The following is a 55,677-nucleotide window of genomic DNA, read 5'->3' as shown; positions in this document are numbered from 1 at the left end:
CGGGCCGGGCCGCGGACCGCTTGGGCTGGGGAGCTGGCTGTTCGGTCTCCCGTGGGGGCTCCTCGCCCTCAGCTCGTGCGAGCGCCTCGCGGACGGCGTCCCGCTGCAACCGCAGGTAGATTCCTACCGCCTCGGTCTCCGCGTGCCGTTCCTCCAGCCACCGCAAGATCTCGCGCAGGCGGTCCGGATCGGGCGGCAGGTCGGGCATGCCGCGAGTCTAGGCACGGACCCGGCGTCTGCCCCATGCTGAGGGCGAACAGAGGAGGCCCCGTTGTCTCACCGCCCGTATCCGAACCGCGAGCGCGCGCGAGCGAAGGTATCGCGTAACCGCTTCGGCGCTGCCGCGTACCGCATGTACAGGCGCATCCCGCAGCGCTACGCGACAGGAGCGGACACCTGGCAGCCGGACTTCCTGATGGACGGCCGCACCGGCGACATCGCCGCGTACCCCGTTGACGAAACCCGTCTGTCGGATCGCTGACCGACATGGACGATGCCGGCCGCTACCGCGTCACCCTCAGCGTGGAAGACCAGCGCGTCATGGACGGCTGGTGGGACAGCGAGGCCACCGCGCGTAAGAAGTGGGCGGCAACGGTCGGCAACTACGGCCGCGACGGAGCGCACGTCATCCTCGTCGACACTGAGACTGGCGAGCAGCTCGCCGACTGGCCGTAGACAGCACGAAGCCCGCGCCTCGACGAGGTAGGGGCTGGGTGCGTGCAAATGACTACGGGCGCCACTCCTCGCGGTAGCCGGGCCGGTCCGCGTACACCGACGCCAGCAATCGGATCGTGGGGCACGGCCAGGACGGGGACAGCGTTTCCTCGCCGCCGCACGTGGAGCAGTCCAGATTCGTGATCCCATCCGGCTGAGGGCTCCGGATCGCGCGATGCAGGTTGACGACCTTTCGCTTGGCGCCGATCTCGTGCAGCACCCGAGCTGGATCATGCGCGGCGATGTGGCGCTGATACTCGGCTCGCTCAGTGCTGGCGACGTACCGGAGGGACCGCAGGGCTGGACGCTCGCGCTGTGCTGCTGCGCTGAGGTGGATCATGTTGGGAACGGAGGCTTCCCACGGCGCGCCGACCGCAGCCCGCGCGATCCGTTCGTCCGCATCAAGCTGCACGCCGAGCCACCGCACCAACTCATCCATCCGACGCCTCATCCTTCTTCGCCCGGTTCTTCCACGAGCCGGTGTGCCCTCGAAGGATGTCCTGCACGACGCCCACCGACATCTCCAACCGGGCCGCAATCGCCCGGATCGTCACCGGCGGATCCTGCTCTCGCAGGGCGAACACGAGATCGCGGCGCTCGGCATGCCAGTCCTTCACCCGCTGCGCCTGAAGTGCCAGCACGCGATTCCGCGCCCGCACCCGCTCTTCGACATCCGCGATGTGGTCGACGTCTTCGAGGGCCTCTGACACCCGCTGTACCTCCTCGATCTCGTCGCCCACACCCGCTCCTCTCTCGCTGCGGGAAGCGGCACGACCCAGCCATCTTGCATGGGGACCATACAGCCCTGTACGGTCCCCATACAACGGACCGGGTTCCAGTGCCCTTCCGTGATCAACACAGCCCCCGGTCCGCTGAGTTGGCGCTCCGGACCGGGGGCGGACCTGTCAACGAAGCGATCGAAGGAGCAGGCCCTAATGCCTGAGCGTACCGAGCACCCCCCTGACCAGCCCAGCCCCGCGAGCCTCGCACCCCAGCCGAGCCGCGTCCTCACCGAGCCCGCCACCGTGCAGGCCTGCGCCGCCGACTACGCCGGCGCCGACGACGTCCGCCGCCGCATGGACCAGCAGGACGCGAGGGCGCACTGATGCCGGACACGTTCGGCGGTGAGTGGCACCGCCCCCGCGGCGATGGCCGCGGCCACTCCCAGCGCGAGCTGCAAGACCGTGCCTCGTACGACAACGCCCCGCAGACCGACTGCGCGTCTGCCCTGTTCTGCCTCACCGTGCTCGCCACCGCCGTCGTGGCCAGCGTCCGCAGGCGCAAGTAACCCCACCGACTGGCCGGGCCCGCGCACTCCTTCCCTTTCCCTCGTGCGCGGGCCCGGCCCCCTCTCTTGGAGCCACCATGGGACAGCGCGCTACGACGCCAGGAGATCGACGCGCCACCGTCCGCCAAATGGCCGACGACGGACACTCGAACCGCGCCATCGCGCGCCAGGTCGGCATCCATCACAGCACCGTGGCGCGTATCCTCCGCGCCACCGACGAGCCGGACGCGCCAGTCGACGAGCCGCAGGACGCGCCACCCCATCCGACCAGCGGCGCACCCCGCGCGCCACAGCTCCTCCACGCGCTGCCGCCGTGGCTCATCCAAGACCTGAACGTCCTCACCGACCCGCGGACGGGACGCCTGCCCGCGCCAGTGGCGCGCGCCATCCACACCGCGGCCGAGGCACGCCGCGCCACCATGCGCGCCAACCTCGAGCGCCACGACATCGCCCCGGCGCAGTAGGCCGCGCCATGCTCCTCGCCGCCGCTTTCGCCGTCTGCGCCCTGGCCGCCCTCGCCGGGCTCCTGCTGATCGTCCCCCGCGACGTGCCCGCCATCTCCGGCACGTGCGCCCTGATCCTCACCGTCGCCGCGCTCGCCGTGGCCATCGTCCGATAGGACCCCACCGTGCCGTACATGGCCGTCAACCTCGGCGGCGTCGCCCTCGGCGTCGCGATCGTCCTCGTCTACCTGCTGCGCTGGGTGTTCAAGGAGAAGCGGCAGCCCGCCGCGCTCCTGCCGTTCGTCCTCGCCCACCTGTACGGCATGCTCGCCGCGCTCGCCTCCCTCGGCGCCTGGTCCGTGCTCAGCGCCGGCACCTGGCTTGCCCTGTGGGCCGCCAACGTTGGCGGCTACACCGCGCTCGTGTGGGGCGTCGGCGGCACCGCACCAGACGTGACCCGCGCGCACCAACTCGCCCTCACCCCGGGCGGATACGTCGTGGTCTTCCTGCTCACCGCGGTGTTGTTCGCCCTGTGGAAGTGGGCGCCGCGCGTACCGAACGCAAAGCTGTTCGCGGGCGTCTTCAGCGGGATCGCCGTCGCCCTGTCCGGGAGCGTCGCCGGCGTCGCCGCGGTGCCGCTCGGCTCCTCGGCGAACATGCTCGGAGCGCTGTTCACGCAGGCGTTCGCATGAGCAGCACCGAGGCCGAGGAGACCGCCGAGCCGGGGGAGCCGAGCCCTCGAGCCGATCGCGCCGCCCGCATCGTCCTGTTCGCGGTCGGCGCGCTCGCCATGTGGGGGATCGTCGCAGCCCTGCCCGAGGTCGCTTACGTGGTGGTGGGAGTCCTCGGCTGCATCAGCTGGCAACGCACCCGCGACTGGTGGGCGCGCCGCCGTGCCGACGAGCAGACCGAGGCCGCGCCTGACGTCGCCGCCGCACTCTGGGCCGTCGCCGGAGAAGGCCGGCACGTGCTCCTCACCGAGCTACGCGACGAGCTCGGCGTAGGCGATACGAAGGTTGTGCGCGCGCTCCTCGGCGAGGCGGGCGTCCGCGTCAGGTCGGGTGTGCGTACTGTCGCAGGGAACGGACCGGGCGTACACAGAGACGATCTGCCAGCCCTTCCCCTACCCCGTTCAGCTCCTCCTGAGAGCGGTGTTGGTGCAGGTCAGGAGCCAACGCCAACACCAACAACACAGCCCCTCGGCCTCGCCGGGGTAGTGGTCAAGGACGGCAGCGAGAGCTCACGTCGCTACCGAATCCGATGACCAGGCCCCGCCGCACTGATCCCCCCTCGCGCGGCGGGGCCCTCCTGCGTCATCCTCAGTCCATGCGTGCCGCGCTGCGCTTCACCGGGGAAGACAAAGACATGACGCTCTTCGAACTTGCCCAGTTCGTCGACGCCGCGACCAAGGCGGGCGTGCCGCTCGACAATCCGGTCCGGGCCGAGCTGTCGACAAGCGGGAAGATCAAGCAAGTTGAGGTAGCGCTCGGCGAGGACAACGACTGATCCGGTTGCATTCCGGGTGATCATGTCGCATCCTGGCCTCACGTCCGGCGTGCCCGGACTCGAAACCTCAAAGGCCCGCCACCACGCGGGCCTTCACCATTTCCTTACCATCGTGTCCCGTGCGACGATGCCCCCATGCACCCACACCAAGAGGGGCGCATCATGCCGAAGATCAAAACGCGGCGCAAAATGGGATGGATAGCGCTCGCGTTCCACTGGACGATGATCCTCTGCACCGTCGGACTCTGGACCCCGGTCTACCTCGCCGCGCGCCGTCGGCGCGTCACCGTGACGCACGTCCCCGACGGCTACCCGGCGCCGATCCCCGGCCAGCCGTACCCGCCGCAGCCCTACACGCACCAGCCCACGCCCGGCCCGTACGGCTACCAGCAGCCCGGGCAGTACCCGCCGCGGTAGCCCGTCCCGATCGAGGCCCGACCGCACCACCCCGCGGCCGGGCCTCTTGCATGCCCGGAGGTGACCGTGCCCAACAAGCCCCGGCAGTACGGCCGCCCGATCACCGAAGACGACTATGCGCGCGTACGCGAGCTGCACGCGGCAGGCCTCGGCCGCAACGCCATCGCCCGCGAGATCGACCGCGCGCAGCGCACCGTCAGCGTCATCGCCGCCGAGCTGGGCCTCACCTTCAGCAAGGCGACCCCGGGAAGCCTGGCGCGTCCGGCAGCGCCGGGCCGAGTGGAAGGGACGGGGTGCCGGGCCAGGACGGGGCGCCCGGAGCCGATGGGACGCCGGGCCCAGCAGGTCCGGCAGGTCCGCAGGGACCGCAGGGGCCGCCGGGCGAGCAGGGACCGCAGGGCGAGCCAGGCCAGCGCAGCGAGCAGGGGCCGCCCGGACCGGACTGCCCGGACGGCTACTCGCTACAGGCGCCGAGCTGGGACCCGGACGCCCTCGTGTGCCGGCGGAACGGCGCCCCGGATCCCGGTCCGGGCAACGGTGGCGGCGGTCTGCTGTCGATGGGCATCGTCATACCTCGCCGTGAGTACGCATGAGATCGCCCCCTCCCGCCTTCGGCGGGAGGGGGCCCTTCGTCATGCCCGGAGCCAGGCCCCCAACTGTCCACCGTTCCAACGCAGTACAGCTACTCTTCCGCCACAGATCACGTCCCTGGGGGGATCTCGATGTCGCCACGCCGCACCACACGCGGTTCGTCCTGCCAGTCCGTCGTCATCCGAATCGTGTGGGGCGTACTCGTCCCGCTCGCCGTCCTCGAACAGCTGGTCCTGCACCGCCCGGCTCTCGGGGTGCCGCTGCTCCTGGTCGCGTTGGCCGGCGGAGCGGTCTACGTGACGCGCCGTCAACGCAGAGCCGAGCAGCGGCGCCTCGAGGCCGCCCGCCTCGCCCAGATACGCGAGATCCAGTCACGGGAAATCGCCCGCTACCACACTCTCGGCCCCACCGAGTTCGAGCACGCCATCGCCTACCTCTGCCAGCGAGACGGCTGCACAAACGTCCAGGTGAACGGCGGAGCCGGAGACCTCGGAGCCGATGTCACCGCCACCAGTCCGGACGGACGCCGCCTGGTGATCCAGTGCAAGCGGTACGGGCCCACGCATAAGGTCGGCTCCCCAGAGATGCAGCGCTTCGGCGGCACCTGCTACACGGTGCACCACGCCCACATTCCCGTCATGGTCACCACGAGCACGTTCACCCAGCAGGCCGAGGCCTACGCCGTCGCGCAGCGCATCAGCCTGTACGACGAGCAGGCCCTCGCTGGCTGGGCGTCGCAGACCGGCCCGGCTCCGTGGCATCACGTCAACGCGCCAGCCGCCTGATCCTGACGGCGCGCGCCCCCTGCTCGGCCCCACGCGGGCTATGCCGAGGGCGTTTTGTCATGCCCTGAGCCTGACTACTCCTCGGGCGGCTGCCCCACATACGTGCCACGCCCCTGCACTGTCCACACCACCCGCTCCTCAACGAGGACCGCGATGGCACGCCGAACGGTGGACCGGGCAAGCCCGTACTCCTGCACCAACCTGGTCTCACTGGCGATGGGTCGCCCGTCCTGCCAGTCCCCACGCTTGATGCGCGCCTTGAGGATCTCAGCGAGCTGCCGGTACGGGGTGACCGGGCCCTCGTGGTCGATCTCAGCATCAGGATCAGTCGCCATGATCCGAAGCTAGGCAGATGCCCACAAGGCGGCATCTTGGGATCCGGATGCAACCGGATCGATACGGATCGAGACAGAGCGATACAAGTAGCAGTAGCCTGCACACACAGCAGAAAGCCCCCGCGGCTGCCGGGCCCGGGGGCTGGCCGACTGGTTGGAGTCGACATGCCAGAGCCTACGGCCATTCCGGCCGAACCCGCAGCAGCCGAGTACCGGGCCCTGACGGACCACTGCACCTCATGCCGCACCTGCCGACGGAACACAGCGGTGGCGTGCCCGGCAGCGAGGCACCTGCGCCGGCAGTGGTCGGCCGCGTGGCGCGCAGCTCGAAGCAGTGCCCGATGATTTGCGCGCGCTGCGACAAGCCGATCCGGGACGGCCAGGAGTACACCACCGAGGCCAACCCCGGGGCGAGCGCCGGCGGATCGGACATCCACCTGCACAAGCACCTTTGCGCGCGCCCTCCCGCCGTGGCGCGCCCTCGAACCTACCCCCCACAAGATCGACGCCACTACTGAAAGGCACAGCAACGATGCACAGCAACACCCTGAACTGGCGTAAGTCCTCGTTCTCGGGCGGCAACGGCGCATGCGTCGAGGTCGCCACGACTCCCGACGGGGGCCGAGCCGTCCGCGACACCAAGGACCGTGCGGGCGGGACACAGTTCTACACGCCCGCCGAGTGGGACGCGTTCGTCAAGGGCGTGAAGGCCGGCGAGTTCGACGCCTGATCCTCGCCCTGCACTGCGACCCCGGTCGGGATCAGTCCCGGCCGGGGTCCTTTGCGTGAGGGTTCGGTGTAGGTGACCGGTGCCGGCGACGGACGACCGTGGGCTCAACGTCGACCGGGTAGGGACGGGTGGGCCACCTCCCCCCTCAACGAACGGCCCTGCCCGTCATGTCCCCCAGGCGATGGGTAAGGGTCGCGGCGCCCCCGCTTCGTGCGGGGGCGCTTTCGTTTGCGGTCTTTTGCACTCACCCGCCGGGAGATATGGGGGACCGCCTCACGGACGCTTGGCCGCGGCCAAACGGAGCCAGACTCAGCAGCGTTGAGCGTCAGCGAGCGACATCGAATGTCGCCTATTTGTCCTGATTCTCGGAGCCTTCGCAGGTCACAATCGGGTAAATAAACGGGTTCGATTCCCGTCCGCCTCCGCTCCCCGCATCGGAACGGCACCGCCGCCGCTGGTCGTCCACTCGCTCCGTGTATCCCGTGGCGTCGAGGAATTCGAGTAGCGGCACGGCGACCCGGCGAGTGGTGTCCAGGGCCCGGCGGGCCTCGCTGAGCGTGAACGGCTGCGGCAGCCGCCGCAACACCGCGGCGGCCTGGTCGCCCGCTTCCGGAAGCAGCACGATCCCGTCGGTCACCGTGAGCAGTGCGCCTGCGGAGACCGCGGCGGCCAACGCTTTTCGGGTGAGCCCCAGTTCCTTCAGCCGATCCGCCTCCGGCGCCCGGAACGGAGCTTGCGTCAGGTCGCGCCGTACCGCCTCGACGGCTGCCGCCAAGGGCGGCGGGAGGGTCGGTTTGAGACTGGCGGGCCCGTACAACCTACCTTGTTTACACACCAGTTCGGATGGGCCCGGCAGGCCGGCGAGCGCGTCGACCAGGGACCGGTCGGGCAGCCCGAGCAGCCTGCGGGCCGCCTCGGCCGGCAGGCCCGGTTCCAGCGGGTGCTGCTCGGCGTACCGCTCCACTTCCGCCCCGAGACGCTCGCGCAGTTCCGCCCAGTGGACCTCGTCGGCCAGCCAGTCCCCCGCCACGGGCATGGTGGGCACCGGCACGCCCATCGCCGACAGCTCAGAACTGCGGACGAGTCGCCGCCGCCGCAGTTCTCCGGCGCCGTCCGGCCGGCCGGTCATGTCGGCCAGAGCGGCCGCCCTGGCCCGCCCCGCGCCACGGCGGGTCAGCCGCGGCGGCTGCACATCCAGCACCGTCACGCCGCAAGGCATACGCCGGCCACCCGGCTCCCGCAGGACCGCCCGGTCTCCCACACGCAGAGGCAGTGCCCGGCGCAGCGTCAGTCTGGCGGTGTCCTCGCCTAGCGGACGGACGGCCGCCACGACGGCGCAGGTGCCGATGTGCAGAGCGACCGTGCGGGACAGCTCGCGGGCCGGTTCACCGGCGATCCGGACGTCGATCACTTCGGTGACCAGCCATCGGTCCGGTGTCAGCAGAACCTGCCCCCGGCGCAGAGCGCCGTCGACGGAGCCGTGGAGGTTCACCGCCACCCGTGCCACTGCGCGGACGTCGGCCCGCTCCTCGTGCAGGGACTGCAGACCACGCACCCTCAGGACGGCCGATCCGTCCCCCGTCACCAGTCGGTCGCCTACGCGCAGCGTGCCCGCGCCGAGCGTGCCGGTCACCACGGTGCCGTGGCCGCGTACCTTGAAGGCGCGATCCAGCCACAGGCGCACGTCCGCATCGGCGGCCGGCTCGGGCAGCGAGCGTGCCAACCGGTCCAGCTCCGTGCGCAGTTCGTCCAGTCCAGCGCCCGTCACCGCGCTCACCGCGACGGACGGCACCTTGCCCAGGGACGTGTCGGCGATGCGCCCCACGGCGTCGGCTCGCACGGGCTCAGGGTCCGCCAGGTCGGAGCGGGTCACCGCCAGCACGGCGTGCCGCACCCCGAGCGCGTCGAGGATCGCAAGGTGCTCCTGCGACTGTGGCTGCCAGCCCTGGTCGGCAGCCACCACGAACAGCACGGCGGGCACGGGGCCCACCCCGGCCAGCATGGTCGCCACGAACTTCTCGTGGCCGGGTACGTCGACGAAGGCGATGTGCTCCTCGTCCGGGCCGAGCCGGGTCCACACGAACCCGAGGTCGAGGGTCAGGCCCCTGCGCCGCTCCTCCTCCAGGCGGTCGGGTTCCATCCCGGTGAGCGCACGGACCAGGGCGGACTTGCCGTGGTCGACGTGCCCGGCGGTGGCCAGGACCCGCATCACGCCTGCCTCTCCGCGGCCGCCCGCACGGCCTCGGCCAGCCGTTCGTCGTCCTCGGGCGGCACGGCCCTCAGGTCGAGCAGGCACCGCCCCGCCTCCAGGCGACCGACCACGGGGGTGGCGCCGGTGCGCAGGACGGCGGCGTAGGGCTCCGGCAGGGAGACCGCGGCGCTCGGCAGGGTCACACCGGGCGCACCGCCACCGCCCACCGTGGCCAGGCTGTCGACAGCCCGTGCGTCGATACTGTCGCGGGCCAAAGCAGCCGCGAGCCGGTCGGCGCGGCGCACGAGCCCGCCCGGGTCGGCGGCCAGAGCAGTGGCCGTCGGGGGCGGCGGGCCGGTGAGTGTCGCCTCCAGCGCGGCCAGGGTCAGCTTGTCCACGCGCAGGGCGCGCGCCAGCGGATGGCGCGCCACCGTGCGGACCAACTCCTCTTCGCCCAGCAGCAGTCCGCACTGGGGCCCGCCGAGGAGTTTGTCGCCGCTCGCGGTGACGAGCGAGGCGCCGGCCCGCAGCTGGGTCTCGGCGTCGGGCTCCTCGGGCAGGGACGGATGGGGAGCGAGCAGACCGGAACCGATATCGGCCACCACCGGGGCACCCAGCGCCGCGAGTTCGCCCACGCCGGCGGCCCGGGTGAACCCGGTGATACGGAAGTTGGAGGGGTGCACCTTCAGCACGAAACCCGTCTCCGGGCCGATGGCGGCGGCGTAGTCGGCCGCTGTGGTGCGGTTGGTGGTGCCGACCTCGCGGAGCCGCGCCCCGGTGGACACCAGCAGGTCCGGCAGCCGGAAACCGTCCCCGATCTCCACCATCTCGCCCCGGCTGATGACGATCTCCTTGCCGGCGGCGAGCGCGGTGGCCACCAGCACGAGAGCGGCGGCGCCGTTGTTGACGACATGCGCGGCGGCCGCGGACGGCACCCCGTCGCACAGTGCTCTCAATGCCGTACGACCGCGGCGGGCCCGTACGCCGGTCGGCAGGTCCAGCTCGACGTCCGTGGGCCCGGCGGCCTCCTGAACCGCCTGCCGGGCCGCGGCCGACAGAGACGCCCGGCCGAGGTTGGTGTGGAGCACGACGCCGGTGGCATTGATCACCGACCGCAGCCCGCCGGGGGTACGGGGCAACAGGGCGACCGCCGCGTCCTCCACCTGCTCGGGCGGGATGCGGCCCTCCCGTGCCTGTTCCTGCGCCTGCCGGACCGCCGTCTTCACCACGCTCGATCCCAGCCGGACCATCGCCTGCGACAGCCGCGGATCACGCAGCACGGCGTCGGTGCGGGGGATCCGCCGCCGCACGTCGGCGTGTTCGTGACGGCGGGCGGGAGTGGCGGTGCCGGATGCGGCCGCCGTCGCCTCGTCCCCGGTCCTCACCTGTGTGACCCGCTGCTCCATGCAGCCCCTCCACTCCGGCACGGCCGTTCCCTGTGCGGGGACACCTCATCGTCTCTCAGTGCCCGCGACCGGCCGTTCGACACGCCGGGACCCCAAGGGTCGGCAAGGTCAGCGCTCGGTGCCGGAGGAGATCCGGTATCGGTCGAGGGCCCGCCTCAACTCGTCCCGTTCCTCCTGGGGCAGTTCGCCGCCTTGGGCGAACGCGAGGAGGTGTTCCGCGACGAGCCGGAGCTTGGTGTTGGTGCGCTGGGACACGTCCCTCAGGACCCGCCAGGCCTCTTCGGGCGAGATCTTCCCCAGGACGACGACGACACCGATGGCCTGGTCGACGAGGGCGTGCGAGGTGACGGCATGCCGCAGTTGTTCGACCTCCGTCCGCATCCGCTCGCACTCCCCCGCCAGACCGGGGGCCTGGAGTGAATGCTGCGGCCTGCGTGTGAACCGTGCGAAGAAGGCCATGAGTCACCTGGCTGAGCGAAGGGGGCGTGTTGGGCACCATGCCCCGGTTTCTCCTCTCCACCTTCTCGCAGGTGGTCCTCGAACACGACCCAAGCTTGTGCCACGCCTGTTTCACGCCGGAGCAATCCGGGTCATTTCCCGCTGTCGATCAAGCCCGAAGGTGGCCGCAGGACTCCGTCGGGTCAGCGTTCTGCCGGCGCGGCGCCGCGCAGTGTGTCGTTCTGGCGCTTCAGGGCCACCGTGGTGGTGACGCGCACGACGCACGGCCTCCGGGGAGTCGAGCCGAACCCGAACCGGACGGGCGGTTCGACCGGCGCGAGGAGCCCGAGGTCCTCCCCCTCATACCGCGCGTGGGCCGCGACGACGGGATGCAGGTCCTTCGCGCCGTACCACTCGTGCCGCCCGGCGCCCGCGCTGCCGCAGATCCGCACACCCGGCAGTGCCCGGGCGAGCAGCGCCACACAGGAGACCCATACCGGACGGGCCGCCAGCGGGGCGGGCACGGCTCGGAGCAGGAATCCAAGGAGGCCTCTGCGACCCGTAGTGAAGCGCAGAGCCAGGGTGGACGCCTCGACCGTCCAGTCCTGCTCTGCGACATCCACCCTGACGGGCACGATCCTCACCTCGTCGAAGGCATAGGTACCGGCGATGAACGTCGCGATCAGCGGGGTCGGGGCCAGCAGAACGCGGTGCCCATCCGGCCGCTCGAGCATCACATCGGCGAACGGGCCGAACGGCGCCCGTGGCCAGTACCCCACTACCGCACGTGTACCGGACGACGTGCCGATCCCCGCGATCCAGCCGTCGAAGCGCAGTCGAGTACGACCGGGGGAGCGCCTGCTCACCCTGGCCGTCACCGGCCGGCCGACGCCCATGATGGCTGCCCCTCACACGCCTGATGCGCCGGCGGACGGCCCGGTGCCGAGACGCCATCGGGACGTGGATGTGCGTGCACGCCCAGGCGCGCCGCCTACGCACCGACTCGGTGAGGGCCCCGGTCCTTCTCCGGTGCCCGTCCACCGTCGAGGTCGGGGTCGTCCGGTCAGCCGTGGCCGGCCCGTTCACGCCGCAGGCGGCGTCCCACGACCCCCAGATCCAACACCGCCGCCACCGCCAGGGCCGTACAGATCGCAGCGAGCACGACCAGCACTCCGCGCCCCGGGGACGAGCCGGCCGAGGACTCGACGGCCCACCACCAGAACAGGGCGGCCCCCACGGCGAAGACGGCCAGGAAAACACCGCTGAGCGTCTCACGCAGGCGCAGCGCGCTGCGGGCGGTGCGCGGCTCCGACCCCGTTCTCACGGGACGTCGCGCGGCCCTCGACGAGGACCTGGGCACCGGACCGGGACCGGCAGGCGGGTGAGTCCGCTCGGCGGCGTGCCGGGCACGGCCGCCTGGTTCATCGCTCATGACACACTCCGCTGCACCTCACTTGTGTGCACGTCGCTCGCGCTCAACGTTGCCGGCCGGAACCACCGCGCCACGGCGGACGGCGTCCCGCCCAGCACCGGACACCCGTGTTGCGGACGCAGTACGGGTCGGCCTCCTCGGCCGCACCGACCGTCCAGCAGCCCGGTGTGCCGACGACTTCGGCACACCCGGCTGGCTTGTGGAGCCACGGGGCGTCACGGGCCGTGGCGAGACCGCGATACGCCGTCCCGCAGGTCCACCCCTCACCAGGTCTGCCCTTGATCATGCTGATCGCCTCCTGCTCGCTCCGCCGAACGCGGCCCTCGGCCTGCCGCAGCAGGGCAGCGCCGGCCACGCCGCTTCAGGTGCCGCGGGAGGAGCGGGTGGTGAGCGCGTCCTTCACCCGGTCGATCATCGAAGCGAAGGGTCCGGTCATCCACTGGGCGGCGGGGGATCCGGCCGCGCTCGGGTGCGGATGGGTGGGTGCCATCTTCTCGGCCGCCTTGAGCTTGGTGCCCATCCCCTTGAGCCGGTCCTCGTCGCAGGCCGCCCGCACGGCAGGGAACTCCTCCTGTTCCTCGTGCTCCGCGTGGTCGATCACCGACTGTTCGAAGGCGGCGAACTCCGCGTCGAACACGGAACTGCCGACATCCATCTTCTCCAGCCGGGCGAGCACTTTGTTGGCCTCGGCCTCCTCGTCGTTGCGGGCTTCCGCCTCGGCCTCTCCGGCGGTCTTCTCCGCCACCGGCCGCAGGATCATCTCCTCGGCGGTCTCATGGACCGCAAGCAGAGCCCTCAGCTCGTCGAAGTTCTGCTGCTTCTGCTCACCCCGCGAACTCTTCACCTCGCCGAACAGATCACGGATCCGGGCATGCTGCTCCAGCAGGATGCGCACCACGTCGCCCTCAGGGAGCTTCGCGGCTTCCTCGCGTTCCTTGGTCGCACTTCCCACGGTGCCGGCCTCCTCATCGTGCCGAAGGTAGGTTCACGGCCGAGTACCCCACCGGATCGGGTCGTAAGGATCGCCGAGCCGGTGCAGACCCTCGGAGGCGTCGCGGTGCGCGATCCCCGGCACGTCGCCGAGATCACCACCGTTCCGCGGCCGCCAGACAGGGTGGAGGAGGTCCCGGCCATGCTGTCGCGGTTGCTGCACGCCCACGAGACGATTCTGGCGGAGGCCCATGACGCGGCGGCCCGGACCGCCGAACTGGGTGACGACGGCACCAACGACCTCCTGGTGTCCCAGGTGATCCGCACCGGCGAACTCCAGACCTGGTTCCTGGCCGAGCACCTTGTCGACACACCCCTGGTCCGCGCCTGAGGAAACCCCGCACCGAAGTGCCGGCGACCGGTCCTGGATCATCCGAGCGGGGAGGCCGGCCCCTGCGGGCGGACGTCTGCGGAAGGAAGATCCTCCTGCCGATCCAGGGGCGGTCGCCGCACCCGTCGAGAACGCCCGGACCGCTCGGGACGGGCGCGCGCCGGCGTGGTCCCGGCACCCCGCGCTCACCGTTACGCCCCCGGCCGCCAAGCGGGGGCGTTCTTGCACACCCCACAGCGTTGTCGATAGCCTGGAAAGCTTTCCAGGCCATGGATCTGGGCCGAATAACAGCCATCCGCGCCGGGAATGAAAAGACTGCCATGTGTGCCGGGACCGTGATGGGTACGGCGCTCTGGTGGGAGCCACGGGGACGCCCCCGTGCCGGGTGCTGAATCCGGGAAGGACGGCGTGAGGCGCGCCGATTCGCCGTCGGAGAGGACCGCTGCTTACCCCTCCCTTCACCGCCGAAAACCTGGACCGACGCGGAATCCGTTTCTTCACCCGTGGAACGAGGAAAACGGGTCGCGGTCGCGGGAGTCGCTGCTGTGCGTCCGGTCCGGGTCATCGCCGACGACCTGAGTGAATTCGCCGTACGCGAGTGCCTGCTCAGACCTTCGGCGCAGACGGCATCACAAGAACACAGCCTTCGCCGGGATGCGCGGCAATCGCACCTGCGCAGCACATATGCGCGGCACACGCAACCGATGCGGCCCGGACTCCGGTTCTCTCCCCGGAAACCGCCATGACATCGAACGGGACGTCGCGGACCGGGATCGAGCCCTCGTCCTCACGAGTGAACCCCCGTACGGGTGACTTGTCGTCCATCCGAGGAAGAAGAAATCCCGCCGGTCCGGGCGCGCCGGGCGGGACGTTGCGACGCGAGCCGAGTGGCAACCCGACGGTTGCCGAATAAAACTGAAAGGCGTGGTTTCGTGATCAGGTGAGAGTGCGCGACTTCGTGGCTTCTGGCTCTCTCGGCTCGGACTTGGCCGAGCCCGAGGCACCGGAGCGTCCACTGGCCGATGGTTGCCGAAATCTGTTTCGAGGAGCTCGAATGGCGGAGAAGTCTGCCGAGGTCACGATGTGCGAACCCGACGAACCAGCGGTCACCGTGTCCGATGACGCCGCCTCGGCCACACAGGACACGGAGAGGAAGTTCGCCGAAGTACTCGCCGATCTCGTGAGCAGCGAACAGGTTTCGAGCGACAGTCACTTCTTCAACGATCTCGGCGCCAACTCGATGGTCATGGCTCAGTTCTGCGCACGGATCAGGAAGCGGCCGGATCTGCCGTCCGCCTCCATGAGGGACATTTACCAGTACCCCACGACCCGAAGCCTCGCAGCGGCTCTCCTGGACGGCCATCCCGCTTCTGGCGCGGTATCGCAGCCGACAACCCCTTCGGTGGCCGTGATGTCGGAGGCGAAGGCGCCCTCTGCCGGTACCTCGGCCTATGTCCTGTGCGGAACACTCCAGCTGCTGGTCTTCCTGGTCTACTCCTTCGTCACCGGGTTGGTCGCCGCCCGAGGCTATGACTGGGTTTCCGCCGGTTCTGGGCTCTTCGACACCTACGCTCGGTCTTTCGTGTTCGGCGGCATCGGCTTCGTCGTGGTGTGCACGTTCCCGGTCGTGGCCAAATGGATTCTCATCGGGCGCTGGAAGCCCCGCGAGTTCCCGATCTGGAGTCCGGCCTATCTACGATTCTGGATTGTCAAGGTACTGCTCCACGCCAACCCGATGATTCTCTTCATCGGAAATCCGCTGTACGTGCTGTACCTGCGGGCGCTCGGCGCGCGGATCGGCAAGGGGGTCACGATCCTCTCCCGCCACGTCCCGGTCTGCACCGACCTGCTCACGATCGGCGCCGGCACGGTCATCCGCAAGGACTCGCACTTCCTCTGTTACCGGGCACACGCCGGCCAGATCCAGACCGGCCGGGTCACGCTCGGCCGGGACGTGTTCATCGGCGAGAAGACCGTGCTCGACATCGACACGACGATGGGTGACGGAGCGCAGCTCGGACATGCATCGGCTCTGTACCGCGGCCAGGTGATTCCGGACGGCGAACGCCACCACGGGGTCCCGGCACAGCCGACGGAGATCGACTATGTGAGGGTCGAGCCAGCCCGGTGCGGCACACTGCGCCGGACCAGCTTCGGCTTCGCCACCCTGCTTCAGCTGTTCTTCCTGTACATCCCGCTGGCTGTCGGCGGCGTGTACATGCTGTTCGTGGAGGTTCCTGCGCTGGGCGACCGACTAGACCCGGACACGGACGGATTCACGCCGTCGGAGTTCTTGATCGACGCGTTGACGCTGTCCGCCGTCCTGTTCTTCGGCTTCCTCGTCGTGGGTCTCGCCGGGCTGTACACCCTCCCACGCCTCGTGGGTCTTGCCGTCAAGCCCGACAAGGTCTATCCGCTCTACGGCTTCCAGTACGCCGCGCACCAGGCCGTTTCCCGCATCACGAACATCAAGTTTTTCGCCTGGCTCTTCGGTGACAGCTCCTACATCGTCCCCTATCTTCGCGGCCTGGGATACGACTTGTCATCGGTGGAGCAGACCGGTTCCAACTTCGGCACGGATGTGCACCACGAGTCCCCGTATCTCGTTTCCGTCGGCAGGGGAACGATGGTGGCCGACGGGCTTTCCATCATCAATGCGGACTACTCGAGCACGTCCTTCAAGGTGTCCCGGGTGTCGATCGGAGCGCACAACTTCGTGGGAAACCACATCGCTTATCCCGTGGGTGGCAGGACCGGTGAGAACTGCCTGCTGGCAACGAAGGCGATGGTTCCCCTCGATGGTGAGATCCGCGAAGGGGTCGGGCTGCTCGGCTCGCCGCCCTTCGAGATTCCCCGGTCGGTGGAGCGCGACTCCCGCTTCGACCATCTGCGGACCGGAGACGAACTACATCGCAACCTGTCCTCGAAAAATCGCTACAACCTCCGCTCGATGGCTTTCCACCTGCTCCTGCGGTGGCTGCACACCTTCGTCCTGACGGCGCTCGCACTTGCTTCCGTCGGCATGTACGGCACCCTCGGGCATATCGTGATCGCCGCCTACCTGGCCATCACTCTCGGGGTCACCGCCCTCTACTTCGTCCTGGTGGAGCGCTGCATCACGTCATTCCGCTCGCTGCGCCCCCAGTTGTGCTCCATCTACGACCCGTACTTCTGGTGGCACGAGCGCCTCTGGAAGGTTCCGGACGAATACCTCAACGTCTTCAACGGCACCCCCTTCAAGAACGTCATCTGGCGGCTGCTCGGCGTCCGCATCGGCCGCAGGGTCTTCGACGACGGCTGCCATGTGACCGAGCGGACGCTCACCTCCATCGGCGACGACTGCACGCTCAACGCCGGGACCAAGATCCAGTGCCACTCCCAGGAGGACGGCACCTTCAAGTCCGACCACATCACGGTCGGTGCGGGTTGCACCCTCGGAGTCGGCGCACTGGTGCACTACGGCGTGACCATGGGCGACGGCGCCGCACTGGCCCCTGACTCCTTCCTCATGAAGGGCGAGGAAGTCCCCTCGAACGCACGGTGGGGCGGAAACCCCGCCGTCGAGATGACGCATGCCCCCGCAGGAATCCGTGGCATCGCATCGGCATCGCCGTCACTGACGTCCGCGGCGGACGACCCCGCCGTGGCAGGGAAATGAGGAAGGCCCTCCGATGGGAGTGCACGTGCAGACTGACCGGGAGTTCTGGAGCGGTGTGCTGACCGCCGGCGGCTTCACCGCGGTTCCGCGATGGGTGGCGGAGCCGGTGGCGGGGGTCGCCGAGTACGAGGCGCCGGTGCCGGACGACGTGGCGGCCGCGGTGCGGGACCTGGCGCGGCACCTTCAGGTACCGCTGAGCGCCGTCCTGCTGGCCGCGCACGCCAAGGTGCTCGCCGCGCTCTCGGGTGAGCGGGACGTGGTGACGGGTTACCACGTCGCCGGGACGGGGCCCGGGCCGCTGCCGTGCCGCCTGACGGTCCCGTCCGGGTCGTGGCGACTGCTGGTGTCGAGCGCGCATCACATCGAGTCGGAGTTGCTAGCGCACCGCGAGTACCCGGTGGACGAGCTCCGCCGGGAGTCGGGGATGACCGGGCCGTCGTACGAGGTCGTGTTCGACCCCACGGGATGTGAGGGCGGCCTGGTCGACGACGCGGCGCTGGGCGTGGGCTGGTGTGACCGGGACGGGGGGCTGGTGCTGCGGCTGCGGTACCGCACGCAGGTGCTGGACGCCGAGTCCGCGGGCCGCATCTGCGGCTACCACCTGTCCGCGCTGGCCTTGATGACGGCAGATCCGGACGCCGACCACACCCGGCAGAGCCTGCTGTCGGCCGAAGAGGTGCATGACCAGCTCGAGGGCCTCGCGGGGCCCCGGCGGGACCTGCCTCGGATGCGGGCGCACGAGCTGTTCGAGCAGCGGGCGCGGGAGCATCCGGTGGCCGTGGCTGCCGTGCACGGCGATCGGGCGTGGACGTACGGGGAGCTCAACGCGCGCGCGAACCGGCTGGCGCGGGCGTTGCTGGCGCAGGGGCTCGACAGGGAAGCCGTCGTGGCGGTGGTCACCGAACGCAATCTCGACTGGCTCACCGCGGTGCTGGCGGTGTTCAAGGCCGGGGGCGTCTACCTGCCGATCGAGCCGCATTTCCCGGCCGGCCGTATCTCGGCGACCCTGTCCCGTGCCGGGTGCAAGCTGGTGCTCACCGAGCCCGGCAGTACGAAGAACCTCGACGAGGCCATGGCCACCCTGCCGGGGATCGAGCGGCTACCGATCGAGGCGGCGTGCGCGGACGGCCACGGCGACACTGATCCCGGGGTGGAGGTCAAGGCCGATCAGCTCGCCTACATCTACTTCACCTCCGGCTCGACCGGCGAGCCGAAAGGGGCGATGTGCGAGCACGCGGGCATGCTCAACCATCTGTTCGCCAAGATCGACGACTTGGGCATCGATCGGGGGCAGGTGGTCGCCCAGACCGCCCCGCAGTGTTTCGACATCTCGCTGTGGCAGTTGCTGGCCCCCCTGCTGGTCGGGGGGCAGACCCTGCTGGTCGAGCAGGCGGCGATCGTCGACGTGGAGCGGTTCGTCGACACCGTCGTACGCGGCCGCGCCGCAGTGGTCCAGGTCGTGCCCTCCTACCTGGAGGTCGTGGTGTCGTACCTGGAGCAGCACCCACGCGCCCTGCCCGATCTGAGGTGTGTGTCGGTGACCGGCGAGGCGTTGAAGCATGAGCTGATCGAGCGCTGGTTCAGGCTCCAGCCGCGGATCAAGCTGGTCAACGCCTACGGACTGACGGAGACCTCGGACGACACCAATCACGAGATCATGGAGGGCGTGCCGGACGGCGACCGGGTGCTGCTCGGGCGTGCGGTCAACAACGTGCGCGTCTACGTCGTCGACGAGCAACTGTCCCTCGTGCCGCTGGGCGCTCCCGGGCTGATCGCGTTCTCCGGGGTGTGCGTCGGGCGCGGGTACATCAATGATCCCGAACGCACCCGTGCCGCCTACCTGGAGGACCCGTACCGGCCGGGCGAGCGGTTCTACCTGGGGGGTGACTGGGGGCGCTGGCACCCGGGCGGCAAGCTGGAGTTCCTCGGCCGCCGGGACAGCCAGGTCAAGATCCGTGGTTTCCGTATCGAGATCGGAGAGATCGAGAACACCCTGCTGCGGGTTCACGGGGTCCGAGACGGTGCGGTCGTCGTCGCCGAACGGGCCGGCGACAGCAAGCACCTCATCGCGTTCTACACCGGCCGCCGCCTGCAAGTGGAGGAACTGCGCCAGGCCCTCGGGGCCGCGCTGCCGGGCTATATGGTCCCCTCCGCCTTTCACTGGCAGCAGGGCCTGCCGCTGACCGGCAACGGGAAGATCGACAGGAAGGCCCTGACCGCGCTGGCCGAACAGGCTGGGACGGGACCGGGCCGCGACACCGGCGGGGAGCAGCATCACCTGCCCCGTACCCCGACCGAGCGGAAGCTGGCGGCCGCCTGGGCCGAGCTGCTCGGCGTCCCCGAGCACCAGATCGGCAGGCAGGACCACTTCTTCGACTCCGGCGGCACCTCGCTGTCGGCCGTGAAGCTCACCATCGCGCTGGACCGTGCGGTGTCCCTCAAGGACATCACCCGCAATCCTGTGCTCGCCGATCTCGCCGCGCTGCTCGACGGCACGGCCCAGCAGCAGGCGGAACTCTTGCAGCCCCTGTCCGGGCAGGACGGCGTACCCGAGTCCGCGCTCGTGTGCTTCCCGTACGCGGGCGGCAACGCGGTCAACTACCGGTTGATGGCGCGTGCTCTGACGGGCAGCGGGACCTCGGTCTACGCCGTGGACCTGCCCGGTCACGACCTGGCCGCCCACGACGAACCGTTCGCGCAGATGACGCAGGTCGCTGAGCAAGTCGTCACCGAGATCGTGCGACGCGGGCTGACCAGGGTCGTCCTCTGGGGCCACTCCTCAGGAGCCGCGCCGGCCCTGGAGACGGCGCGGAAACTGCGGCAACGGGGAATCGAGGTCGCGCGGGTGTTCATCGGCGCCCAACTGCTCGGCACCGCCGCCGACCGGCGTGCCGCGGTCACCGAACTCACGCGGCGGAGCAGCGCCGAGATCGCCGCGGACCTCACCACGGACAGCGGCTACACCGAGCTGGGTGAGCTGAGCGCCCAGCACGCCGAGCATCTCGGCGCCGCCTACCGGCACGACTGCGTGTCCGCCCACCGCTATTTCGCCGACGCCCTCGAGAGACCGCCGACCGTGAAGCTCTCCGCTCCGGTCACCGTGGTCATCGCCGCAGACGACCCCTACACGACCGGATTCCGCGACCGGTACCGCGACTGGGAGCACCTGGCCGACCACGTGGACCTGCACGAACTCGCCGACGGCGGCCACTACTTCCTCCGCACCAGGCCGAACGAAGCAGCACAGGCCGTCCTGGGAACAGCCGAACTACTCGCGTCCTCTTGAGCCTCCACGAGCCTCCTGAGCGGCAACCGAAAGGAAAGCAGATGTCGTCCTCCTCATCCCTGGCCCCTGTGCTCGAGGTGGAGCTGGAACCGGACAAGCCTCCGATCATCCGTGTGGAAACCCCCGCAGATGCCTCCGGCTGGGCTGCCGAGTACCGCAACGCCCTGCGCGCGCAGATCACCGAACACGGGGCGGTTCTCGTCCGCGGGCTGGGACTGCGGGACGCGGATCAGGTCCGTGCCGTCTTCGCAGCGCTGGCCGGTGACCTCATGACGGAGACGGAGGCCTTCGCACCGCGCACGTCCTACGGCCCCGGGCTGTACTCCTCCGCCACCTGGCCGGCCAACCAGCCGATGTGCATGCACCACGAACTGAGCTACACGCTGGAGATTCCCGGCCTGATGCTGTTCGCGTGCCTGACCGCGCCCGGCGAGGGCGGGGCGACCGCGGTGGCGGACGCGGAGCGAGTACTGCAGGCGCTGCCCAGCGCGGTCACGGAGCGGTTCGAACGTGAGGGCTGGCTCCTGACGCGCTCCTACAATGAAGAGATCGGGGCTTCGCTGGAGGAGTCGTTCGGCACCGGGAACCCCGAAGCCATCGAGTGCTACTGCCGCGCGCACGACATCGACTTCGAGTGGCAGTCCGACGGCTCCCTGCGCACCCGGCAGGTCCGTAGTGCCGTAGTCCGGCACCCCCTCACCGGTCGGCGCTGCTGGTTCAACCAGATCGCCTTCCTCAACGAGTGGACGCTCGCCCCGGAGGTCCGCGAGTACTTGGTCGACATCTACGGCCAGGACGGGCTGCCGTTCAACACGCGCTTCGGGGACGGCACCCCGGTCGGCGAGGACATCGTTCGCATGCTCAACGAAACCTACGAGGAGCACACGCGACGTGAGCCCTGGCAGGACGGCGACCTGATGCTCGTCGACAACGTACGCACCGCACACAGCAGAGAGGCATTCAGCGGAGAGCGCGAGGTGCTGGTCGCCATGGCCGACCCCCGGCGCCTGACCGACGGATGCCCGACCCCGGAGGCGAGCCGGCGATGACCCGCACACCCTCCCCCGCCACCCAGCAGTCCACCTCGAACGGGGCCCCGGCGCCGACCTTCGCGGTCATCCCCGGCGCCCAGGTGCAGCAGGCGCTCCGTGGACGCGAGAAGCAAATCATGGAACTGATCGAGACCGCCTACCGGCTGCACGGCGCGGGCGACTCGGTCAATCCGCCGTCGTACTTCCTGCGCTTCCCTGACCGCCCCACGTCCCGAATCATCGCCCTGCCGGCCTCCATCGGCGGGTCGGTGAACGTGGACGGCCTGAAGTGGATCTCCAGCTTTCCGTCCAACGTGGAAGCCGGGCTGCCCAGGGCCTCCGCGGTGCTCGTCCTCAACGACCACGACACCGGGTACCCCTTCGCCTGCCTGGAGAGCTCCATCATCAGCGCCACCAGGACCGCGGCGTCCGCCGCGCTGGCGGCCGACTGGCTCAGCCGCGGCAGACCGCGCCCCGCCCGGGTCGGATTCATCGGCACCGGTCTGATCGCCCGCTACATCCACACCTTCCTGACCGGCACCGGCTGGACGTTCGAGAGCGTCGGCGTACACGACGTGTCCGCGGACAGCGCCGCCGGTTTCTGCGGCTATCTGCGGCAGGCGAACAGCGCGGAGGACACCGGTCGGGTCACCGTCCACGACACCGCCGAGGAGCTGATCCGCTCCAGCGACCTGGTGGTCTTCGCCACCATCGCCGGAAAGCCTCACATCACCGACCCGGCCTGGTTCAGCCACCATCCCGTGGTCCTGCACGTGTCCCTACGGGACCTCGCCCCCGAGATCCTGCTCGAGTCGGCCAACTTCGTCGACGACGTCGAGCACTGCCTCAAAGCCGACACCTCCCCCCACCTGGTCGAGCAGCTCACCGGGAACCGCGACTTCCTGGACGGGACCCTCAACGACGTCATGACCGGACGCGTGACCCCTCCGGCCGACCGGCCAGTGGTCTTCTCGCCGTTCGGGCTGGGCGTCCTCGACCTGGCAGTCGGCAAGTACGTCTACGACGAAGTCGCGCTGGCCGGACACCTCCACCTCATCGACCACTTCTTCCACGAGCTGCGCCGATACGGCTGAACGCCTGTCCCCTCGGCTCCGGCACCAGGAGGCCACCGTGCCCGTCATCTCCGCTCCCTATGCCTTCAACGAAAGCCAGCTCTACGTCGACCTCGAGTCGATCTTCGGGCGCTCCCTCTACCTGAAGTGCGAGGGTTTCAACTTCGCCGGCTCGATCAAACTGAAGGCCGCGATCGAGATGGTGGAGACCGCCGAGCAGGACGGAATACTGAAGCCGGACTCGGTACTGGTCGAGTCGTCCTCGGGAAACCTGGGCGTTGCGCTCAGCATGATCGCCGCCAGCAAGGGCTACCGGTTTCTGTGCGTGACGGACTCCCGCTGCAACCTGTCCACCCGACTGCTCATGGAGGCTCTCGGCAGCGAGGTCCACATCATCGCCGATCTGGACGCCAACGGCGGCTTCCTCGGCGCCCGCATCGACTACGTACGCGCCCTGTGCGAATCCGACGACCGGTACGTGTGGCTCAGTCAGTACACGAACCCCGGCAACTGGCAGGCGCACTATCGCAGGACCGCCCCGGAGATCGTCCAGAACTTCCCGCGGCTGGACGTGCTGTTCATCGGGGCGGGCACGACCGGGACCCTGATGGGCTGCGCCCGGTTCTTCCGGCACTGGCACCGGCCGGTGCGGATCGTCGCGGTGGACAGCGTCGGCTCGGTGAGCTTCGGCGGCGAGCCGGGCCGCCGGATGATTCCCGGCCTCGGCATGAGCATGCGCCCGCCCCTGCTCGACGAGTCCTACGTGGACGAGGTCATCAGGGTCGAGGAGGCGGACACCATCCGGACCTGCCACCGCCTGGCCAGACGCGGGTTCCTGTTCGGCGGCTCCACCGGGACCGTGGTCAGCGGCGCGATGGACTGGCTGGCCCGGCACGACTCACGCCGTCTCACCGCGGTCGCCATCGCCCCGGACCTCGGTGAGCGCTACCTCGACACCCTCTACCAGGCCAACTGGCTGGAGGACCTGTACGGCGAGCACATACTCGACTCCGAGGAGATCACCGCCGGCTCCCGCAGAGCCGAGCCGAGGCCACGGGCGTCAGGGCGCCGGCGCAAGCACTAGAGGCCGTCCTGGTCGGTGCGGCGGCCGTGGCAGATGGACGCGCCAGCGACGCCGACGAAGGCGAGGGGCTGTCCATCAGCGATCCGAACTCGGCTCCGCCGCGCCGCCCGAGGTCGATTCGGGTTTCGTGTGGAGGACTTCGCGGGCCTGCTCCGCGGCGCGGGTGATGCTCTCGGAGACGAAGTCGAGGAAGCGTGCGATGTTCTCGAGGCGGGTGCCGGCCGGGGTGCCCGGGCCGAAGATGTCGACGCCCTGCCGGGCTGTTTCGACGAGCTGGGCGGTGCTGCGGGCGCTGGCCATCATCGACTGGTACCAGATGTCGTCGTCGACGATGTAGCGCTCGCGGCGGCGTTCGTCGCGTTCCCGGCGGATCATGCCCTGCTCGTCGAGGAACGCAACCGCCTTGGAGACGGACGCCGGGCTCACCTGGAGACGCTGGACGAGTTCCGACGCGGTGACGCTGCCCGTGTCGCTGAGGCAGATGCAAGCCATCACCCGGGCCATCATCTTGGGCGTGCCGGACTGTATGAGGACGGTGGTGAACACCTCCTCGTACTCGCGCACCGCCTCGGCGTCACGCCCGTAGGGCTGCGGGGGTGTCGTCGAGTCCCGGGGCGCGGTCTGTCTGCGGCGGTGGGCGCGGTGTTCGGTGGCGCGGTGAGCGAGGTCGGCGCGGTAGCCGGTGGGGCCGCCGTTGCGCATGACCTCGCGGGTGATGGTCGAGGTCGGGCGGTCGAGGCGCCTGGCGATCTCCGCGTAGGCGAGGCCGTCGGCCAGTCCCAGCGCGATCTGCTGGCGTTCCTGCTGAGTGAGTCGGCCTCCCGGCATCGCGGGTCTCCTTCGTGGTCCGTGGTGACTCCACTATAGCGTTCACTTTCCATCCATTGCAACGACCGAAGTGAGGGTTGTTGCATTAGATTCCGAACCATTGCAACGATTTCTAGCTCTCTACCTGCAGTGATGACGTTTCTACGCAACAGATACGTTGCCACTTTCGTGAATGCAACGTAGCGTTTCTCACGTCGGAAACAGCGGTCCAAAGGAGCGCACGATGCAGAAGAAGGAGAGCACCATGCAGAGGTTCGACACCCCCGCCCCGGTCTCGGCCGTCCTCGACATCCCCGCGGGACACATCCGGTTCATCGCCGCCGACCGGGACGACACCACGGTCGAGATCCTGCCCGCGGACGCCTCCAAGAGCCGCGACGTGAAGGCGGCGGAGCAGACCACGGTCGAATACGGCGACGGTGTTCTGCGGATCGAGGCCTCACCCGCGAAGAACCGGATCCTCGGCGCTTCCGGATCCGTCGAGGTGACCATCCAGCTGCCCGCCGGCTCCCGTGTCGAGGCGAAGGCGGCCGCCGCCGAGTTCCGGGGCGTCGGACGGCTCGGCGACGTCGACTACGAGGGCGCGCAGGGCTCGGTCAAGCTCGACGAGACCGCGAACGCCCGCCTCACCCTTCAGGCTGGCGACGTCTCGGTCGGTCGCCTGGGCGGCCCCGCGGAGATCAGCACCCAGAAGGGCGACATCCACATCGCCGAGGCCGTGCGCGGCACCGTCACCCTGCGCACCGAGCACGGCGAGATCTCGATCGGCGCCGCCCCCGGGATCTCCGCCTCCCTGGACGCCGGCACCGCCTACGGCCGGATCCACAACGCGCTGAAGAACGCCGAAGGCACCGCCGGCCTGGACATCCACGCGACCACCGCCCACAGCGACATCACCGCCCGCAGCCTGTAAGAGGGAGAGCTCCACTGCTGCTGATGACCGTCGGCAGCACCGTGGTCGGCACCGCGGTCTCCGTCTCCAACGACATGACCGAGGGCATCATCGCCCGCTTCCGCACGATGGCGATCCACCGCGGTTCCGTGATCGTCGGACATGTCATCGGCAGCGTGCTGCAGTCGATCATCAGCGTGATCCTCGTCGGCGCCGTCGCCGTGGCCATCGGTTTCCGCTCCACCGATGCCACCGCCCTGGAGTGGCTCGCGGCGTTCGGACTGCTCGTGCTCTTCGCCATGGCGCTCACCTGGATCGCCGTCGGCATGGGCCTGGTGAGCCCGAACGCCGAGGCCGCCGGCAACAACGCCATGCCGCTGATCCTGCTGCCGCTCCTGTCCAGCGCCTTCGTCCCCATCGACGCGATGCCGGGCTGGTTCCAGCCGATCGCCCAGTACCAGCCGTTCACGCCCGCCATCGAGACCCTGCGCGGCCTTCTGCTCGGCACCGGGATCGGCAACAACGGATGGCTCGCCGTCGTCTGGTGCCTGGGCCTCACGGTGCTCGGCTACCTCTGGTCGACCTCGAAGTTCAACCACGACCCGAAGTAACCGCCATGACAACGCGGGCCGCCTCCCGCACCTCGTACCACCCCAGGGCGGCGTACACCGACACCGCGTCGGAGGTCGCCCTCGGCGGCGGCGCTCCTGTCCACGGACCGCGCCAGGACCCGCCGGGTACCCGATCGGCCGCGCTCCCACACGCCGCCGCGGGGCCATCACCGGCCCGGCGCACCGGGCGCGCATCGGGCCGCAGACCGCCTGTGTCCGCGCCCCATGGCCGCCCGGATCGGCGTCCTGCTCGCCGCGCACACCGGCGAAAACCCATTGCCGCCGTCCGGGCGCCGCTGAGAGTGTCGGGCCATGCCCACCTTCTCCGCGCACGACGGGACCAGGCTCGCGTACCACGTGTCCGGAGACGGCGTCCCCGTGGTGTGCCTGCCCGGCGGCCCCCAGGACTCCGCATACCTCGGCGACCTCGGGGGCCTGTCCGCGCACCGGCAGCTGATCATGCTGGACATCCGGGGAACCGGCGGGTCGGCGACCCCCGAGGACCCCGCCTCCTACCGCTGCGACCGGCTCGTCGACGACGTGGAGGCGCTGCGCCGGCAGCTCGGCCTGGAGCGGATGGATCTGCTCGCCCACTGCGCCGGAGCCAATCTCGCGGCCCAGTACGTGAGCCGCCATGCGGAACGGGTCGACAAGCTCGTGCTGGTCACGCCGAGCGTCAGGTCCGTCGGGATCACGATCACCACCGAACTCCGGCGCGAGACCGCGCTGCTGCGCAGCGACCAGTCGTGGTTCCCGGGCGCGTTCGCGGCCCTCGAAGCGATCCTCGCGGGCCGGGGCACCGGCGAGCACTGGCAGGCCCTCGCGCCGTTCTCCTACGGCCGTTGGGACGAGACGGCCCGCGCCCACCGGGCTGCCGAGGACGAGCAGCTGAGCATGGAGATCGTGGCAGCGTTCGGTGCCGAAGGCGCCTTCGATCCGGAGGCCACCCGTGCCGCCCTCGCCCGGTTCACTCCACCGGTGCTGCTGCTGGCCGGCGAGGTCGATACGGGAGCCCCTCCCCGTACGACGGCGGAGTTCGCCGGGCTGTTTCCGAACGCGCACTGCGTCGTCCAGCCCGGAGCGGGCCACTTCCCGTGGCTCGACGACGCGGCCACGTTCGTGGCGACGACCACGACGTTCCTCGGGCAGGAGACCACTCGGTCCCCATGACCCGCTCTGTCACCACGCCGCCGTGCCGCCGAACGGCCGCCGCCCCGTAGCGGCGGCCGGTTCCTCAGCGGCGCCTTCCCTGACAGTCCATGGGGTGGGGACCGCCGTCCCGGTCGTCCTGCCGCCGCCAGGCCGTGACCCTCAGCGGGCCTCCGTCCTCAAGGCGGCAAGACCCGCGTCCGGCAGATGGATCCACCCCTCCTGCCGAGCCGCCGCATGCTCGTCGGGAGAGTGCGGCCACATGGTGCCGCCGCACTGGACGGCGCGGGCGACCAGGGCACAGACCAGGGCGTCGAGATGGTCATGGCTGTCGGCGCACCGCGCACGCACCTGCTCGGGCAGCGGCAGCCCGAGGCCCGCCTCGACCGCTGCGACGATGTGCTCCCGGACGACCCGCGCCTCGGGCGCCCCGCTCTTGTAGCTGTGGGCCGGGCGGATCCCCCAACGCCGCAGTGCGGCCGCCGGGTAGACCTCGGCGACCGGCCCCGATCCGTCACGGGGCACGGCGACGCCGGCCGCCACCAGCGCGTCCAGCAGATAGGCCGCCCGCAGCGCCACCACACCCAGCAGGTCGGTGGACACCGACAGCGGTGGCCGCATCGACGTCGCCTTCCAAGTGAGGTCGTCGGTCAGCCGGAAGCGCAACGCGTCCAGACCTGGTCTTCCGTCCGCACGAGCCTCGAACCTCACTGGTGGCGGCAGCCGTACACCCTGGTGGTGGGCCGCGATGGTCGCGACGAAGTCCGACGGCCAGCCGAGAGGACAGTCCAGTCCGGTCTTGTCGGCCGCCCGGACGATCGCCAGCAGTTCGTCGTCCCCGTCGGGCACCACGAACTCCACTGCCACATCGCCTCCGGCGCCCCAGACCGTCCGGCACACAGCCGTACGCCGTGCACTCGCCGCCAAGTCGACGCCGACCGTCACCACCTGCCGCCGCATCATGCCGAAATCCTTCCGCAGCCTGCGCCCATGTCGACTTTTCCCGCTCAGGCACACATGCCCGGCGGGTGAACCGTGCGCGTGTCCGCCGGTTGCCGGGGCATCCGGGTTCCGGGAGGTCGAGATGAAAACGAGTGCCATGGGCCCGTCCGGCCGGATGGCGGCGCGACGCGCCGCGAAGGGCTCTGTGACGCGGGGCGCCGCCCGGGCCGGGTTGACCGCACGCGGGGTGATCTACCTGCTGATCGGCGTACTGGCGTTGCGGATCGCCTTCGGTGACAGCAAGCAGCAGGCCGATCGCGGTGGCGCCCTCGCCGAGATCACGCACGAGCCGTTCGGCGCCGTCCTGCTGTGGGCGCTCGGCATCGGGCTCGCCGGCATGGCGCTATGGCAGCTGTCCGAGGCGGTGTTCGGCTCGGTCGGGCCGGACGGCGGCAAGGCGAAGCAGCGGCTGCCGGCGCTGGTCCGGTGCGTGTTCTATGCGTTCGTCGCTTGCTCCGTACTGCTGTTCGCCGCGGGCGCCGGAGACGGCGGCGGGTCCAGCGACGAGCAATCCCGGGACGTCACCGCCAAGGTCCTTGGCATGCCCGCCGGCCAGTGGATCGTCGGGATCGCCGCGGCCGGCGTCATCGGGACCGGCGTGTGGATCGGGATACGGGCCGTGCGGCGCGACTTCCACGAGGACCTGAAGCTGGGCGAGATGACCCCGAGGGCCCGGCGACTGGTGGACATCACCGGTGTGGGCGGCGGCGTGGCGTGCGGACTGGTGTTCGCCGCGGCGGGGGCCTTCGCACTACGGGCGGCGATCGAGTACCGGCCCGACCAGGCCAAGGGACTGGACGACACGCTCCGCTCGTTCGCCGGCACCCCGTTCGGGCCATGGCTGCTGGCGCTGGTCGCCGCCGGCGTCGCTCTGTTCGGGCTCTTCTCCTTCACGCTGGCGCGCTGGTCCAGGCTCTGAGCCACGGCTTCGTCCGGTCCTGGGGCACAGCTGCCTCCGGGCCAGCCGGCACGTCTGTCGCCGTACCGCGGGGAGTCGCCGACCGTACGGGCCGCCGGTCCCCTGTGCCGGCGGCCCGCACGGGATTCGCCGGGCGAGGCCAGGAGCGGCCGCCCGAGACTGTGGTGTCGGTCCGAAAAGGGCGCCTCGTGCGGACCCGGACGGCACCGCGGAGCACCCGGCCACGATGCGCGGGAGCGCGGCCATGCACCGGCTCATCGACCTCGTCGACCTCGACGAGCGATGGCGAGTCACGGTCTACACGGTTACCCGACGCCCTCGGCCACGGCCACCCCAGCGCCGGGGCGGCGGAGGCCATCCGAGAACATGACGCGCGTCGGTTGAAGTTTGCGTCAGCCGGGCCTTGCGCCGGTATGGGTATAACTACGTAGGCGGACGGGTGGAGAGGGACAAGTGACGTACGGGCGGGGCAATGCCTATGAGCGCATGTTGTCGGTGGCCGTGGCAGCGCTGCACGAGCGTGACCCGGACCGGCTGTGGCCGCTTCTCGCCGAAACCCTGCCGGGCGTGTGCGGTGGCGAAGCCCTGATCTACAAGCTGGACGAGTGGAACGAGAACAGCGGCACGGTGGGCCTGCCACCAGGCGGGGCGGCGGCGTTCGAGCTGCTCGATGAGGAGTCCATGGGACTTCTGCGGGCGGGCTACCCCTTCGCACAGCACTACGCGACGGAACACGACCGGGCGCCCGTCACGGCCCGCCAGGCCGCCGGCACCCGATGGCCTTCCAGCCCGACCGCGCGTTTGATCGGCGAGCTCATGGACGTGAACCATGTTCTGGCGATCCCGCTGCCCGGGTCGAGCACGCCGGTCACCGGATGCCTCATCTACCGCTCCGGCAAGGACTTCGACGACGACCACATACGCCTGGGCCGGCAGATGCAGCCCCTCCTGGCCGCCGTCGAGCAGCAGCGGCGGCTACTGCAACGCTGGCAGCGGACGGTGGTCCGGGCGGACACCGCGGGTGCCCCTGACGGACCCGCCCAGGACTGCGACCTGACGCCCCGCGAGACCACCGTCCTCCTGCTCCTCACCGACGCCCTGACCGCCGCGGCCATGGGACGCCGTCTCGGGATCTCCAGCCGTACGGTCCACAAGCACGTCGAGAACATCTACCGCAAACTCGGCACACGCGACCGCATCAGCACAGTGCTCCGCGCCCAGCAGCTGGGCCTCGTGCCCACGCCTGGCTCGCCCCGGCCTCTGCGCGGCGGGCAAGGACCCGAAGCCGGAACGGCGTCCGGGACCGCCGCGTTCCTTCCCTGACGACCGTGCCGCCCGCCCGTGTCGCGGACGTGCATGCGCTACTGGGCGCGGGCCACGAGGAGAGCCACGTCGTCGTGGTCGTCCGGGTGGCGGAGCCCGTACAGCAGGAGGTCGCAGGTCTCTTCCAGCGGACGGGAGGGTTCGTCCAGGAGGCTCAGCAGGAGGTCCAGTCGGTCGTCGATGGGGTGGTGGCGGGTCTCGACGAGTCCGTCGGTGTAGAGGATCAGCAGATCGCCGGGGCCGAGGTCGACAGTGGTGGTCTCGAAGGGGACGCCGCCGACACCGAGCGGAGCTCCGGGCGGAAGGTCCAGCAAGGTGGGTGCGCGTCCGCGACGCACCAGAGCGGGCGGCATGTGTCCTGCGTTCGCGATGTGGCACTGCCTTCGCTGTGGATCGCACACGGCGTAGACGCAGGTGACGATGTAGTGCTCCAGATCACAGGTGATCTTGTCCAGGTGCTGGAGCACCGCGTCGGGGGCGAGGTCGAGGTCCGCGTAGGCGCAGGTGGCGGTCCGCAGCCGGCCCATGGTGGCGGCGGCGTCGATGCCATTACCCATGACGTCGCCGACCACGAGCGCGGTCTTGTCGTCGGCCAGGGGGATGACGTCGTACCAGTCGCCGCCCACCTCGCTGGTGGCCTGGGCGGGCTGGTAGCGGGTCGCGAGTTCCAGACCGTTGTGGTGCAGCGGGTGGTTGGGCAGCAGGCTGCGCTGGAGGGTGAGGGCCGTGTTGCGCACGCTCTGATACCACCGCGCGTTATCGATGGCCACGGCGGCGCGACCGGCCAGCTCACTGGCGAGTACGACGTCGTCGTCGTCGAACGGCAGGGGATTGCGGGTGCGCTTGAGGTCGAGCGCCCCGAGCACCTCGCCGTGGGCGATCAGGGGCACGGCGAGATATGAGTGGACGCCGGCGCGAGCCAGCAGCGAGGTGCCCTCGGGGTCCCGGGCGATGCGCATCAAGTCGTTCTGGCCCACGTGCCGCACCAGGACCGGCCGGCCGGTGTGGACACACAGGGTGACCAGCCGGTCGCTGTCGTAGGTGGCCAGGTCACCGGGCGGATCGGCGGCACGGAGGGCCACGGTGGGGTGCGCCGCCTTGAAGGCGAGAGCGCGGAAGAGCTCGGGTCCGCTGTCGGGCGTGCCGGTGCGGCGGCAGGCGAGGGCCGAGTCGAGCACGTCCACGGCGACGATGTCGGCGAGCACGGGGGCCGCGATATCGGCCAGTTCGCGGGCGGTGCGGTCCACTTCCAGGGTGGTGCCGACGCGGGCGGAGGCGTCGGCGATGAGGGCGAGACGGCGTCGCGCCCGATCAGCCTCGGTGGCTGCCCGATGGCGCTCGGTGATGTCCACGACCGAGATCGCGCCGCCAAGAATGCGTCCGCCCGGGTCGTCCAGCCGGTAGAAGGAGATGGACCAGGCGTGGTCGTGGTCGGGATCGGCGGGGGTGCGGCCGACGGAATACTGGTCGAGGATCGGGGTTCCGGTGGCCAGGACCTGGTGCAGGGCGGACACGATGGTGTCGATGTCGGGGATGGACAGGGTGTCCTTCAGATGGCGGCCGATGTGCTCGTGGGCGGGCAAGCCGTCGATACGCTCCAATGCGGGATTGATCAGAAGGAAGCGCAGCTCGGGGTCCAGGAGGGCGAGGCCGATCGGAGACTGGTTCACCAACCGCTCGCACAGTGCCAGGTCGGTCTCCACGCGCTGGAGTGTGCGGTGGTCGGCGGCGATGCCCAGGGCGAAGACGTCCCCGACGTCATTCAGCAACCGCATGTTGCGGAACTCCATCAGCCTGGTATGGCCGTCCTTGTGCCGGATGGGAAAGGCGCCCGCCCAGCTGCGGCCGGTCTGCATCACCTCGGCGAACAGGGTGAGGACCGCCTGGAAGTGCTCCGGCTGGATCAGCAGGCGCGCCGCGTAGCTCCCCAGAGCCTCTTCCGCGGTGTAGCCGAACAGTTCCTCGGCCTGCGGGCTCCAGAACACGATGCGCCCTTCGGGGTCCAGCACCACCGCCGCGACACTGAGGAGGTCCAGCAGCCCGGTCGCCCCGGACTGGTCGCCGTTCACGTGGAAGGATTCGGTTTGCATCCCAGATCTCCCTCCGTGTGCCGACATGAACCGCGGGCGGGATCCGCCATGTTCCATGGCCGGCTTCCGGTCGTTCCATGCTGCTCATCGCCGAGTACCCAACCCAGTCCGGATGCGATTCGTTGGCATGCACAGGTGGTCCGCCGGACGCGGCCCCCCGCGTGGACGAAGAGGGCTGCAACCGACCGGTGCGGCCGCGCACGGTCCGTCACGGTGGCCGTCGAGGTCCCGACGACGGTTCTCGGCTCCCGGTACCGATGCGGCTGTGTAGTGCTTTGTCGCTCCCCCGCTCACCACCGCGGTACGTGCACTGCGGCGTGCGGGACCTACTCTGCGTGATCTTTATGTCGTAGGATCGAACCAAAGATCCTGACATGCCCTTGCGGAGCAATGACCGGGTCGATCTGACGGACCGCATAGGCCGGTTGTGTTGGACCATGCCCTGCCAGGAGTTCTTGTGCACAGGCCGAGTGAATGGATCCGCCGGGGCTCTCCCCGAGCGCCGGGCTGTGCGACCCCGTGCCCCTTGGGTCCCCCGAGGCCTGTGCCGATGTGGGCTCGCCCCCTGCGGAGCGACAGGTGATCGAGCCTGGCCGCCGTCGCGCCGAGGACCGCCGTGCGCCCCAGCCGAACAACTCGGGGCTGCAGGTGCCCGCCCCGCCCGCATGGATGCGCTGGCTGCCGGCCATGTACGTGGCCATCGTCCTGGCCATCGAGCCGGTCACTCCCGTGCAATGGCCGGTGAGTTTCCTGCTCATCGCCCTTCCCCTGGTCGCCGCCTTCGCCCACGGCCCCACCACGGTCGCCGTCGTCATGGTCTGCGCCATCGCCCTCGAGGCCCTCCTCGCCGGCACCCCGTGCTGTGCGGGCCGCTCGGTGGGTTTCCTGTGGGAGCGCCACTATGTGGCCGCGTACATCTCCACCGCCCTGATCGGCGCCCTCGGCGCCATCGTCGCCGCCCACCGCACCCGCCGGGAGCGAGCCCTCGCCACGGTGCGCGCCGTGGCCGAAACCGCGCAGCGGGTCCTGCTGCGCCCGGTCCCCCACCGCCTCGGCCAGGTCTGTGTGGAAACCCTCTACCTCTCCGCCGCCGCGGAGGCGAACATCGGCGGGGACCTGTACGAGGCCGTGCCCACCGCGCACGGCGTCCGCCTGCTCATCGGTGACGTCCGGGGCAAAGGCATGGTCGCCGTGGAGACGGCGGCGACCATGCTGGGCGCCTTCCGCGAGGTCGCCCACGACGAGCCGGATCTGGCCGCGGTGGCACACCGGGTGGAGACGAGCATGGCCCGCCGAGCCGCCCAGCTGCCCGGCAGCGAGATGGCGGAGCGCTTCGTCACCGCGGTGTTCGCCGAGATCCCCGAGGACGAACCCGTCGTGCGCCTGGTCAACTGCGGCCACCCACCACCCCTGCGCATCGGCCCGGGCGGGGTCACCGAGCTGGAATCGGCCGATCCCTCGCCCCCCATCAATCTCGGCGTTCTGATCGGTGACCACTACCGCGTGGAAGTCGAGTCCCTGCGGCCCGGCGACCAACTGCTGCTCTACACCGACGGTGTCACCGAGACCCGCGACCCCGACGGAAACTTCTACCCGCTGATCGAACGCGTCCGGGGATGGGGCGCGCTCCCGCCCCGTGAACTCCTGGACCACCTGCACCAGGACCTGCTCTCCTTCAGCAACGCACATCTGGACGACGACACCGCCGTACTCGCCGCCTACCGCCTCCCGGACCCGGCGGACCAGCTGATCCAGCTCTGAGGTCTGCCGAGCCGCCCGAGCGGTCCCAGGTAGTCGACAGGGAAAGCGGCCAGCGGCTGCACGGCACCGTCCACCCGAATTCGAGCGCAGATTCGGCGTCTGTGTCGGCACGCTGGGTACCCGCGCTCGTTGAAGCACATCTTGCGAGGGTATGGGGCGAAATAGGCATCAATGGGTGCCCCGTCCGCGACGGCGGGAGTCGAGCACCGCGTACGCAGGCCCAGCAGACCCGCGCCAGGAGGCGAGGAAGGGAGCAACGCCGTGCGTTACCGCAACCATCGGCAAGCCGGACAGGAACTGGCCGAACGGCTTCTGGAGTGGGCCGGCAGCGGTGATCTCACCCACGTGATCGTGCTCGCGCTGCCACGCGGCGGTGTTCCGATCGGGGCGGAGATCGCCCGGGCCCTGAAGGCCCCCCTGGACGTACTGGTCGTCCGCAAGATCGGCGTGCCCGGTGCTCCGGAGATCGGCATCGGCGCGATCGTCGACGACGATCCGCCGCTCTTCGACGCCGTGGGCCTGGAGGCGATGCAGCTGGACGAGCACAAGCTCGGTTCGGAGGTCGCCGGGGAACGGGCCGAACTGTACCGGCGCGAAGGTCTCTACCGGGCAGGGCGCCCCGCGCCACACGTCACGGGACGCACCGTCGTACTCGTGGACGACGGACTGGCGACCGGCATCACGGCTCGGGCGGCACTGCGCCATCTGCACCACGAGGCCCCGCACCGCCTCGTCCTCGCCGTCCCCGTGTGCAGTCGCTACGCCGCGCGGGAGTTGCAGGAAGAGGCCGACGACGTGATCTGCCTGCACCAGCCGCAGCACCTCGGGTCGGTGGGCGAGTGGTACTCCGACTTCGAGCAGGTCTCCGATCAGGAGGTGCTCGAGGCGCTCGAGACGCTGCGGGACCTCCACCCGGCCTGAGCCCGGGACGTCGCGGCCGGTGGTGAACCGTCGGAGCGCGTGTGTCGGCCCACCCTGGGTACCCGCAGTGACCGGAATATCGGACAGCCACGGGGAGATGAACAAGATGATCTCCGAGTTGGTGATGGTGCCCACCGAGGAAGCGGTGCTCACGGGTGACCTGGTGGTGCCCGGGCACGTACCCGCGGTGGTGCTCTTCGCACACGGCAGCGGCAGTTCCCGGCTCAGCGTGCGCAACCGCGCGGCCGCAGCCGAGCTGCACAAGATGGGACTGGGCACATTGCTGCTGGACCTCCTCTCCGAACGTGAAGAGCGCGAGGACGCGGCGACGGCCCAGTACCGCTTCGACATTCCTCTGCTGAGCCGGCGCCTGGGCGCCGCTCTCGACTGGCTGGCGCAGGAGCCCAACACCAGGGGCCTTCCCGCTGGCCTGTTCGGGGCCAGTACGGGGGCGGCCGCGGCGCTGATGGCGGCGGCCGAGCAACCGGAGCGGGTGTATGCGGTCGTCTCCCGGGGCGGGCGGCCGGACCTGGCGGGCGACGCCCTGGAGCAGGTGAGAGCACCGGTCCTGCTCATCGTCGGGGGCAACGACGAAACGGTCCTGAATCTCAATCAGGAGGCCGCCGCGGCGCTGTCGGCGCCGCACGAGATCTATGTGATACCAGGTGCCACCCACCTCTTCCCGGAACCCGGCGCCCTGGAGCAGGTCGCCGAGGCCGCCGGGCAGTGGTTCCTGGCACATCTGTCGCAGCGGGAAGGCCCCGAGCGGCGGCAGCCGGGGTGACTCTCCCGACGCGTTGCCTCCGCCGCCCTGACCGACTGGAGCAAATGCCATAAAGGATGAATAAATCACCCATATTGGGGAATTCGTTGCCTAAGGGAATAACCTCTCATAGAGGGGAGACGGCAGCGATGTCGTATCCGCGGCAGTCCACCAGTGCAATGGGCACGCATCCCGAACTGGCAGAGATGCGGGAACGGCTCGAGCGCACGGCCTCCAGCGGCTCGGCGATCGCCATCGAGGGACTGATCCTCCTGGCGGGCGTCTACGCCGCGATCTCAGCTTGGGTCGTGCACTTCTCGGCCTCTGAGCGCAATCTCACCGTCAGCAATCTGATCGTCGGCATCACCCTCGCCCTCATCGGGCTGTGCCTGACCATGGCACCGGAACGCATGTTCCGCCTGGCCTGGGTGGTCGCGCCGCTCGGCGTGTGGCTTCTGATCTCCCCCTGGGTGGTCACCGCGGCCCACAGTGCGACGGCCGGCATCATCTGGAACAACTGCGTTCTCGGCGCGGTGACGCTCCTTCTGGGGCTCGCCGCGATGGGCCTGACCATCGGCGTAGCCCGCCGCGGTCGGTGAGCCGGAGAACCCGCCGAGAGCCGGCGGGACACCTCCCGCTGGACGCAGGACGTCCTTCGGCTGATCAGGCGGCCGTGTCGATAACCGCCAGCAGCCGTGTCAGGACATCGTCCCGGAAGAGCGCGCGGCCCTGAGCCGCGCGGTGCTTCCGGTCGGGACCGGCTACGGCGATTCGTCCCAGCGCGTCGAGCAATTCACGCTCGTCGACCGCGAGGTTGGAGAGGCCGAGTGCGGCCATACGCCGTACCCCGTCCGCGCCATGGCCGGGCAGGGGCCGGTACCCCACGACCGGAAGCTCCGCGGCGAGGGCCTGTACCGCGGTCTGCCCGGCGGCGTTGTCGACCAGAGCCCGGGCTGCGTGCAGCAACCCGGGCATGTCGGCGGTCCAGCCCAGGGCGAGCACTCCCGCGTCGCCGGACAGGGTGCCGCGGAGCCGCTCGTTGCGGCCGCACAGGACCACCGGAAGGAAGCCGCGCGCGGCGAGCAGCCGTGCGGTGCCGGGGAGGCGGGAGCCGGCTCCCCAGGCGCCCGCGGACAGAAGGACCGGTGGGCGTCCGGGACCGTGCCGCTCGAAGCGCCGTGCCCACAGGGCCGCCGTGGCCGACGGTGCGAAGAACTCGGGTGCCACGACGGGTCCGGCCGCCTCGGCGGGTACGGAGATGTCCTGACGCACCTCGTCCGCGGCCTGGTCCGTGACGCAGAGATACGTGTCGTTGCCCTCGTGGAGCCACTGCCGGTGCACGGCGAAGTCGATCAGGACGACGGCGCTCGGCACCCGGAGACGGCCCTGGGACCGCAGATGACCGGTCAGTTGCGCGCCGAGGTGGAAGACGGGGACCACCATGTCCGCGCCGGCGTCCTGCACCAGTGCCATGAGGCGGTCGCCGGCGAGCCTGGCCAGCGGCACGCCGCTGGGCCGACGGCCGGTCCCGCGCCGCAGGAACACGCGATAGACCGCCGCGTACGCCCAGGGGAAGCTCCGTACGGATGCCTGGTAGCCGCTGCGCAGGCCCATTCCCAGGCCGGGCGGCAGCAGACCCAGGACGTCGACCACATGTGCCTCGTGACCGCGGCTCCACGCACGGCGCGCGAGTTCGGCTGCCACCGCGTCGTGTCCGGACCCCATGCTCGCGCTGACGATCAGCAGCCGCCGGGAGTCCCGCCGGGCGTGCCGGGCAGGCTCAGCCACGGCATGCGGGAGAGGCTGCGGGGGCAGCCGATCGTGGTGCGATCCCATCGGCGGAGCCGCGCCCGTCACCCGTCGTGGGCGGACGGGTCACGTCCGCTCGCGTCGCCCGCTGTGGCGACGCAGGGGAAAATGCACATATCAGTACCGATTGTCCTTGTTCATCCATGTCCAAACGCCTCCGACCCCTTTCCGAGTTTCAGAGTGTGGCGAGCGGGATACCCGTCTGCACCCTTGGCTCGAACCAGGAGCAGTCGCCTTCCGCCCGTCACTCCGGTGTCCGCCAGTCGCAGCTGAGGTCAGCCGCCATGTCTCATGCTCCCTCCCGTGTTCGATCCGCTTCCGCCTTCCCGGTGGACGCGCCGTCCGAGACGGGCAGGCGTTCCGATGGCCGGTCGGTTCGGCGGGGTACGGCACTGGTGACCGGCGCGTCCTCCGGCATCGGAGCCGCCGTCGCCGGACGCCTCGCCGCAGAGGGAGGGTGGCGGCTGGTGCTGAACGGGCGCGACATGACCCGGCTGACCCGTGTCGCCGCGCAGACGTCCGCGATCGCCTTCCCCACGGATCACACCACGCCGGGTGCCCACCGCCGGCTGGCCGAGTTCGCACTCGACCGCCTGGGCCGGGTGGACCTGCTGGTGGCGTGCTCCGGCATCGGCTGGGCGGGCGACTTCGGCAGCATGCCGGCCCGCGACATCGACGAGGTCATCGGCGTGGATGTGCTCGCCACGATGCACCTCATACGGCAGCTTCTCCCCCACATGGTCGAAGCCGGCTCCGGACGCGTGGTGATCATCGGATCCTTCGCGGGCACGGTGGGCGTACGCGACGAGGCCGTCTACTCCGCGGCCAAGGCGGCACTCGGCACCTTCGCCGACGCCCTGCGGTACGAACTGCGCGGCACGGGTGTGGGCATCAGTCATGTGGTCCCCGGTGTGGTGGACACTCCGTTCTTCGATCGGCGCGGGGTGCCCTATCTGCGGTCGAGGCCGAAGCCGGTGCCGCCCGAACGGGTGGCGGAGGCCGTCTGGTCGGCCGTGTGCCGGGGCCGGGACGAGGTTTTCGTACCCGGTTGGCTGCGCCTGCCCGCGCGAGTGCGCGGCGCGGCACCGGGGCTGTACCGGCGGCTCGCCGCCAGGTTCGGATGAGTGACGGGTGAGCTGGCTGACGGTCCTCCTGGCCCTGCTCGCGGCGCTCTGCAACGCCTCGGCGTCGGTCCTGCAGCGCCGGGCCGCGACGGACGAGCCGGAGGGCGGCAGAGGGGTGCGCCAGGCGGCGCGGTGGCTGGCCGGGGTGTTGCGGCGGCCGCACTGGCTGGCGGGTGCGGGCCTGCTCGCCCTGTCGACGGTGCTGCAGGCCGCCGCGCTGGCCGTGGGCAGCCTGTCCCTGGTCCAGCCCCTGATGGCGAGTGAGCTGCTGTTCACCCTGGCCGTCGGCAGCGTGGTCTTCCACCGGCACCCCGACCGTCGCACCTGGCTGGCCTTCGTGGCCCTCGGCGTCGGGCTGGCCCTCTTCCTCGGGGCGGCGAATCCCTCTCTCGGCCGGTCCACGGCTCTGCCAGGGCGCTGGCTGCCGGCGGGAGTATCGGTGCTGTGCGCCGTAGCCCTGTTGGTGGCCGTGGCCCGCCTGTGCAGGGGCGCGCCGCGCGCCGGGCTGCTCGGGCTCGCGTCCGCGGTGTCGTTCGCCGCCACGGCCGCGCTGCTGAAGGAGGTCGTGGGAAGAGCCGGGGAGGAGTCGGGCACCGTGCTGGCGCAATGGCCGCCGTACGCGACGGTCGGCGTCGGGGTGGTCGCCTTCCTGCTGTTGCAGAGCGCGTTGCGGGCCGGGACCCTGGCGGCGTCCCAACCCGCCCTGACCCTCGGCGACGCCCTGACCAGTGTGGCGCTGGGGTGGGCGCTGTACGGCGAGCAGATCGCCCTCGGTGTGCGGGTCCTGCCGGAACTCGTCGGCGTGGCACTCATCGGGGCCGGAAGCATCGGGCTGGCGAGAGCCCCGTCGGTCAGCGGCGCCTGGGACTCGGCGCCGGGAGGCCGCAACGGCGCGGACCCCGGCACGCAGAGACCGGCACATCAAGGGTCGTGAACCGGCCACCCCCGGACCGCGACGCCGAAGGAGGCGCACTCACCCATGCCCCATCCCCCCGCCATGCGTGCTGGCATGGCCCTGGCGCCGTTCGCCGCGGTCGCGGCCGCGCACATCGGTCCGGCCGTGACTTGGCTGCCCGGCCTGCGGCGGCGCTGCTTCCCGCGGCTCGCCGGTGTCGGCCGCCCCAGGCACATCGCCCTCACCTTCGACGACGGTCCGGATCCGGCGTCCACACCGCGCTTCCTCGACGCGCTGGACGGTCTCGGCGTGCGGGCGACCTTCTTCGTGCTGGGCGAGGCCGTCGCGCGGTACCCGGCACTGACCCGTCAGACCCTGGAGCGCGGGCACGAACTCGCCGTACACGGCTGGACCCATGACCGCCCGTGGCTGCCCTCCCCCGGACGGGATACGGCCGACCTGTTGCGCGCGGTCCACGCCGTGCGCGACATCACGGGCAGTGCGCCGCGCTGGTACCGCCCGCCGTACGGCATCCTCACCTCGGGACGCTGGGGGGCCGCCCGGAGGGCCGGGCTCGAACCGGTGCTGTGGACCGCCTGGGGCAGGGACTGGACCGCGGACGCCACGCCCGACTCCGTACGCGCGGTCGCCGAAGCCGACCTGCGGGGCGGCGGCACCCTGCTCCTGCACGACTCCGACCGGACCTCGGCCGCCGGCTGCTGGCGCGCCACACTCGGCGCGCTGCCGGGGATCGTGAACGCCTGCCGTGACGCCGGTCTGACCGTGGGTCCGCTCGCCGAACACGGCACGGGAACCGGCGGAGCGCGCGTGAAGGACCACGGTGCCTTCGCGGTCGCCGTCGGCAGCGGCCGGCCCAAGCCGGTCGGCTCCGGGGAGCCATAGCCCGGAAGCCACCGATCCGAAGGGCGCGCCGGCGACGTCCGGAACGGCGCGCCCGTGACGGTGCCGCGGCACCTGAGTCGCCCTCACCGGCGGGCGCGCCGCATCCGTGCCGTGGGCGCAGGCGAAACCGGCCGTGCGCCCTGCACTTGAGCACGGCGGGGGCGCGCTGCTCAGCCCCGGGGTGCTCCCCCACGCAGTCCGTCCATCACGAGGTCCAGCAGCCTGGTGGCGCGCGGCTGCCAGTCCGTGCGGGGATCGATTTGCCAGAGGCCGGCGATGGCGAGGAGGAAGTCGTCGGAGGTCACACCCGGACGAATGGTGCCGGCCTCCTCGTTCGCGCGGAGCAGGAGTTCGGCCGCGGAGGTCACCGGTGTGTGGCCCGGTTTCGCGGGGCTCCCGGGGGCGCTGGTGGCCTGCCGGATGGCATCCGCCAGACCGGCCTTGGCCATGGCGAACCGGGCAAGGCGGTCCATCCACTCGCGCAGCGCCTGGTCCGGCGCCCGCGTCGCCAGCAGCTGGGCCGCGCTGTCGGCGACCTGCTGCGTTTCGTACCGGTACACCTCAAGGACGAGCGCCTCGCGATTGGGGAAGTTGCGGTAGAAAGTGCCCTGCCCGACGCCCGCCTTCTTGGCGATCACGCTCAGGGGGGTGTCCGCACAACGCGTCAGCTCGGTCACGGCCACTTCCAGGATGCGCTCGCGATTTCGTTGCGCGTCCGAGCGCAGAGGCGCCTCCTTCTTCCGCTGCACTCGCCCTCCTCGCGGGTCCCCGGCCGACCCCGGCCTTGCTAACCGGACAGCTGTCCGTTACGTTTCTCATTACCGGACAGCTGTCCGCTTAGCTCCACCATAGCGTCGGACACGGCCGAGGCCGCCTGCCGGTGGCCGCCCATCGGCGTTGGCCCCCCGCATCCTGCACGCATCGCAAGCGATACCGCTATGTACAGCGCCCTCCCCCCGAGTCGTCTGCCTGCCGGACCGCCCCCCACGTGCCCCTGATACGGGAAAGAAGGCTGATCATGGCCCCAGCCCCCTTGTCGACGTACAGCGACATCATCTTGAACATCAACGGCGAGAAGTACGCGTTGTCCGTCGACCACCGCACCACCCTGCTCGACGCACTGCGCGAGCGCCTCGATCTGACCGGCACGAAGAAGGGCTGCGACCAGGGACAGTGCGGTGCCTGCACCGTACTGGTCGACGGGCGCCGGGCCGTCTCCTGCCTACAGCTCGCGGTGGCTGCCGAGGGGCGCGAGATCACCACCATCGAAGGCGTGGCCGACGCCGAGCGGCTCCACCCGGTGCAGCAGGCGTTCCTCGACCTCGACGGCTACCAGTGCGGTTACTGCACCCCCGGACAGATCTGTTCCGCGGTGGCGGTGCTCAAGGAACACGCCGAGGGCTGGCCCAGTGCCGTCACCGACGACGTCCGGCCCGAAGCGGGACCACCACCGCTCACCGACGACGAGATCAGGGAGCGGATGAGCGGCAACCTGTGCCGCTGCGGCGCGTATGTGTCGATCGTGCAGGCGGTCGCCCGGGCGGCCGCTGCCGGCGCGGAGGCACAGGACCCGGCGGAGGCGGCGGCATGAGGGAATTCGGCTATCAGAGGGCGTCAGACGTCGCCGGCGCGGTGGCCCTGCTCGGTGACGATCCGGACGCGCGCTTCCTCGGCGGCGGCACCAACCTCGTCGACCTGATGAAGACCGGGGTGGAACGGCCCGCCCGACTGGTGGACGTACGCGAACTCCCCCTGGACCGGATCGAGTCGACGGACGACCGCGGCCTGCGCATCGGCGCCACCGTCACCAACGGCGATCTCGCCGCCCACCCCGAAGTACGGCGACGGTATCCGGCGTTGGCACAGGCGGTGCTGGCCGGTGCCTCCGGGCAACTGCGCAACATGGCCACGGTCGGCGGGAACCTGCTCCAGCGCACCCGCTGCGGCTACTTCGCCGACGTGACCAGGCCGTGCAACAAGCGTGTCCCGGGCAGCGGCTGCCCCGCGGTCGAGGGCGAGCACCGCAACCACGCGATCCTCGGTGCCTCCGAGCACTGTGTGGCAGTCCACCCCTCGGACATGGGCGTGGCGCTGACCGCCTTCGACGCCGTCGTCTCCTACGAAACGCTGGACGGGCCAGGCGAGTTGCCGCTCACCGAGTTCTACCTGCCGGTGGGCGACACCCCGCACCGGGAGACCGCCCTGCCGCCGGGAGCGCTGATCACGGGCGTCACCCTGCCGCCCGCTCCGGTCGCCGCCCGATCGCGCTACCGCAAAGTGCGGGAGCGTGCCTCGTACGCGTTCGCGATCGCCTCGATCGCCGGTGCGCTCGACGTCCGGGACGGTGTCGTAGAGGACGTACGTCTGGCCTTCGGCGCCGTGGCGTCCCGGCCCTGGCGCGCCCGGACGGCCGAACGCGTCCTCACCGGCGCGCCGGCCGACGGCAAGACCTTCGCCGCCGCCGCGGACGCCGAACTGGCGGCGGCCGAGCCGCTGCCGCACAACGGATACAAGGTGACGCTGATGCGCAACCTCGTGGTGGCCGTGCTCACCGAACTCGCCGAGGAGGCCGACCGATGACGACCCTGACGACCGGGACCGCGACGGCCAAAGCCTCCGTCGGGACGGCGCACGTCCGTGTGGAAGGCCGGGACAAGGTCACCGGGGCGGCTCGCTACGCAGGCGAGATCCCCTTCGCCGAACTCGCCCACGGCTGGCTGGTGCTGTCCACCGTCGCCCGCGGCCGCATCCGCTCGGTGGAGACGGATCCGGTCCTCGGTATGCCAGGTGTCCTCGCCGTGCTGCACCACCAGAACGCCCCGCGCGTCGACAGCGACCACACCGGTCTGCTGGGGGTGGCGCCGGAGCCGACCTCGGCCCTCTTCCAGCACGACCGGGTGCCGCACATGGGCTGGCCCGTGGCGCTAGTCGTGGCCGAGACGTCCGAACAGGCCAGGGAGGCCGCCGAGGCGCTCGTGGTGCACTACGCGCAGGAGCCGCACGACGTGGCGTTCACCGGCGGGCACCCGGATGCGTACCCGGTGGACGGCCATATGCCGGGGGTGACGGAGCGAGGGGACCTCGACGGCGAACTCGCGGCGTCCGCCGTCGTCGTGGACGCGGAGTACACCACGCCGGAAGAGCACCACAACCCGATGGAGCCGCACGCGGCGATGGCCCGGTGGGACGACGGGCGGCTCGAAGTCGTGGACTCCAACCAGGGAACCACCTGGGTCGCGGACGGACTCGCCAAACTGTTCTCCCTCGACCCGGCCGCGGTACGGGTGCGGTCCGAACATGTCGGCGGCGGCTTCGGGAGCAAGGGGGTCCGCGCCCACCAGGTGGCCGCCGTGATGGCCGCCACCGTGCTGCGGCGGCCGGTACGCGTGATCATGACCCGTCGTCAGATGTTCTCGCTCGCCGGGTACCGCAGTCCCACCACCCAGCGCGTCAGGCTCGGCGCCGACTCCGGCGGACGGCTGCGCGCACTGGAGCACAGCTCCCTCAACCTCACCTCGACCGTGCACGAGTTCGTCGAGCCGAGCGCCGGGGTGGCACGGGTTATGTACGACGCCGACGCCCATCACACGGCCAACCAGGTGGTACGGCTCGATGTGCCGACACCGACCTGGATGCGTGCGCCGGGCGAGGCACCGGGCTCGTTCGCACTGGAAGCGGCACTCGACGAACTCGCCGAGAAGTGCGGGATCGACCCGATCGAGCTGCGCGCACGCAACGAACCCGAGCGAGGTCCTGTGTCCGGGCTGCCGTTCGGGGGCCGTAACCTGCTCGCCTGTTTCCAGGAGGGCGCCCGCAGATTCGGCTGGGCGGACCGGGACCCGCGTCCCGGCCTGCGCCGCGACGGGCGCTGGCTGCTGGGCACCGGCACGGCGGCGGCCTCCTTCCCCGCGGGAGCGGGACCGTCCACCGCGGTCGTGACGGCGGAGGCGGACGGCACCTTCACCGTGCGGATCGCCGCTGCGGACATCGGAACCGGGGCCAGGACCGCGCTCACCCTGGTCGCGGCCGACGCCCTGGAGGTGGTCCCGGACCGTGTCCGGGTCCGGATCGGGGACAGCGACTTCGGGCCGGCGATGATCGCCGGAGGGTCGATGGGCACCCGCTCCTGGGCCTGGGCGGTGACGGAGGCCGCGCGCGAGGTGCGGGAGCTACTCGCCCTCGGCACCACCGTCCCCGCGGAGGGCATCACGGCGCGATCGAACACGTCCGCGGCCATCGGCGCCCTCACGCCGAAGGAACGGCACTCCTTCGGAGCGCAGTTCGCCGAGGTGGCCGTCGACATCACCACGGGCGAGGTACGCGTACGACGTATGCTCGGCGTCTTCGCGGCGGGCCGGATCGTCAACCCGCTCACGGCACGCAGCCAGCTCGTCGGCGGGATGACCTGGGGCATCTCCATGGCACTGTACGAGGAGGCGGTCAGGGACCTGGCTTCGGGCGGACATGTCGGAGCCGATCTCGCGAGCTACCACGTCGCCACGCACGCCGACGTACCGCACCTGGAGGCGCACTGGCTGGAGGACCCGGACCCGGACGACCCGGTCGGCATCAAGGGCATCGGGGAGATCGGCATCGTCGGCGCCGCGGCGGCGATCGCCAACGCGGTCTGGCACGCCACCGGTGTACGCCACCGGAATCTGCCCATCCGTCCCGACCGCGTTCTGTCGGCCGGCGCGGGAGCGCCGCATGCTTGACATCGCCGAGCAGTTGAGCGGCTGGATCGAGGAGGGCCGGGACTTCGCCGTCGCCACCGTGGTGGCCGTCGGCGGCAGCGCGCCGCGCGGTCCCGGCGCGACCCTCGCCGTCGACAGCGAAGGCACGGTCATCGGCTCTGTGTCCGGCGGCTGTGTCGAAGGGGCGGTGTACGAGCTGTGCGTCCAGGCGCTGCGGGACGGCGAGACGGTCCTGGAACGCTTCGGCTACAGCGACGAGGACGCCTTCGCCGTCGGGCTGACCTGCGGCGGGGTCATCGACATCATGGTCACTCCGGTCGGCACGCAGTCACCGGCACGGCCGGTCCTGCAATCGGCGCTGGCGGCAGCCGTACGGCATGAGCCCGCGGCTATCGCCCGAGTGGCCCGGGGGCCGGCCGCCTTGCTCGGCAGGGCCGTGCTCGTGCGCCCCGACGGAGCGTACGAGGGCCATCTGGGCGGGCGGATGGAACTGGACCGGACCGCGGCGGCCGAGGCACGGGCCATGCTGGAGGCCGGGCGCACCGGCACGGTCGAGCTTTCGCAGGACGGATCGCACTGCCCGGGCGGCCTCACCCTGCTGGTCGAGACGCATGTACGCCCGCCTAGGCTGATCGTCTTCGGGGCGATCGACTTCGCCGCTGCGCTCGTGCGTGCGGGCAAGTTCCTCGGCTACCACGTGACCGTGTGCGACGCCCGGCCGGTCTTCGCCACACGGGCCCGATTCCCCGACGCGGACGACATCGTGGTCGACTGGCCGCACCGCTACCTGCGGCGTACCGCGACCGACAGGCGCACGGTGCTGTGCGTGCTCACGCACGACGCCAAGTTCGACGTACCCCTGCTCAGGGCGGCGCTGCGGATGCCGGTCGCGTTCGTCGGCGCCATGGGCTCACGCCGCACCCATGAAGACCGCAACCGGCGGCTGCGTGAGGCGGGGGTGAGCGAGCGGGAGCTGTCCAGGCTGCGGTCGCCGATCGGCCTCGATCTGGGTGCCCGGACGCCCGAGGAGACCGCTCTGTCGATCGCGGCCGAGATCGTCGCGGCCCGGCGGGGCGGCACGGGCGTCCCGCTGACCGGCTCCGGGACGCCGATTCACCATGGCGCGGGAGAACGGGGCGGCGTCGCGGCCGCCTGAGCGGCAGGACGGTCCCGGCTCGCGCACGGGGCGACGGACTCGAGTCGTCCTTTCGCGGCTGGGCGCCCACGTTCTGACGGCCTGTATGTCAGGTGCCCACCGCCACTGAGTGCCGATGACCGAGGCGGTCTCGACCTCGATACGAGAGGCACCACCGGTCCCTGAACGTCCGGTCCAGTGACGCCGTCCGCCCCTGCCTCGAATCCGGCACCCCTGGGCCCCGCGCTCGCTGGGCGGGGCCCCGGTGGAGCCTGCACCATGCGCAGGACGGGCCGGGGCACCGGCACGGACCAGGTGCCCGCCCGCCTCGGCCGTAAGAGGGATCGGTCCCGCCGGAGCCGGGGCGTGCCCGTCCGGCAGGTCCCGGCTCGGATACCTTTCGGTAGCCGACCGGAAAGTACGCATGACCTACCGTCAGCTGTACTGACCGGACACCGCCGTGCCGGCGCCACCCGTCCGACGCCCTGCTCCCGGTCGCCGACACCGGGCACGAACCGGCCGGCCGGGCTGGGCAGCGGGGGCTCCGGTACGCCCCGACAGCGCATGGTCCCCTGCGCTGTCGGGGCCGACGGGCGGCGGCTCCTCCCCCTTCCCCGACTGCTCGGCGTTCTCCCAGACTTGCTCGACGCGAGGGCTACGGTTGTGTGCTGGCGGAGGCCGACGTCGCGTCGGCTCCCTTCTCCTTCGCCGCCTGAAGCGCCTTCAGGTAGTCCTCCGGGGACAGCGCCTTGCACTCCGGCGTGCCGTCGTCCGCGGTGTCGTTCTTCCTGGCCACCAGAGCGTCCGTGCAGGCGGCTATCTGCTCCGCGCTCGCGGTCTCGGCAGCGGTGGAGGTCGGCTTCGCGGACCCGTCACTGCCCGAGTCCAGGGCGGAGCAGCCCGTCAACGCGAGCACGGCGACGACGAATACGGCGGCGGTGTGGCGCATGGTCTTCCTCAAGTAGCGGGCAGTTCGGTCAACGTCGGGGACGGGGTGTCGAGGGCCGGGATCACGGCGCCGGGCATCCCTCCCGGCAGGGCCGCGAGGGCACGGCACAGCGGCCGCCTGGGGTGGCGGCATATGCCTGAGTGACCTCGTGGTCACGTAGGGGAACGGCCGGACTTTTGCATTCCAGGCGCGCCGCGTCAACCGCTCCTTCACAATTAGGCCGCGTCGTTACGGATCAGCGCCCGAGCGGGCAGCAAAGGGGCCAGGGGCGGGCAGCCGGACACTGTCGTACGCCCGAGTGCGAGGGCCCGCCCGGGCGCCGTGGGATGCGGGCGTGCCCTTGACGGGTGAATCTGGGGGTATGGCCGAGCGTCGCGTGATCGTTTCCCCGCCCTCCGAGACTGGCGGCCGGCGTGTCCGGGCCGACGGCGAAATCCTGGGGATGGCGTACGGCCTGCACGATCTGGCGGTGCTCCTGCAGCGTGCCGGGCTGGAGGGCTGGGACGAACTGGATGTCGCCGAGTCACCCCTGATCGAGTGGCACGGTGGTGGACCCGAGGTATGGCCGAGGAGCGGCTGAGCGCGGCTGACCCAGTCCGTACGGCCTACCCCGGTGGCGGATCGGTCGTGCTCCCGGGTGCCTCACCCGGCGGCGGCTGACGGGGCGACAAACGTCCTCGCCGTGCCGTACCGCAGCGCCGCTAGGTGAACTCGGCTGCGCGACGGCGTCAGCGAAACCGGGCGGCCATCCGCCCGGGACGACCACCCGGCCGTCGGTCTCGTCCACGCCGAGGAGCCCGGATCCGGGGTCCTGGCGGGGCGGCGACGGGAGGTGTGGGCGCATGCGGACACCGGGCCGCGTCCGGCTGCGGCAGGCCCCGGCCTGGCTCCGTACGCACGATCCAGAGCTCGCGGCGACCCGCCGGGCGGTGCGGACGGCGCTCGTGATGCCGGCCCTGTTCGCCCTGTGCGGCGAGGTGATCGGATCCCCCACCATGGCGACCTTCGCGGCGTTCGGTTCGTTCTCGATGCTGCTGCTCGTCGAGTTCACCGGCCCGATGATGCAGCGGCTGCGGGCCCAGCTGGGCCTCGCGGTGGCCTGGATGGTGCTCATCTGCCTCGGCACACTCGTGGCCCGTGAGGTCTGGCTCGCGGTGGCCGCCATGGTCCTGGTGGGTTTCCTGATCCTCTTCTCCGCCGTGGTCAGTTCCGTTCTGTCGGGGGCGACGACGGCGCTGCTGCTGGCCTTCATCCTCCCGGTGACCTCCTCCGGGACGCTGTCGCAGCTGCCCGAGCGGCTCGCCGGAGCGGGGCTGGCGGCAGCCGCGTCCCTACCGGCGATCTCCCTGCTGTGGCCGCGCCCGGCGGCCGACCCCCTGAGCGCGCCCGCCTCGCGTGTCTGCCGCGCGACCGCCGCGCAACTGCGCATCGACGCCGCGCGGCTGGCGGGCGGGCCCAACGCGCCGGGCGTCCCGCAGTGCCGGGCCGCGGCCGAGGAAGCCGCCGCGGCCGCCGGCGAGCTGCGCCGCGCGTTCGATGCCACCCCCTACCGGCCCACCGGGCTGTCCGCCGGCTCCCGGGCCCTGGTCCGCCTCGTCGACGAACTGACCTGGCTGTGCGCCATCGTGGCGGACAGGCCGCCCCCGCACGAGGACCTCCCGGCCTGCGACCCGGCGGCCCATCGCGTCCGCCGGGCCGGCGCCGAAGTGCTGGACCGGTCCGCCGACCTGCTGGACGCGCCGCGCGAGCCCTCCGACGCTCTCCAGGCAGCCAGGACCCAACTGCGCTCGGCCCTGGCGGACATGGAACGCAGCGCCACCACCCGACTGCCCATGCGGCGGCCCCGCCCGGCCACCGAATCGGCGGTCCGCGCCTTCCTCGGCACCCTGGACCTATCGTTCCGCGCCCAGGAACTGGGGTTCGCCACGCTCCAGATCGCCGGGAACGTGGACCTGGCGGCGGCCGCCGAACGGCGCGGCTGGGCCGAGCGTCTCCTCGGCCGCGATCCCGGCGCCCTGGGCGGGCCCCTGGCGGCGGCGCACGAGCGGGCGGCAGCGCATCTGCAGCCGCACTCGGTCTGGCTCCACAACAGCCTCCGGGGCGCGCTGGGCCTCGGCGCCGCGGTGGCCCTCGCCGACCTGGCCGGTATCCAGCACTCGTTCTGGGTGCTTCTCGGAACCCTTTCCGTACTGCGTTCGAACGCGCTCAACACTGGTCAGAACGCGCTGCGCGCCCTGGGCGGTACCGTCGCCGGCTCGCTCATCGGGGCCGGGCTGCTGCACCCGTTCGGGCACCACGGCACACCTCTGTGGTTCCTGCTGCCCCTCGCCGTGCTCGTTGCCGGCATCGCACCCACGGCCATCTCCTTCGCCGCCGGACAGGCGGCCTTCACCATCACCCTCGTCATCCTGTTCAACATCGGACACGACCCCAACTGGCACATCGCCCTGCTGCGGGTCCAGGACATCGCTCTCGGCTGCGCGGTGAGCATGGTGGTCGGCCTGCTCTTCTGGCCGCGCGGTGCCGCGGCCGCGGTCGACCGTGCCCTCGCCACGGCGTACACGGACAGCGCCCGCTATCTGGCGGGCGCGGTGCGGTACGCCGTCCGCCGCTGCGGCCCCGATCCCGCACCGGCCGACGCCCCGGTGCGCCTGGGCCGCCAGGCGGCTGCCGCCGCCCGCAGACTCGATGACGCCTTCCGCGGCTACCTCGCCGAACACGGCGCGAAACCGGTCCCCCTGGCGGACATGACGACCCTGGTCACCGGCATCGTAGGACTGCGACTCGCCGCGGACGCCGTGCTGATGCTGTGGCAGCGCGACGGACAGCCGCACACGGAAGCGGACCGGGCCGACGCCCGCCTCGTCCTGCTGAACACCGCGAACCACGTGTCCGACTGGTACCGGTCCCTGGCCACCGGCCTGACCATGCACACATCCGTGCCCGATCCGCTGCCGCGCAGTCCCGCCGCCGAGGCACGCCTGGTCGCGTCCCTCCATCAGGACCTGACCGACGACCGCGGACAGGCCACCGGCACCGCCGTGCGCATCATCTGGACCTCCGACCACCTCGACGTCGCCCGCCGCCTCCAGCCCAGCCTGGCCGCGGCAGCGGCGGCCGCCGGTCCGGACAAAACGACCGGCACGTCCCTTGCCCGCCGGTGGCGCCGCCGAGTCGGTCCACGGCGCGGTCACGATCCCGGAGAGCGCTGACACCGCAGGCAGGGCCGAAGGGCGGCAGCCCGGCGGCCGCGGCGCGTGGCGCGGATGCCTGCGGCAGCCGCGTGTCCCATCCGACGGAGTCCGAGGCGGCGCTCAAACGCGGGGACCGGGCCTCGCCGGCCGGTGATCCAAAGGGTGCGCGACGCCACGACGGCGGTTTCCCTCCGCGGCGCTTCCGGCGTGGCGCTCGTCCGCAGGAAACACACCCGCCCGCCGGTGGCCACAAACTGCGCGAAGGAACAGCCGTACGGGACCGCCGTCGGCGGCGGTGGCAGGCGGCTGGGGGCATGCTGGAGAAATGATCGTGCTCGCCGCGTTGTTCGCCGTCATCGGCGCCGCCAGCAATGCGATGGGTACGGCCTTTCAGCGCAAGGCGGCGTCCACCGTCGCGCGCGGCGGTGGTCTGCGGCTCGTCGTCGCACTCGCACACCGCCCTGCCTGGCTGCTCGGCATCGGCGGGGTCATGGGGGCCGCATTGTTCCAGGCGCTGGCCCTGCTGAACGGCCCCATGGCCCTGGTGCAGCCGCTCTTCGTCCTCGAACTGCCCTTCGCCCTGCTGATCGCGGCCCCGCTCATGCACCGCCGGCTGCCGCCCGCGGCCTGGTGGGCGATCACGGGGGTGGTCGGGGGGCTCGCACTGGTCCTCGGATCCGCATCCCCGGCCGGCGCGCAGAACCAGGCGTCCATGATGCGCTGGCTCCCGGTCCTGGTGATCTGCCTGGGAGCCATGGCGGCGGCGGTCGCCGTGGCCCGCCCGGGCCGCCCTCCGCTGTTCCGGGCCGCCGTGCTGGCCACGGCCTCGGCCATCGGCAACGCCCTCACCGCCGCGCTGCTGAAGTCGGCCACGGGGAAGTTCGCCGAGGGAGGTCTGCCGGCCTTTCTGACGTCCTGGCAGACGTACGGCTTCGCGGTGACCGGTGTCTGCGCGATCCTGCTGCTCGAGAACGCCCTCCAGGCGGGCTCGCTGGGCGCGTCCCAGCCCGCGCTGACCATCGGGGACGCCACGGTGAGCCTGCTGATCGGCATCACGCTGTTCGAGGAGCGGATCCGGACCGGCTGGTGGGTGCTGCCGGAGTTGATCGGGGTCGCGCTCATCGTGTGGGGGGTACTGAGGCTGAGCCGGGTGGTCGGCGCGCAGGCGGCGGAGGCCGCCGGCGCACGGAGCTCATCTGCTTGAGGCGCCCCGGCCGTCGGACCCGCGGTGCTCACGGCGTCAGGCTCGCCGCCCTTCCTGGCGGCTCTCCTCGCGTCACTCGAGGCGCCACTCGAAGGTCGCGCCGAACTTGGCCCCCTCCGGACACTTATGTCCCACTTGTCTTACCCTGGACTGATACCAGGTGGGGACTACAGGTATCTGTGAGTAACATCCTTGGTGTGAATTGAGCTGGAATGACTGATCCTGAGTGGAACGTCGGTCACAGCGGAAGCGTGTCCGACGCGGTCACGGCCACCATCAGCCCGGGAGGCACCATCACGGGCTGGAGCCCGGCGGCCGAGCGGTTGCTGGGCTACCGTGCGGCGGAGGTCGTAGGCCACGCCGCGACCGATCTGCTCGCCGCCCGCGGGCCGTCCGACGCAGCGGGGCTCTCCCTGATCGGCTCCCAGGAGTGGAGCGGCACCGCGGCGCTCCGGCATCGCGACGGTCACCGCGTGGCACTGACCCTGCACGCCTACCCGTCGCTCGACGGCCGAGGCCGGCCCCAGGGGTTCGTGGTGATCGCCGCGACCGGCTCGACGGAGGCGCAGCGCGATCAGAGGATGGTGGCGTGGGCCTTCGCCCAGTCCTCGATCGCCCTGTCCACCTTCACCACTGACACCCGCTCCTGGCAGCTGAACGCCATGGCGTCGGGAAGCCCCCGTCGTGACGACGGTGAGACGGGCCCGTCGCCGTACACGGATCTGCTCGACGGCAGCCGCGCCGACGAAGGGTTCCTGAGGTGTGTCCAGCAGGTCGCGGAGCGGGCGGAGCCGATGCGCTACGAGCGGCACATCCCAGGGCCGTCCTCCACCCGGGAGCAGGCCTGGGTCATCGAGCTGTGGCCGGTGCGGGACCCTGTGACCAACCGCGTGTGCGGTGTCGGCACCGCGACCTTCGAGAGCAGCCAGCACCATACGGCCCGGCAGCGCCTGGCGCTGCTGAACGAGGCGGGCACCCGCATCGGCACCACCTTGAACGTGACCCGTACCGCCGAGGAACTGGCCGATCTGGCCGTGCCGCACCTCGCCGACTTCGTGAGCGTGGACCTGCTGGACACCGTGACGCGCGGTGAGGAGCCCGTTCCGGGACCCGTCGACGCCTCGGTCGGCCTGCGGCGCGTGGCACACCAGTCCGCCCGACAGGGGGTGCCCGAAGCGGCCGTCGCACTCGGCGCCATCGACACCTATCTCCCGCTCTCACCCCCCGCCCGGGCCCTCCGCACCGGGCGGCCCGTGCTCAGCGCGAAGGGGGATCCCGACTTCAACCAATGGATCGCCGTCAACGAGAGGCGATACCGCAGTGTGCACGCATTCGATTTCCACTCGGTCATGTCCATACCGCTGCGGGCGCGGGGGATCTCGCTCGGCGTGGCGGTCTTCGCCCGTCTCAAGGACTCGGTCCCCTTCGAGCCGGACGACCTCATCCTCGCCGAGGAACTCGCCGGCAGGGCGGCGGTCGGCGTGGACAACGCGCGCCGCTACACCCGCGAGCGCACCAACGCGCTCACTCTCCAGCGCAGTCTGCTGCCCCGTGACCTCCCCCAGCAGGCGGCCGTGGAGGTCGCGTACCGCTATCTGCCGGCCGGCAATGGCGCCGGAGTGGGCGGTGACTGGTTCGACGTGGTGCCCCTGTCCGGTACCCGGGTCGCCCTGGTCGTCGGCGACGTGGTCGGGCACGGCATCCACGCCTCGGCCACCATGGGGCGGCTGCGCACGGCCGTGCGCACCCTCGCCGATGTGGACCTTCCCCCCGACGAGCTCCTGACCCATCTCGACGACCTGGTCAGCCACCTCACCACCGACAACGAGAGCGTCGTCGGGGACGAGCCGCTGACCGGCGGGATCGGCGCGACCTGTCTGTACGCCGTCTACGACCCGGTCTCCCGCGTCTGCACACTGGCGAGCGCGGGCCACGTCCCGCCGGCCGTGCTGCTGCCGGACGGCACGGTCAGCCTAGTCCGGCTCACTCCGGGTCCGCTGCTCGGTGTCGGGGGCCTGCCCTTCGAGTGCACCGAGCTGGAGCTGCCGGAGGGGAGTCTGCTCGCCTTGTACACCGACGGGTTGGTCGAGTCCCGCGACCGTGACGTCGGCCTGGGGCTCGACCGGCTGTGCGAAGCCCTGGCGTCCCCCGTCCTCTCCCTGGACGAGGCCTGCGACCACCTCATCGAGGCGATGCTGCCGCAGGGCCCCGTCGACGACGTGGCCCTGGTCCTCGCCCGCACCCGCGCCCTGCACGCCGACCAGGTCGCCGCCTGGGCGCTGCCGTCCGACCCCGCGGTCGTCGCCGACGCCCGGGCCCAGACCACCCACCAGCTCTCGCTCTGGGGGCTGCAGGACGCGGCCTTCGTCACCGAACTGGTGGTGAGCGAGCTGGTCACCAACGCCATCCGGTACGGCGAAGTGCCCATCGGGCTGCGGCTGATCCGGGACCGCACGCTGATCTGCGAGGTCTCCGACGCCAGCAGCACCGCGCCGCATCTGCGCCGGGCTCGCGTCTACGACGAGGGAGGACGCGGCCTGCACCTCGTCGCTCGGCTCACCCAGGGCTGGGGCACCCGCCAGACCTCCACGGGCAAGACCATCTGGGCCGAACAGGCCCTCCCGGTCGGCTGACCGGCGGCACGGCGCGGTCCGGCAACCGTGACGGATCCTGCGGGAAGTTGCCGGCGTCCGTCCCGGCCCCGCAGGGGTTGGGAGCTGTTCGGTTTCGGATGTGCAGGAGTGTGTGTGAGTGTGCACGAGCATGTACTTGTTCGTGGTGTTGCAGCACGCACGACGCATGGCGGGCACTGTCAGTGCCGGCCGGTAGCGTTCTTCCTGTTGCTGATCACGTGCTGTGGAAGGGGGTGCATCGATGCGTGGTGAGTCGCTGCGCACGATCGCTGCCCCCTTCGTGGCCGTCGGCCCGTCCGGCGTGGCGATCCGCACCCGCATCAAGGGCCTCACGCCGGACGACGAGCAGGTGTTACGTCTGGTCGGCGCGCATCTGGGGTCGCTGGCCTCGAAGGATCTCAAACGCCGGTGCGCCGAAGGCCTGGAGCACTCCGCAGATACGTGGGCCAGGCGCAAGCGGGCCCTGACCGACACGTCGTCCTCGCGCTGGGCCGGTTCGATCACGAAGGCCACCCACGATCAGTGGGCGCTGTCCCGGCGCGCCCAGCTCGCGCACATCCACAGCCTTGAGGCCGGCATCAAGACGATCACCCACCGCCTGTCGCTGCCGGTGGGCGAGAAGGGCACGAAGCGGGCTCCGGGCGGATACCGCACCCGGCAGGAGTGGTTCCAAAAGTCCCGGCGGCTGCATCTGCTCAAGGATCGGCTGGAGCGGGAGCGGGCCGATCACGAGGTGGGGCGGGTGCGGGTCGTGCGGGGCGGCAAACGCCTGCTCCACACCCGACACCACCTCGACGCGGCGCAGCTCACCGAGCACGCATGGCGACAGCGCTGGGAGGCAGCGCGCTGGTTCCTGCAGGCGGACGGCGAGTCGGGCAAGCGGTTGGGGAACGAGACGATCCGCGTCACCCCGGACGGCACGGTGAGTATCAAGCTTCCCGTCCCGCTGGCGCACCTGGCGAACGCCCCGCACGGCCGGTACGTCCTCGCCGCAACCGTGGTCTTCCACCACCGAAGCGACGAGTGGGCCGACCGCATCACCACGAACCGGTCCGTGGCCTACCGCATCCACTACGACGTGCAGCGTGGGCGCTGGTACCTCACCGCGTCCTGGACGATCCCGCCGGTCACCACCGTCCCCCTGTCCCA

Annotated in this window: 53 protein-coding genes and 3 pseudogenes (1 of these 56 only partly in view); 39 read left to right on the top strand and 17 right to left on the bottom strand. The window is 70.9% G+C overall.

All coding sequences use genetic code 11. The features are described 5' to 3' along the window. Positions 1–208 carry the 5' portion of a DUF6233 domain-containing protein gene (locus tag ACWDA7_RS19435; RefSeq protein WP_450605488.1) on the bottom strand. Its footprint begins 242 nt before the window's first position, so 208 of the gene's 450 nt are visible here — the first part of the coding sequence; its start codon is at positions 206–208; the stop codon falls past the left edge of the window. A gap of 63 nt (positions 209–271) precedes the next feature. Between ACWDA7_RS19435 and ACWDA7_RS19430 the strand changes: the two genes are divergently transcribed. Together ACWDA7_RS19430 and ACWDA7_RS19425 are read left to right on the top strand one after the other, a co-directional pair. Further along, positions 272–481 carry a hypothetical protein gene (locus tag ACWDA7_RS19430; protein WP_450605487.1) on the top strand — a complete coding sequence of 70 codons (210 nt, stop codon included), beginning with the start codon at positions 272–274 and terminating at the stop codon, positions 479–481. Positions 482–486: 5 nt separating this feature from the next. Beyond that, positions 487–675, top strand: a complete 189-nt coding sequence (locus ACWDA7_RS19425; RefSeq protein ID WP_450605486.1) for a hypothetical protein — start codon at positions 487–489, stop codon at positions 673–675. Between the two features lie 52 nt (positions 676–727). On the opposite strand, the gene ACWDA7_RS19420 is transcribed toward ACWDA7_RS19425, so the two are convergent. Beyond that, on the bottom strand, positions 728–1,153 hold the full coding sequence (locus ACWDA7_RS19420) for a DUF6221 family protein (RefSeq protein ID WP_450605485.1): 426 nt from the start codon (positions 1,151–1,153) through the stop codon (positions 728–730). Then, positions 1,146–1,454 carry a hypothetical protein gene (locus tag ACWDA7_RS19415; RefSeq protein ID WP_450605484.1) on the bottom strand — a complete coding sequence of 103 codons (309 nt, stop codon included), beginning with the start codon at positions 1,452–1,454 and terminating at the stop codon, positions 1,146–1,148. Before ACWDA7_RS19415 ends, ACWDA7_RS19420 begins: the two co-directional genes overlap by 8 nt. A 195-nt stretch (positions 1,455–1,649) precedes the next feature. Between ACWDA7_RS19415 and ACWDA7_RS19410 the strand changes: the two genes are divergently transcribed. The 9 genes from ACWDA7_RS19410 to ACWDA7_RS19370 all read left to right on the top strand — a co-directional run bounded on the left by ACWDA7_RS19410 (position 1,650) and on the right by ACWDA7_RS19370 (position 5,744). Then, positions 1,650–1,820 (top strand): hypothetical protein, encoded by a 171-nt coding sequence (locus tag ACWDA7_RS19410; RefSeq protein ID WP_450605483.1) that lies wholly within the window; start codon positions 1,650–1,652, stop codon positions 1,818–1,820. After that, the gene (locus ACWDA7_RS19405; protein ID WP_450605482.1) at positions 1,820–2,002 is read left to right on the top strand and encodes a hypothetical protein; all 183 of its coding nucleotides are present in this window, start codon (positions 1,820–1,822) and stop codon (positions 2,000–2,002) included. The genes ACWDA7_RS19410 and ACWDA7_RS19405 overlap by 1 nt, the downstream gene beginning before the upstream one ends. Positions 2,003–2,079: 77 nt before the next feature. Next, positions 2,080–2,466 carry a helix-turn-helix domain-containing protein gene (locus ACWDA7_RS19400; RefSeq protein WP_450605481.1) on the top strand — a complete coding sequence of 129 codons (387 nt, stop codon included), beginning with the start codon at positions 2,080–2,082 and terminating at the stop codon, positions 2,464–2,466. Positions 2,467–2,474: 8 nt separating this feature from the next. Beyond that, positions 2,475–2,621 carry a hypothetical protein gene (locus ACWDA7_RS19395; RefSeq protein ID WP_450605480.1) on the top strand — a complete coding sequence of 49 codons (147 nt, stop codon included), beginning with the start codon at positions 2,475–2,477 and terminating at the stop codon, positions 2,619–2,621. An 18-nt stretch (positions 2,622–2,639) separates the two neighbouring features. Continuing rightward, a complete protein-coding gene (locus tag ACWDA7_RS19390) occupies positions 2,640–3,137 on the top strand; it encodes a hypothetical protein (protein ID WP_450605479.1) in 498 nt (165 codons plus the stop codon). Further along, positions 3,134–3,709 (top strand): hypothetical protein, encoded by a 576-nt coding sequence (locus ACWDA7_RS19385; RefSeq protein WP_450605478.1) that lies wholly within the window; start codon positions 3,134–3,136, stop codon positions 3,707–3,709. Before ACWDA7_RS19390 ends, ACWDA7_RS19385 begins: the two co-directional genes overlap by 4 nt. A gap of 62 nt (positions 3,710–3,771) precedes the next feature. Further along, positions 3,772–3,951: a hypothetical protein gene (locus tag ACWDA7_RS19380; protein ID WP_450605477.1), complete on the top strand. Its 180-nt coding sequence runs from the start codon at positions 3,772–3,774 to the stop codon at positions 3,949–3,951. Positions 3,952–4,113: 162 nt separating this feature from the next. Then, complete coding sequence (locus ACWDA7_RS19375; RefSeq protein WP_450605476.1) at positions 4,114–4,368, top strand: hypothetical protein; 255 nt, start codon at positions 4,114–4,116, stop codon at positions 4,366–4,368. A gap of 722 nt (positions 4,369–5,090) precedes the next feature. After that, positions 5,091–5,744 (top strand): restriction endonuclease, encoded by a 654-nt coding sequence (locus tag ACWDA7_RS19370; protein WP_450605475.1) that lies wholly within the window; start codon positions 5,091–5,093, stop codon positions 5,742–5,744. A 74-nt stretch (positions 5,745–5,818) separates the two neighbouring features. Here the strand turns inward: ACWDA7_RS19370 and ACWDA7_RS19365 are convergent, their stop codons facing one another. Next, the gene (locus tag ACWDA7_RS19365; protein ID WP_450605474.1) at positions 5,819–6,079 is read right to left on the bottom strand and encodes a GntR family transcriptional regulator; all 261 of its coding nucleotides are present in this window, start codon (positions 6,077–6,079) and stop codon (positions 5,819–5,821) included. A gap of 532 nt (positions 6,080–6,611) precedes the next feature. On the opposite strand from ACWDA7_RS19365, the gene ACWDA7_RS19360 reads away from it, so the two are divergent. Continuing rightward, on the top strand, positions 6,612–6,809 hold the full coding sequence (locus ACWDA7_RS19360; RefSeq protein WP_450605473.1) for a DUF397 domain-containing protein: 198 nt from the start codon (positions 6,612–6,614) through the stop codon (positions 6,807–6,809). Positions 6,810–7,158: 349 nt separating this feature from the next. Here the strand turns inward: ACWDA7_RS19360 and selB are convergent, their stop codons facing one another. The 7 genes from selB to ACWDA7_RS19325 all read right to left on the bottom strand — a co-directional run bounded on the left by selB (position 7,159) and on the right by ACWDA7_RS19325 (position 13,228). Next, the gene (gene selB / locus ACWDA7_RS19355; protein WP_450605513.1) at positions 7,159–9,018 is read right to left on the bottom strand and encodes a selenocysteine-specific translation elongation factor; all 1,860 of its coding nucleotides are present in this window, start codon (positions 9,016–9,018) and stop codon (positions 7,159–7,161) included. Next, positions 9,018–10,406 carry an L-seryl-tRNA(Sec) selenium transferase gene (gene selA, locus ACWDA7_RS19350; RefSeq protein ID WP_450605472.1) on the bottom strand — a complete coding sequence of 463 codons (1,389 nt, stop codon included), beginning with the start codon at positions 10,404–10,406 and terminating at the stop codon, positions 9,018–9,020. The genes selB and selA overlap by 1 nt, the downstream gene beginning before the upstream one ends. Positions 10,407–10,514: 108 nt before the next feature. Continuing rightward, on the bottom strand, positions 10,515–10,865 hold the full coding sequence (locus tag ACWDA7_RS19345) for an ANTAR domain-containing protein (RefSeq protein WP_450605471.1): 351 nt from the start codon (positions 10,863–10,865) through the stop codon (positions 10,515–10,517). A 182-nt stretch (positions 10,866–11,047) separates the two neighbouring features. After that, positions 11,048–11,740, bottom strand: a complete 693-nt coding sequence (locus tag ACWDA7_RS19340; protein ID WP_450605470.1) for a hypothetical protein — start codon at positions 11,738–11,740, stop codon at positions 11,048–11,050. A gap of 167 nt (positions 11,741–11,907) precedes the next feature. Beyond that, complete coding sequence (locus tag ACWDA7_RS19335) at positions 11,908–12,168, bottom strand: DUF6343 family protein (protein WP_450605469.1); 261 nt, start codon at positions 12,166–12,168, stop codon at positions 11,908–11,910. Between the two features lie 151 nt (positions 12,169–12,319). Beyond that, positions 12,320–12,631 (bottom strand): hypothetical protein, encoded by a 312-nt coding sequence (locus ACWDA7_RS19330; protein WP_450605468.1) that lies wholly within the window; start codon positions 12,629–12,631, stop codon positions 12,320–12,322. A 6-nt stretch (positions 12,632–12,637) separates the two neighbouring features. Next, the gene (locus tag ACWDA7_RS19325; RefSeq protein ID WP_450605467.1) at positions 12,638–13,228 is read right to left on the bottom strand and encodes a hemerythrin domain-containing protein; all 591 of its coding nucleotides are present in this window, start codon (positions 13,226–13,228) and stop codon (positions 12,638–12,640) included. A gap of 69 nt (positions 13,229–13,297) precedes the next feature. Between ACWDA7_RS19325 and ACWDA7_RS19320 the strand changes: the two are divergent. The 6 genes and pseudogenes from ACWDA7_RS19320 to sbnA all read left to right on the top strand — a co-directional run. Further along, positions 13,298–13,597: pseudogene (locus ACWDA7_RS19320) on the top strand (Dps family protein); the annotation flags it as partial. A 1,054-nt stretch (positions 13,598–14,651) separates the two neighbouring features. Beyond that, positions 14,652–17,255 carry a Pls/PosA family non-ribosomal peptide synthetase gene (locus ACWDA7_RS19315; RefSeq protein WP_450605466.1) on the top strand — a complete coding sequence of 868 codons (2,604 nt, stop codon included), beginning with the start codon at positions 14,652–14,654 and terminating at the stop codon, positions 17,253–17,255. Between the two features lie 13 nt (positions 17,256–17,268). After that, positions 17,269–20,541: a non-ribosomal peptide synthetase gene (locus ACWDA7_RS19310; RefSeq protein ID WP_450605465.1), complete on the top strand. Its 3,273-nt coding sequence runs from the start codon at positions 17,269–17,271 to the stop codon at positions 20,539–20,541. A gap of 41 nt (positions 20,542–20,582) precedes the next feature. Next, entirely contained in the window at positions 20,583–21,590 is a 1,008-nt protein-coding gene (locus ACWDA7_RS19305; RefSeq protein WP_450605464.1) for a TauD/TfdA family dioxygenase, read from the top strand. Next, the gene (sbnB, locus tag ACWDA7_RS19300; RefSeq protein ID WP_450605463.1) at positions 21,587–22,666 is read left to right on the top strand and encodes a 2,3-diaminopropionate biosynthesis protein SbnB; all 1,080 of its coding nucleotides are present in this window, start codon (positions 21,587–21,589) and stop codon (positions 22,664–22,666) included. Before ACWDA7_RS19305 ends, sbnB begins: the two co-directional genes overlap by 4 nt. Positions 22,667–22,703: 37 nt before the next feature. Continuing rightward, positions 22,704–23,729 (top strand): 2,3-diaminopropionate biosynthesis protein SbnA, encoded by a 1,026-nt coding sequence (gene sbnA, locus ACWDA7_RS19295; protein ID WP_450605462.1) that lies wholly within the window; start codon positions 22,704–22,706, stop codon positions 23,727–23,729. Between the two features lie 75 nt (positions 23,730–23,804). Here sbnA and ACWDA7_RS19290 read toward each other — a convergent pair whose 3' ends face one another. Continuing rightward, positions 23,805–24,557 carry a helix-turn-helix domain-containing protein gene (locus ACWDA7_RS19290; protein WP_450605461.1) on the bottom strand — a complete coding sequence of 251 codons (753 nt, stop codon included), beginning with the start codon at positions 24,555–24,557 and terminating at the stop codon, positions 23,805–23,807. 244 nt (positions 24,558–24,801) lie between these two features. On the opposite strand from ACWDA7_RS19290, the gene ACWDA7_RS19285 reads away from it, so the two are divergent. The 3 genes and pseudogenes from ACWDA7_RS19285 to ACWDA7_RS19275 all read left to right on the top strand — a co-directional run bounded on the left by ACWDA7_RS19285 (position 24,802) and on the right by ACWDA7_RS19275 (position 27,230). Beyond that, on the top strand, positions 24,802–25,470 hold the full coding sequence (locus ACWDA7_RS19285) for a DUF4097 family beta strand repeat-containing protein (RefSeq protein ID WP_450605512.1): 669 nt from the start codon (positions 24,802–24,804) through the stop codon (positions 25,468–25,470). A gap of 14 nt (positions 25,471–25,484) precedes the next feature. Next, a pseudogene (locus ACWDA7_RS19280) lies at positions 25,485–26,060 on the top strand (ABC transporter permease); the annotation flags it as partial. 312 nt (positions 26,061–26,372) lie between these two features. Beyond that, positions 26,373–27,230 (top strand): alpha/beta fold hydrolase, encoded by an 858-nt coding sequence (locus ACWDA7_RS19275; protein WP_450605460.1) that lies wholly within the window; start codon positions 26,373–26,375, stop codon positions 27,228–27,230. 141 nt (positions 27,231–27,371) lie between these two features. On the opposite strand, the gene ACWDA7_RS19270 is transcribed toward ACWDA7_RS19275, so the two are convergent. After that, positions 27,372–28,172: a DUF429 domain-containing protein gene (locus ACWDA7_RS19270; RefSeq protein WP_450605459.1), complete on the bottom strand. Its 801-nt coding sequence runs from the start codon at positions 28,170–28,172 to the stop codon at positions 27,372–27,374. 121 nt (positions 28,173–28,293) lie between these two features. Here ACWDA7_RS19270 and ACWDA7_RS19265 point away from each other — a divergent pair, with 121 nt between their 5' ends. Together ACWDA7_RS19265 and ACWDA7_RS19260 are read left to right on the top strand one after the other, a co-directional pair. After that, entirely contained in the window at positions 28,294–29,130 is an 837-nt protein-coding gene (locus tag ACWDA7_RS19265) for a DUF1206 domain-containing protein (RefSeq protein ID WP_450605458.1), read from the top strand. 453 nt (positions 29,131–29,583) lie between these two features. Then, the gene (locus tag ACWDA7_RS19260) at positions 29,584–30,453 is read left to right on the top strand and encodes a LuxR C-terminal-related transcriptional regulator (protein WP_450605457.1); all 870 of its coding nucleotides are present in this window, start codon (positions 29,584–29,586) and stop codon (positions 30,451–30,453) included. Positions 30,454–30,491: 38 nt separating this feature from the next. On the opposite strand, the gene ACWDA7_RS19255 is transcribed toward ACWDA7_RS19260, so the two are convergent. Continuing rightward, positions 30,492–32,543 (bottom strand): SpoIIE family protein phosphatase, encoded by a 2,052-nt coding sequence (locus tag ACWDA7_RS19255; protein ID WP_450605456.1) that lies wholly within the window; start codon positions 32,541–32,543, stop codon positions 30,492–30,494. Between the two features lie 669 nt (positions 32,544–33,212). On the opposite strand from ACWDA7_RS19255, the gene ACWDA7_RS19250 reads away from it, so the two are divergent. From ACWDA7_RS19250 to ACWDA7_RS19235, 4 genes are all read left to right on the top strand, one after another. Further along, positions 33,213–34,304 (top strand): PP2C family protein-serine/threonine phosphatase, encoded by a 1,092-nt coding sequence (locus ACWDA7_RS19250; protein ID WP_450605511.1) that lies wholly within the window; start codon positions 33,213–33,215, stop codon positions 34,302–34,304. Between the two features lie 261 nt (positions 34,305–34,565). Then, positions 34,566–35,225, top strand: a complete 660-nt coding sequence (locus tag ACWDA7_RS19245) for a phosphoribosyltransferase (protein ID WP_450605455.1) — start codon at positions 34,566–34,568, stop codon at positions 35,223–35,225. Between the two features lie 106 nt (positions 35,226–35,331). Next, positions 35,332–36,009 carry a dienelactone hydrolase family protein gene (locus ACWDA7_RS19240; RefSeq protein ID WP_450605510.1) on the top strand — a complete coding sequence of 226 codons (678 nt, stop codon included), beginning with the start codon at positions 35,332–35,334 and terminating at the stop codon, positions 36,007–36,009. A 128-nt stretch (positions 36,010–36,137) separates the two neighbouring features. Continuing rightward, entirely contained in the window at positions 36,138–36,587 is a 450-nt protein-coding gene (locus ACWDA7_RS19235) for an SPW repeat protein (RefSeq protein ID WP_450605454.1), read from the top strand. Between the two features lie 64 nt (positions 36,588–36,651). Here the strand turns inward: ACWDA7_RS19235 and ACWDA7_RS19230 are convergent, their stop codons facing one another. After that, positions 36,652–37,824 carry an MGDG synthase family glycosyltransferase gene (locus ACWDA7_RS19230; protein WP_450605453.1) on the bottom strand — a complete coding sequence of 391 codons (1,173 nt, stop codon included), beginning with the start codon at positions 37,822–37,824 and terminating at the stop codon, positions 36,652–36,654. Between the two features lie 257 nt (positions 37,825–38,081). Here ACWDA7_RS19230 and ACWDA7_RS19225 point away from each other — a divergent pair, with 257 nt between their 5' ends. The 3 genes from ACWDA7_RS19225 to ACWDA7_RS19215 are packed head-to-tail and all read left to right on the top strand — an operon-like array spanning position 38,082 to position 40,719. Continuing rightward, positions 38,082–38,921: an SDR family NAD(P)-dependent oxidoreductase gene (locus ACWDA7_RS19225; RefSeq protein WP_450605452.1), complete on the top strand. Its 840-nt coding sequence runs from the start codon at positions 38,082–38,084 to the stop codon at positions 38,919–38,921. 7 nt (positions 38,922–38,928) lie between these two features. Continuing rightward, on the top strand, positions 38,929–39,855 hold the full coding sequence (locus ACWDA7_RS19220; RefSeq protein WP_450605451.1) for a DMT family transporter: 927 nt from the start codon (positions 38,929–38,931) through the stop codon (positions 39,853–39,855). 45 nt (positions 39,856–39,900) lie between these two features. Beyond that, positions 39,901–40,719, top strand: a complete 819-nt coding sequence (locus ACWDA7_RS19215; protein WP_450605450.1) for a polysaccharide deacetylase family protein — start codon at positions 39,901–39,903, stop codon at positions 40,717–40,719. 170 nt (positions 40,720–40,889) lie between these two features. Here the strand turns inward: ACWDA7_RS19215 and ACWDA7_RS19210 are convergent, their stop codons facing one another. Continuing rightward, positions 40,890–41,468 (bottom strand): TetR/AcrR family transcriptional regulator, encoded by a 579-nt coding sequence (locus tag ACWDA7_RS19210; protein WP_450605449.1) that lies wholly within the window; start codon positions 41,466–41,468, stop codon positions 40,890–40,892. Positions 41,469–41,737: 269 nt separating this feature from the next. On the opposite strand from ACWDA7_RS19210, the gene ACWDA7_RS19205 reads away from it, so the two are divergent. Genes ACWDA7_RS19205 through ACWDA7_RS19190 form a run of 4 tightly spaced genes read left to right on the top strand, consistent with a single transcriptional unit; the run spans position 41,738 to position 46,569 of the window. Further along, a complete protein-coding gene (locus tag ACWDA7_RS19205; protein WP_450605448.1) occupies positions 41,738–42,310 on the top strand; it encodes a (2Fe-2S)-binding protein in 573 nt (190 codons plus the stop codon). After that, entirely contained in the window at positions 42,307–43,299 is a 993-nt protein-coding gene (locus tag ACWDA7_RS19200; protein WP_450605447.1) for an FAD binding domain-containing protein, read from the top strand. The genes ACWDA7_RS19205 and ACWDA7_RS19200 overlap by 4 nt, the downstream gene beginning before the upstream one ends. Beyond that, complete coding sequence (locus tag ACWDA7_RS19195) at positions 43,296–45,434, top strand: xanthine dehydrogenase family protein molybdopterin-binding subunit (protein ID WP_450605446.1); 2,139 nt, start codon at positions 43,296–43,298, stop codon at positions 45,432–45,434. Before ACWDA7_RS19200 ends, ACWDA7_RS19195 begins: the two co-directional genes overlap by 4 nt. After that, on the top strand, positions 45,427–46,569 hold the full coding sequence (locus ACWDA7_RS19190) for an XdhC family protein (protein WP_450605445.1): 1,143 nt from the start codon (positions 45,427–45,429) through the stop codon (positions 46,567–46,569). Before ACWDA7_RS19195 ends, ACWDA7_RS19190 begins: the two co-directional genes overlap by 8 nt. Positions 46,570–47,203: 634 nt before the next feature. Here the strand turns inward: ACWDA7_RS19190 and ACWDA7_RS19185 are convergent. Continuing rightward, on the bottom strand, positions 47,204–47,497 hold the full coding sequence (locus ACWDA7_RS19185) for a hypothetical protein (protein WP_359392655.1): 294 nt from the start codon (positions 47,495–47,497) through the stop codon (positions 47,204–47,206). 361 nt (positions 47,498–47,858) lie between these two features. Between ACWDA7_RS19185 and ACWDA7_RS19180 the strand changes: the two genes are divergently transcribed. From ACWDA7_RS19180 to ACWDA7_RS19160, 5 genes and pseudogenes are all read left to right on the top strand, one after another. Continuing rightward, a complete protein-coding gene (locus ACWDA7_RS19180) occupies positions 47,859–48,077 on the top strand; it encodes a hypothetical protein (RefSeq protein WP_359392653.1) in 219 nt (72 codons plus the stop codon). 262 nt (positions 48,078–48,339) lie between these two features. Next, positions 48,340–50,709, top strand: a complete 2,370-nt coding sequence (locus tag ACWDA7_RS19175) for an FUSC family protein (protein ID WP_450605444.1) — start codon at positions 48,340–48,342, stop codon at positions 50,707–50,709. 307 nt (positions 50,710–51,016) lie between these two features. Next, positions 51,017–51,895, top strand: coding sequence for a DMT family transporter (locus tag ACWDA7_RS19170; RefSeq protein WP_450605443.1), 879 nt, complete (start codon positions 51,017–51,019; stop codon positions 51,893–51,895). A gap of 212 nt (positions 51,896–52,107) precedes the next feature. Beyond that, positions 52,108–54,528: a SpoIIE family protein phosphatase gene (locus ACWDA7_RS19165; RefSeq protein ID WP_450605442.1), complete on the top strand. Its 2,421-nt coding sequence runs from the start codon at positions 52,108–52,110 to the stop codon at positions 54,526–54,528. 241 nt (positions 54,529–54,769) lie between these two features. Beyond that, positions 54,770–55,677 (top strand): annotated as a pseudogene (locus ACWDA7_RS19160) (IS200/IS605 family accessory protein TnpB-related protein); the annotation flags it as partial.

The organism is Streptomyces sp. NPDC001156 (assembly GCF_053598275.1).
The sequence above is the reverse complement of the archived record's forward strand: the minus strand, read 5'-3'. Positions and strand labels throughout refer to the sequence as shown.

Bases quoted from the DNA above. Each gene is read 5' to 3' on its own strand.
- ACWDA7_RS19365 (WP_450605474.1), bottom strand. From the start codon at position 6,079: ATGGCGACTGATCCTGATGCTGAGATCGACCACGAGGGCCCGGTCACC.
- ACWDA7_RS19170 (WP_450605443.1), top strand. From the start codon at position 51,017: ATGATCGTGCTCGCCGCGTTGTTCGCCGTCATCGGCGCCGCCAGCAAT.
- ACWDA7_RS19380 (WP_450605477.1), top strand. From the start codon at position 3,772: ATGCGTGCCGCGCTGCGCTTCACCGGGGAAGACAAAGACATGACGCTC.
- ACWDA7_RS19275 (WP_450605460.1), top strand. From the start codon at position 26,373: ATGCCCACCTTCTCCGCGCACGACGGGACCAGGCTCGCGTACCACGTG.
- ACWDA7_RS19265 (WP_450605458.1), top strand. From the start codon at position 28,294: ATGAAAACGAGTGCCATGGGCCCGTCCGGCCGGATGGCGGCGCGACGC.
- ACWDA7_RS19200 (WP_450605447.1), top strand. From the start codon at position 42,307: ATGAGGGAATTCGGCTATCAGAGGGCGTCAGACGTCGCCGGCGCGGTG.
- ACWDA7_RS19310 (WP_450605465.1), top strand. From the start codon at position 17,269: ATGGGAGTGCACGTGCAGACTGACCGGGAGTTCTGGAGCGGTGTGCTG.
- ACWDA7_RS19290 (WP_450605461.1), bottom strand. From the start codon at position 24,557: ATGCCGGGAGGCCGACTCACTCAGCAGGAACGCCAGCAGATCGCGCTG.
- ACWDA7_RS19410 (WP_450605483.1), top strand. From the start codon at position 1,650: ATGCCTGAGCGTACCGAGCACCCCCCTGACCAGCCCAGCCCCGCGAGC.
- ACWDA7_RS19340 (WP_450605470.1), bottom strand. From the start codon at position 11,740: ATGGGCGTCGGCCGGCCGGTGACGGCCAGGGTGAGCAGGCGCTCCCCC.
- ACWDA7_RS19360 (WP_450605473.1), top strand. From the start codon at position 6,612: ATGCACAGCAACACCCTGAACTGGCGTAAGTCCTCGTTCTCGGGCGGC.
- ACWDA7_RS19205 (WP_450605448.1), top strand. From the start codon at position 41,738: ATGGCCCCAGCCCCCTTGTCGACGTACAGCGACATCATCTTGAACATC.
- ACWDA7_RS19215 (WP_450605450.1), top strand. From the start codon at position 39,901: ATGCCCCATCCCCCCGCCATGCGTGCTGGCATGGCCCTGGCGCCGTTC.
- ACWDA7_RS19270 (WP_450605459.1), bottom strand. From the start codon at position 28,172: ATGATGCGGCGGCAGGTGGTGACGGTCGGCGTCGACTTGGCGGCGAGT.
- ACWDA7_RS19305 (WP_450605464.1), top strand. From the start codon at position 20,583: ATGTCGTCCTCCTCATCCCTGGCCCCTGTGCTCGAGGTGGAGCTGGAA.
- ACWDA7_RS19405 (WP_450605482.1), top strand. From the start codon at position 1,820: ATGCCGGACACGTTCGGCGGTGAGTGGCACCGCCCCCGCGGCGATGGC.
- ACWDA7_RS19230 (WP_450605453.1), bottom strand. From the start codon at position 37,824: ATGGGATCGCACCACGATCGGCTGCCCCCGCAGCCTCTCCCGCATGCC.
- ACWDA7_RS19240 (WP_450605510.1), top strand. From the start codon at position 35,332: ATGATCTCCGAGTTGGTGATGGTGCCCACCGAGGAAGCGGTGCTCACG.
- ACWDA7_RS19370 (WP_450605475.1), top strand. From the start codon at position 5,091: ATGTCGCCACGCCGCACCACACGCGGTTCGTCCTGCCAGTCCGTCGTC.
- ACWDA7_RS19180 (WP_359392653.1), top strand. From the start codon at position 47,859: ATGGCCGAGCGTCGCGTGATCGTTTCCCCGCCCTCCGAGACTGGCGGC.
- ACWDA7_RS19175 (WP_450605444.1), top strand. From the start codon at position 48,340: ATGCGGACACCGGGCCGCGTCCGGCTGCGGCAGGCCCCGGCCTGGCTC.
- ACWDA7_RS19235 (WP_450605454.1), top strand. From the start codon at position 36,138: ATGTCGTATCCGCGGCAGTCCACCAGTGCAATGGGCACGCATCCCGAA.
- ACWDA7_RS19425 (WP_450605486.1), top strand. From the start codon at position 487: ATGGACGATGCCGGCCGCTACCGCGTCACCCTCAGCGTGGAAGACCAG.
- ACWDA7_RS19190 (WP_450605445.1), top strand. From the start codon at position 45,427: ATGCTTGACATCGCCGAGCAGTTGAGCGGCTGGATCGAGGAGGGCCGG.
- sbnB (WP_450605463.1), top strand. From the start codon at position 21,587: ATGACCCGCACACCCTCCCCCGCCACCCAGCAGTCCACCTCGAACGGG.
- ACWDA7_RS19345 (WP_450605471.1), bottom strand. From the start codon at position 10,865: ATGGCCTTCTTCGCACGGTTCACACGCAGGCCGCAGCATTCACTCCAG.
- ACWDA7_RS19195 (WP_450605446.1), top strand. From the start codon at position 43,296: ATGACGACCCTGACGACCGGGACCGCGACGGCCAAAGCCTCCGTCGGG.
- ACWDA7_RS19395 (WP_450605480.1), top strand. From the start codon at position 2,475: ATGCTCCTCGCCGCCGCTTTCGCCGTCTGCGCCCTGGCCGCCCTCGCC.
- ACWDA7_RS19250 (WP_450605511.1), top strand. From the start codon at position 33,213: ATGCGCTGGCTGCCGGCCATGTACGTGGCCATCGTCCTGGCCATCGAG.
- ACWDA7_RS19390 (WP_450605479.1), top strand. From the start codon at position 2,640: ATGGCCGTCAACCTCGGCGGCGTCGCCCTCGGCGTCGCGATCGTCCTC.
- ACWDA7_RS19420 (WP_450605485.1), bottom strand. From the start codon at position 1,153: ATGGATGAGTTGGTGCGGTGGCTCGGCGTGCAGCTTGATGCGGACGAA.
- ACWDA7_RS19165 (WP_450605442.1), top strand. From the start codon at position 52,108: ATGACTGATCCTGAGTGGAACGTCGGTCACAGCGGAAGCGTGTCCGAC.
- ACWDA7_RS19385 (WP_450605478.1), top strand. From the start codon at position 3,134: ATGAGCAGCACCGAGGCCGAGGAGACCGCCGAGCCGGGGGAGCCGAGC.
- selA (WP_450605472.1), bottom strand. From the start codon at position 10,406: ATGGAGCAGCGGGTCACACAGGTGAGGACCGGGGACGAGGCGACGGCG.
- ACWDA7_RS19375 (WP_450605476.1), top strand. From the start codon at position 4,114: ATGCCGAAGATCAAAACGCGGCGCAAAATGGGATGGATAGCGCTCGCG.
- ACWDA7_RS19285 (WP_450605512.1), top strand. From the start codon at position 24,802: ATGCAGAGGTTCGACACCCCCGCCCCGGTCTCGGCCGTCCTCGACATC.
- selB (WP_450605513.1), bottom strand. From the start codon at position 9,018: ATGCGGGTCCTGGCCACCGCCGGGCACGTCGACCACGGCAAGTCCGCC.
- ACWDA7_RS19400 (WP_450605481.1), top strand. From the start codon at position 2,080: ATGGGACAGCGCGCTACGACGCCAGGAGATCGACGCGCCACCGTCCGC.
- ACWDA7_RS19185 (WP_359392655.1), bottom strand. From the start codon at position 47,497: ATGCGCCACACCGCCGCCGTATTCGTCGTCGCCGTGCTCGCGTTGACG.
- ACWDA7_RS19225 (WP_450605452.1), top strand. From the start codon at position 38,082: ATGTCTCATGCTCCCTCCCGTGTTCGATCCGCTTCCGCCTTCCCGGTG.
- ACWDA7_RS19255 (WP_450605456.1), bottom strand. From the start codon at position 32,543: ATGCAAACCGAATCCTTCCACGTGAACGGCGACCAGTCCGGGGCGACC.
- ACWDA7_RS19315 (WP_450605466.1), top strand. From the start codon at position 14,652: ATGGCGGAGAAGTCTGCCGAGGTCACGATGTGCGAACCCGACGAACCA.